General features: G+C 71.1%; 45 protein-coding genes. 28 read left to right on the forward strand and 17 right to left on the reverse strand.

From position 1 onward, the window contains the following. Positions 1-559: 559 nt before the first annotated feature. The 4 genes from ABIC63_RS21970 to ABIC63_RS21985 form a co-directional block, all read right to left on the reverse strand. The gene (locus tag ABIC63_RS21970; protein WP_354321370.1) at positions 560-6,154 is read right to left on the reverse strand and encodes a two-partner secretion domain-containing protein; all 5,595 of its coding nucleotides are present in this window, start codon (positions 6,152-6,154) and stop codon (positions 560-562) included. A 40-nt stretch (positions 6,155-6,194) separates the two neighbouring features. Further along, complete coding sequence (locus ABIC63_RS21975; RefSeq protein WP_354321371.1) at positions 6,195-7,850, reverse strand: ShlB/FhaC/HecB family hemolysin secretion/activation protein; 1,656 nt, start codon at positions 7,848-7,850, stop codon at positions 6,195-6,197. Positions 7,851-7,858: 8 nt separating this feature from the next. Further along, positions 7,859-10,006, reverse strand: a complete 2,148-nt coding sequence (locus ABIC63_RS21980) for a CHAT domain-containing protein (protein ID WP_354321372.1) — start codon at positions 10,004-10,006, stop codon at positions 7,859-7,861. Between the two features lie 172 nt (positions 10,007-10,178). Continuing rightward, a complete protein-coding gene (locus ABIC63_RS21985; RefSeq protein ID WP_354321373.1) occupies positions 10,179-10,694 on the reverse strand; it encodes an Mpo1 family 2-hydroxy fatty acid dioxygenase in 516 nt (171 codons plus the stop codon). A 95-nt stretch (positions 10,695-10,789) separates the two neighbouring features. Between ABIC63_RS21985 and ABIC63_RS21990 the strand changes: the two genes are divergently transcribed. From ABIC63_RS21990 to ABIC63_RS22025, 8 genes are all read left to right on the forward strand, one after another. Continuing rightward, entirely contained in the window at positions 10,790-11,485 is a 696-nt protein-coding gene (locus ABIC63_RS21990) for a Crp/Fnr family transcriptional regulator (RefSeq protein WP_354321374.1), read from the forward strand. Positions 11,486-11,606: 121 nt separating this feature from the next. Beyond that, complete coding sequence (locus tag ABIC63_RS21995) at positions 11,607-12,311, forward strand: MerR family transcriptional regulator (RefSeq protein ID WP_294377792.1); 705 nt, start codon at positions 11,607-11,609, stop codon at positions 12,309-12,311. 10 nt (positions 12,312-12,321) lie between these two features. After that, a complete protein-coding gene (locus tag ABIC63_RS22000; RefSeq protein ID WP_354321375.1) occupies positions 12,322-13,746 on the forward strand; it encodes a TolC family protein in 1,425 nt (474 codons plus the stop codon). 2 nt (positions 13,747-13,748) lie between these two features. Next, positions 13,749-14,735, forward strand: coding sequence for an HlyD family secretion protein (locus ABIC63_RS22005; RefSeq protein ID WP_354321376.1), 987 nt, complete (start codon positions 13,749-13,751; stop codon positions 14,733-14,735). A 67-nt stretch (positions 14,736-14,802) separates the two neighbouring features. Continuing rightward, positions 14,803-16,008, forward strand: coding sequence for an ABC transporter permease (locus ABIC63_RS22010; RefSeq protein WP_354321377.1), 1,206 nt, complete (start codon positions 14,803-14,805; stop codon positions 16,006-16,008). After that, positions 16,008-17,180 (forward strand): ABC transporter permease, encoded by a 1,173-nt coding sequence (locus ABIC63_RS22015; protein ID WP_354321378.1) that lies wholly within the window; start codon positions 16,008-16,010, stop codon positions 17,178-17,180. The genes ABIC63_RS22010 and ABIC63_RS22015 overlap by 1 nt, the downstream gene beginning before the upstream one ends. A 63-nt stretch (positions 17,181-17,243) precedes the next feature. After that, the gene (gene fumC, locus ABIC63_RS22020; protein WP_354321379.1) at positions 17,244-18,635 is read left to right on the forward strand and encodes a class II fumarate hydratase; all 1,392 of its coding nucleotides are present in this window, start codon (positions 17,244-17,246) and stop codon (positions 18,633-18,635) included. 31 nt (positions 18,636-18,666) lie between these two features. Then, positions 18,667-20,400, forward strand: a complete 1,734-nt coding sequence (locus ABIC63_RS22025; protein ID WP_354321380.1) for a sulfatase-like hydrolase/transferase — start codon at positions 18,667-18,669, stop codon at positions 20,398-20,400. Between the two features lie 627 nt (positions 20,401-21,027). Here ABIC63_RS22025 and ABIC63_RS22030 read toward each other — a convergent pair. From ABIC63_RS22030 to ABIC63_RS22045, 4 genes are all read right to left on the reverse strand, one after another. Then, entirely contained in the window at positions 21,028-22,182 is a 1,155-nt protein-coding gene (locus tag ABIC63_RS22030) for an alpha-hydroxy acid oxidase (RefSeq protein WP_354321381.1), read from the reverse strand. A gap of 54 nt (positions 22,183-22,236) precedes the next feature. Continuing rightward, a complete protein-coding gene (locus ABIC63_RS22035; protein WP_354321382.1) occupies positions 22,237-23,898 on the reverse strand; it encodes an L-lactate permease in 1,662 nt (553 codons plus the stop codon). A 290-nt stretch (positions 23,899-24,188) separates the two neighbouring features. Beyond that, the gene (locus tag ABIC63_RS22040; RefSeq protein ID WP_114804658.1) at positions 24,189-25,082 is read right to left on the reverse strand and encodes a LysR substrate-binding domain-containing protein; all 894 of its coding nucleotides are present in this window, start codon (positions 25,080-25,082) and stop codon (positions 24,189-24,191) included. Between the two features lie 7 nt (positions 25,083-25,089). Continuing rightward, a complete protein-coding gene (locus tag ABIC63_RS22045; RefSeq protein ID WP_354321383.1) occupies positions 25,090-26,013 on the reverse strand; it encodes a LysR family transcriptional regulator in 924 nt (307 codons plus the stop codon). A 66-nt stretch (positions 26,014-26,079) separates the two neighbouring features. Here ABIC63_RS22045 and ABIC63_RS22050 point away from each other — a divergent pair, with 66 nt between their 5' ends. Continuing rightward, positions 26,080-27,054: a DMT family transporter gene (locus ABIC63_RS22050; RefSeq protein ID WP_354321384.1), complete on the forward strand. Its 975-nt coding sequence runs from the start codon at positions 26,080-26,082 to the stop codon at positions 27,052-27,054. Here the strand turns inward: ABIC63_RS22050 and ABIC63_RS22055 are convergent. Further along, on the reverse strand, positions 27,000-27,770 hold the full coding sequence (locus ABIC63_RS22055) for an SDR family oxidoreductase (protein ID WP_354321385.1): 771 nt from the start codon (positions 27,768-27,770) through the stop codon (positions 27,000-27,002). The two genes, ABIC63_RS22050 and ABIC63_RS22055, sit on opposite strands and share 55 nt — an antisense overlap. Positions 27,771-27,939: 169 nt before the next feature. Between ABIC63_RS22055 and ABIC63_RS22060 the strand changes: the two genes are divergently transcribed. Beyond that, positions 27,940-29,538, forward strand: a complete 1,599-nt coding sequence (locus ABIC63_RS22060) for an OpgD/OpgG family glucan biosynthesis protein (protein ID WP_354321386.1) — start codon at positions 27,940-27,942, stop codon at positions 29,536-29,538. A 40-nt stretch (positions 29,539-29,578) separates the two neighbouring features. Here ABIC63_RS22060 and ABIC63_RS22065 read toward each other — a convergent pair whose 3' ends face one another. Then, positions 29,579-30,355 carry an AraC family transcriptional regulator gene (locus ABIC63_RS22065; protein ID WP_354321387.1) on the reverse strand — a complete coding sequence of 259 codons (777 nt, stop codon included), beginning with the start codon at positions 30,353-30,355 and terminating at the stop codon, positions 29,579-29,581. A gap of 70 nt (positions 30,356-30,425) precedes the next feature. Between ABIC63_RS22065 and ABIC63_RS22070 the strand changes: the two genes are divergently transcribed. After that, the gene (locus tag ABIC63_RS22070) at positions 30,426-31,070 is read left to right on the forward strand and encodes a pyridoxamine 5'-phosphate oxidase family protein (RefSeq protein ID WP_354321388.1); all 645 of its coding nucleotides are present in this window, start codon (positions 30,426-30,428) and stop codon (positions 31,068-31,070) included. A 51-nt stretch (positions 31,071-31,121) separates the two neighbouring features. Here the strand turns inward: ABIC63_RS22070 and ABIC63_RS22075 are convergent, their stop codons facing one another. After that, positions 31,122-32,444 (reverse strand): leucine-rich repeat-containing protein kinase family protein, encoded by a 1,323-nt coding sequence (locus ABIC63_RS22075; protein WP_354321389.1) that lies wholly within the window; start codon positions 32,442-32,444, stop codon positions 31,122-31,124. Between the two features lie 106 nt (positions 32,445-32,550). Further along, a complete protein-coding gene (locus ABIC63_RS22080) occupies positions 32,551-33,639 on the reverse strand; it encodes an MBL fold metallo-hydrolase (protein WP_354321390.1) in 1,089 nt (362 codons plus the stop codon). 139 nt (positions 33,640-33,778) lie between these two features. On the opposite strand from ABIC63_RS22080, the gene ABIC63_RS22085 reads away from it, so the two are divergent. The 9 genes from ABIC63_RS22085 (at position 33,779) to ABIC63_RS22125 (ending at position 43,722) form a co-directional block, all read left to right on the forward strand. Beyond that, positions 33,779-34,183: a MerR family transcriptional regulator gene (locus tag ABIC63_RS22085; protein ID WP_294375239.1), complete on the forward strand. Its 405-nt coding sequence runs from the start codon at positions 33,779-33,781 to the stop codon at positions 34,181-34,183. Between the two features lie 33 nt (positions 34,184-34,216). Continuing rightward, positions 34,217-34,927 (forward strand): carbonate dehydratase, encoded by a 711-nt coding sequence (can, locus tag ABIC63_RS22090; protein WP_354321391.1) that lies wholly within the window; start codon positions 34,217-34,219, stop codon positions 34,925-34,927. Positions 34,928-34,961: 34 nt separating this feature from the next. Continuing rightward, complete coding sequence (gene aceK / locus ABIC63_RS22095) at positions 34,962-36,878, forward strand: bifunctional isocitrate dehydrogenase kinase/phosphatase (RefSeq protein WP_354321392.1); 1,917 nt, start codon at positions 34,962-34,964, stop codon at positions 36,876-36,878. Positions 36,879-36,913: 35 nt separating this feature from the next. After that, positions 36,914-38,098, forward strand: coding sequence for an acetyl-CoA C-acyltransferase (locus ABIC63_RS22100; protein ID WP_354321393.1), 1,185 nt, complete (start codon positions 36,914-36,916; stop codon positions 38,096-38,098). Positions 38,099-38,351: 253 nt separating this feature from the next. Then, positions 38,352-39,602 (forward strand): glutamate carboxypeptidase, encoded by a 1,251-nt coding sequence (locus tag ABIC63_RS22105; RefSeq protein WP_354321394.1) that lies wholly within the window; start codon positions 38,352-38,354, stop codon positions 39,600-39,602. Positions 39,603-39,615: 13 nt separating this feature from the next. Then, positions 39,616-40,248: a pyridoxamine 5'-phosphate oxidase family protein gene (locus tag ABIC63_RS22110; protein ID WP_354321395.1), complete on the forward strand. Its 633-nt coding sequence runs from the start codon at positions 39,616-39,618 to the stop codon at positions 40,246-40,248. A 49-nt stretch (positions 40,249-40,297) separates the two neighbouring features. Further along, the gene (locus ABIC63_RS22115) at positions 40,298-41,428 is read left to right on the forward strand and encodes an acyl-CoA dehydrogenase family protein (RefSeq protein ID WP_354321396.1); all 1,131 of its coding nucleotides are present in this window, start codon (positions 40,298-40,300) and stop codon (positions 41,426-41,428) included. 30 nt (positions 41,429-41,458) lie between these two features. Further along, a complete protein-coding gene (locus tag ABIC63_RS22120) occupies positions 41,459-43,261 on the forward strand; it encodes a hybrid sensor histidine kinase/response regulator (protein ID WP_294375222.1) in 1,803 nt (600 codons plus the stop codon). Positions 43,262-43,272: 11 nt separating this feature from the next. Next, positions 43,273-43,722, forward strand: a complete 450-nt coding sequence (locus tag ABIC63_RS22125; RefSeq protein WP_354321397.1) for a YchJ family protein — start codon at positions 43,273-43,275, stop codon at positions 43,720-43,722. Here the strand turns inward: ABIC63_RS22125 and ABIC63_RS22130 are convergent. Next, positions 43,698-44,009 carry an ATP-binding protein gene (locus tag ABIC63_RS22130; protein ID WP_294375216.1) on the reverse strand — a complete coding sequence of 104 codons (312 nt, stop codon included), beginning with the start codon at positions 44,007-44,009 and terminating at the stop codon, positions 43,698-43,700. The two genes, ABIC63_RS22125 and ABIC63_RS22130, sit on opposite strands and share 25 nt — an antisense overlap. Positions 44,010-44,070: 61 nt before the next feature. Here ABIC63_RS22130 and ABIC63_RS22135 point away from each other — a divergent pair, with 61 nt between their 5' ends. The 5 genes from ABIC63_RS22135 (at position 44,071) to ABIC63_RS22155 (ending at position 48,092) form a co-directional block, all read left to right on the forward strand. Then, positions 44,071-44,748, forward strand: a complete 678-nt coding sequence (locus ABIC63_RS22135; RefSeq protein WP_294375214.1) for a TetR/AcrR family transcriptional regulator — start codon at positions 44,071-44,073, stop codon at positions 44,746-44,748. A 131-nt stretch (positions 44,749-44,879) separates the two neighbouring features. Further along, positions 44,880-45,374: a TRAP transporter small permease gene (locus ABIC63_RS22140; protein ID WP_294375211.1), complete on the forward strand. Its 495-nt coding sequence runs from the start codon at positions 44,880-44,882 to the stop codon at positions 45,372-45,374. Positions 45,375-45,384: 10 nt separating this feature from the next. Continuing rightward, positions 45,385-46,665 (forward strand): TRAP transporter large permease subunit, encoded by a 1,281-nt coding sequence (locus ABIC63_RS22145; protein WP_354321398.1) that lies wholly within the window; start codon positions 45,385-45,387, stop codon positions 46,663-46,665. A 56-nt stretch (positions 46,666-46,721) separates the two neighbouring features. Continuing rightward, positions 46,722-47,720 (forward strand): TRAP transporter substrate-binding protein, encoded by a 999-nt coding sequence (locus tag ABIC63_RS22150; protein ID WP_294375204.1) that lies wholly within the window; start codon positions 46,722-46,724, stop codon positions 47,718-47,720. Between the two features lie 105 nt (positions 47,721-47,825). Then, entirely contained in the window at positions 47,826-48,092 is a 267-nt protein-coding gene (locus tag ABIC63_RS22155) for a hypothetical protein (protein WP_294375201.1), read from the forward strand. 21 nt (positions 48,093-48,113) lie between these two features. On the opposite strand, the gene ABIC63_RS22160 is transcribed toward ABIC63_RS22155, so the two are convergent. Next, complete coding sequence (locus tag ABIC63_RS22160) at positions 48,114-49,022, reverse strand: LysR family transcriptional regulator (RefSeq protein ID WP_294375198.1); 909 nt, start codon at positions 49,020-49,022, stop codon at positions 48,114-48,116. 97 nt (positions 49,023-49,119) lie between these two features. Between ABIC63_RS22160 and ABIC63_RS22165 the strand changes: the two genes are divergently transcribed. Together ABIC63_RS22165 and ABIC63_RS22170 are read left to right on the forward strand one after the other, a co-directional pair. Then, a complete protein-coding gene (locus ABIC63_RS22165; protein ID WP_354321399.1) occupies positions 49,120-50,673 on the forward strand; it encodes an NADH-quinone oxidoreductase subunit L in 1,554 nt (517 codons plus the stop codon). 35 nt (positions 50,674-50,708) lie between these two features. Then, the gene (locus ABIC63_RS22170; protein WP_354321400.1) at positions 50,709-53,243 is read left to right on the forward strand and encodes a YbcC family protein; all 2,535 of its coding nucleotides are present in this window, start codon (positions 50,709-50,711) and stop codon (positions 53,241-53,243) included. Positions 53,244-53,421: 178 nt separating this feature from the next. Here ABIC63_RS22170 and ABIC63_RS22175 read toward each other — a convergent pair whose 3' ends face one another. The 3 genes from ABIC63_RS22175 to ABIC63_RS22185 form a co-directional block, all read right to left on the reverse strand. After that, on the reverse strand, positions 53,422-53,988 hold the full coding sequence (locus ABIC63_RS22175) for a fasciclin domain-containing protein (RefSeq protein ID WP_354321401.1): 567 nt from the start codon (positions 53,986-53,988) through the stop codon (positions 53,422-53,424). Between the two features lie 765 nt (positions 53,989-54,753). After that, positions 54,754-55,509 carry an anti-sigma factor gene (locus ABIC63_RS22180; protein ID WP_354321402.1) on the reverse strand — a complete coding sequence of 252 codons (756 nt, stop codon included), beginning with the start codon at positions 55,507-55,509 and terminating at the stop codon, positions 54,754-54,756. A gap of 43 nt (positions 55,510-55,552) precedes the next feature. Continuing rightward, positions 55,553-56,131 carry an RNA polymerase sigma factor gene (locus ABIC63_RS22185; RefSeq protein WP_294375182.1) on the reverse strand — a complete coding sequence of 193 codons (579 nt, stop codon included), beginning with the start codon at positions 56,129-56,131 and terminating at the stop codon, positions 55,553-55,555. Between the two features lie 236 nt (positions 56,132-56,367). Between ABIC63_RS22185 and ABIC63_RS22190 the strand changes: the two genes are divergently transcribed. Further along, a complete protein-coding gene (locus ABIC63_RS22190) occupies positions 56,368-56,916 on the forward strand; it encodes a DUF3455 domain-containing protein (protein ID WP_294375181.1) in 549 nt (182 codons plus the stop codon). Positions 56,917-57,071 lie beyond the last annotated feature (155 nt).

The following is a 57,071-nucleotide window of genomic DNA, read 5'->3' on the forward strand; positions in this document are numbered from 1 at the left end:
GTGGCCTTCTCGCTGTTCAAGCAACACGCGATGTTCGATGCCCGCCTGGCGGCCACTGTCGCTTGACGAGAACCATAGAACCTCAGCCCGAACGGGTTGGGGTTGACTGGCCGGCATTACCTCCAGGACCCCAAGGACCCAAGGCCAAAGGCCCAAGGCCCAAGGCCCAAGGCCCAAGGCCCAAGGCCCAAGGACCCGAGGACCCAAGACCAAAGGACCAAGGCCTCACACGACCAAGGTCCCAAGGCCCGAAAACCGGGAGGGCTCGCGCGCACCGTCGAGGCGGAGGGTGCCGGTGCGCGTGCGGAGGTGCCATTCGCGGCGCCGTGCAGTGCCCCAAGCGCGTCGGTGGAAAGCGGGCACCCGTCCGGTGAGGCAAGCCGGTCAGCGCGAGCGTGCGCCGGGAGCGCGCATGCCGGCGCCCTCTGCCGGGTTACCGTCCCAGCCGCTCGTGCCGCCGACCGCCCGCATCAGCCCAACCCTGGGCACGAAGCACCTGCACCTGCACCTGCACCTGCACCAAGCGCCAAGCGCCAAGCAAAGCCTGATCCGCCAACGCTCAGAAGTCCGAACACCCGTTCTTGCGCTCCGTGTCCACGCAACTCGTCAGCTGTGGCCGCGACCGCACCCGCGTCCATTCGCGGGCCAGCACGTCGTCGCCCTGCTGCGCCGTGCGGCTGCCGCCCAGCGGGCCGGTGGCGTAGCAGATGGGCGGGCCGCCGATGTTGCGGTCGAAGGTGTAGGTGTTGACGTCCTCGCGGATGACGTCGGCCGGCGCCACCTTCGGCGGGCTGAACACCGACGGCGCCGGAGCAGGCGAAGGAGAGGGAGAGGGAGGAGGTGGCGGCACCGGGGCCGGCGTCACGCTCAACCGGCCCGGCACCACGTTCAGCAGATAGCCCTCGGCAGAGACGAAGCTGCCGTTGATGGCATACACGCCCACCGGGCTGCCGGCATTGGCGTTGGTGCCCACCGCGCCGGTGATGCCGGCGCCCGTGTCGCCCAGGATCAACCCGGCGATGCCGTAGCCGAAGGCCGGGTTGGCCTGGCCCTGCTGCCGGCTCGCGTCGGCGATGGTGATGGTGGCCGTGGGCCGCGCCGTGTAGATGAAGCGGTTGCCCGAGGTCGGGAAGGCCGGCACGCAGGCGCCCGCATAGGTGCAGCCGTACAGGTTGGGAATGGGCGAGGTGCCGGCCAGGCCGCCGCGCGTCTCGCCCACCCAGGTGGCCGCCCAGATGCGCCAGGGGCCGCTGATGCCGCCGCCGCCGATGTTCTGGAAGGTGTTGCCGGCCACGAGGTCGGTGCCCGCCGTGCTGGCGACCGAGGTGTCCAGCAGCAGGTCGCCCGTGGTGGCCCGCACCAGCACGTCGCTGCCGCTCAGGGTGCCGCTGGTCACGGCCTGCGCGGCATTGGCCGCCGCATCGAAGCCGGAGGCGGTGACGCTGCCCACACGCAGCGTGTTCACGTCCACGTAGCGGAAGCTGCCCCCGGCGCTGCCACCCAGCGTGCTGGCCGCCACGTCGTTGGCGGCCTGGTCCAGCAGCACGTTGCCGAGGATCGAGCGCGCCAGCAGCGTCGGCGCGGTGATGCCCCCCGCCGCCGTCTGCGTGATGTCGCGCGTGGCCAGCAGGCCCAGCGTGCCGCCGACGGTGAGCGGCGCCTGCAGCGCGATGCTGCCTTCGTTGTCGGCCTGCAGCGTGAGGTTGCCCGAGGCGCCGAGCGCGCCGGCCACGGTGATGGCGCCGGCCTGTGCGTTGCTGCCCACCACCACCGTCGGCGCGGACAGCCGCGCCCATTCGTCGGCGGAGACGGCGAAGCCGTTGGCACTGGTGCCGCCCAGCGCGATGGCGTCGGTGCCGCGCTCGGTGCCGGTAGCGGCATAGCTGTCGGGGGTGCCCGTGAGGGTCACGGCGCCCGGCCGCAGGTTGAGCACCGTGCCGGCGCTGACCTGGCTGCCGTTGCCCAGCACCAGCGCATCGGCCGTGCCCGCTGCGCCGGCGCGCAGCACCACCTGGCCGGTGGACTGGATGCGCCCCGCGGGCGAGGGCACGCTGATGCCGCCGGCATCGATGATGCGGATGCCGGCGCCGCCGTCGTTGCGCGACTCGCCGGTCACCGTGACGCTGCCGCCGCCGGTGCTGCCGATCTGCGCCTGGTTGCCCAGCCACACGCCGTCGCCGCCGGTGGACGCGCCGCCCGCCAGCCGCAGGCCGGTGATGTCGATGCTGCCGGTGCCGGTCTCCACCATCGGGAGCGAGGCCGCGCCGCCGAACTGGGCACCGATGGCCACACCATGCCCGGGCGCATTGCCGCTGTTGGCCGCATAGCTGCCCACGCCCGTGATGCGCACATTGCCGCTGGTGGTGTGGATGCCCGCGGTGGCCGTGTTGGCAGTGAGCTGCACGCCGGTGCCCAGCGTGGTGGTGCCGAGGATGTCGACGTTGCCGGTGGACGTCGCGATGCGCGACCCCGCCAGGTTGACGGCCGCGGTCACGAAGTTGCCGGTCGAGGTGGTGTCGGTGCGCCCCGTCAGCTGTACGCTGCCACCCGCCTGCGCGTCGCTGCCGCCGGTGTAGACGCCCGGGGACGTGAGCGCATTGCCGCCCCGCGTGTCGACCACGGCCGTGCCGCCCAGGCTGATGCTGGTGGCGCCGTTGGAGTCGTTGGTCCAGGCGCCGTTCATGACGACGTTGCCGCCGTTGGTGTAGATCTGGCCGTCCCAGCTCACCTGGCCGCCGCCCACGGCCGCGCTGCCCGTCGTCGCCGCGGCGTTGAACACCACGTTCAACGGCCCGCCCGTGCCGTACGAGGCGATGCTCGCGCCCGCATTCGAGCGCACGCTGCGGTTGGCATTGAGCGTGAAGGTGCGCGCGCCGGTGCCCGCGTAGGCGATCTGCGCCGCGTCCAGGAAGATGTCGCCCTGGTCGGCGGCACCGCCCGTGCCCGTCCCGATGGTCACGTTGGAGCGCAGCAGCGCGTTGTTGATGTCGCCGTCCTGGATGGTCGAGGTGGCCACCGCGTCGTAGGGATTGGCCGGCAGGCTGCCGCTGGCATTGCCGTTGACGATGGTGATGTCGAAGGGGTCGACCGTCCACGTGCCCGCATTGCCGGCACTGGCCCCGGCGTTCACGCGGATGCCGGTGAGGTCGAAGCCGGCGCCGGAGGTCTCGATGCTGCCGCCGTTGCCGCCCGAAGCGCCGCCCTGCGCCGACAGGCTGCCGTGGGCCCGCAGCGTGCGGCCGCCCAGCAGCTGGATCTGCCCGCCGTTGCCCGTGGCCGCGTTGGCGTCGGCGCGCAGCACCGCGTCGTTGGCCATGGCGACGGCGTTGGTGCCCTTGACCACGATGCTGCCGCCCTGCCCCGCGCCGCTCGCGTCCATGAAGGTGGCGCCGGGATCGGCCTGCGGGTTCTGCAGCAGCACGTTGTTGGCCTCGATCACGATGCTGCCGCCCGTGCCCGTGGTGCTGGAGACATCGACCAGCGCATCGAGCCGCGGCCCGGCCAGCGCGACCGTGGTGGCGTCGGTGCCCAGGCGCACGGCGCCGCTGCCGCCCTGCAGGTTGACGGTGCCGCCTTCGGCCCGCAGGCCGCCGCCCACCGCGCCGCCGATGTCGATGGCCCGCGCCGACGCGCCTTCGACGATGGAGATCGCGCCCGTGGTGCCGTCGCGCACGGCCGAGAAGCCGCCGCTGCCGGCGGTACCCGTCACGTCGATGCGCGCACCCGTGCCTGCCGTCACCTGGCTGGACACCATCTGCACGCCCTGCGATGCCTGGGCGGTGCTGAGGAAGCCGGTGAATTCGTTGTCGCCGCGCATGCCGTCGAGGTTGGCGCCGGTGCCCTGCAGCGTCACGTTGCCCTGGGCCTGCACGGCCGCGCCGCTGAGCAGCACCCCCGCCGTGTTGCCGATGCTGCCGCCCGGCTGCGCGTCGGTCCAGCTGCTGGCCACGCCGGTGAGCGCCGCCGCACCGCCCGAGGTGAGCGTGGATGCCCCGTCCACCCGCACGCCGCTCGCGCCCACGCCGCTGGTGCCTGTGACGGCCAGGCCGCCCGTGCCGGCCTGCACCGTGCTGCCGGCCGTCACCAGCACGCCCTCGCTGGCGGTGTAGGAGCCGCTGGTGGCCCAGCTGCGCCCCTGGCCGGCCAGGCTGAGCTGGCCGCTGCCACGGGTCAGCACCTGGCTGTTGCCGATGTAGACGCCCGCGCGCCAGCGGTCGCTGGCGGTGCCGCCGTCCGAATAGCCGCCGCCCACGGCGCGGCCATTGGCGGCATCGCCCTGGCCGAAGAAGCGCACGTTGCCGCCATTGGCGTCGATGCGCGCGCCGTCCAGGCGGATCGCGCCCGCCCAGGCGGTGTCGTAATCGGGAAAGGGCCGGATCGTGCCCGCCGTGGCCAGGGCCGCGCCGGTCGAGTCGGCATTGAAGTCCACGTTCAGCGCCCCTTCGGTGGCGGTGATGGCGCTGCCCGGCCCCATGTCGATGCTGCCGGCCGAATCGATGCGCAGCGTGGTGGTCGGGCCGCCCGTCTTGATGACCTGCGCGGCGCTGGCCGGCGTGTCGCCCTGCTGGAAGACCACGCCGCGGCCATCGCCGGTGGAGGCGCTGGACAGGGTGACATCGGTGCCGCTGCTGAGCGCCCGGCCCAGCGATGCGGCGCCCACCCGGCCGCCTTCCGTGGCCGAGAGGGCCGAGTCGTAGGCCACGTCGCCGGCCAGCACCTGCACCGCATCGCCCACCGCCAGCGTCAGCCGGCCGTTGGTGCCGCCGTCGCTGCCGCCACCGGCATCCACGCCGGCCGGGCTGGCCACCATGCCGTCGGCGCTGGCCGAGATGCTGCCGCCGGCACCGTTGCCCGCGCCGCGGGCCCGCAGCGTGCCGGCCAGCTGCACGGTGGTGCGCGGGACCTCGGGCGAGGGCGCCGCCTCGCCCGGCAGCGTCACCGCCTGGGCCGAGCCGATCACGATGCTGCCGCCCGCCCCGCTGCCGGTGGCGCTCGCATCGATGCTGGCCGTGGGCGCCACGCCCACGTAGGTGCCCGCGAGGGTGACGGTGCCGCCGCCCGCGGCGCCGCGCGCGTCCAGCCGCGTGGCCGGCGCGTCGGCCGCGACGGAAGGCACGGCAGGCGGGGGAACGTCGGCCAGCACCACCTGGCCGCCGGCCAGCGTGATGCTGCCGCCCTGGCGACCGGCCTCGATGCCGCTCGCATCGACCGTGCCGCCGGTGACCGCCAGCACGTTGGTGCGGCCGGCACCCAGCACGATCTCGCCGTTGCGCGACTCCAGGCTGCGGGCCTGCACCACGCCCGTGTTGCTCACCACCAGCTGGCCGGTGGTGGTCGAGCTGCCCAGCATCAGCGCCCGGCCGCCGTCGGCCTGCAGCACGCCGGCATTGGCGGCCGAGGCGTTGGTCGCCAGCGCGTCGGCGTTGATGACCACATTGGTCAGGCCATCGCCTGCGAAGTCCAGCGACACCTTGCGGCCCGAGACCAGGCCCGCAGTGCCGCCAGGCGCGTTGATCGTGCCCCCGGCGTCGTTGCTCACGCCCGCGCCAATCAGCAGCACGGTGCCGCCCGCGGTCGCCACGATCCGCCCGCGGTTGACCACCGTCGTGGCGCTCGCATCGTTGCGCTCGAACACCAGCACCTCGCCCGGGCCCAGCAGCGTGTTCTCGCGGCCGGCGGGCATGAAGCTGGCGTCGGGAATGTCCAGCGTGGTGGCCACCAGACCGCCCACGTTCACCTGCGCCGTGCCCGAAAACAGCACACCCGAGGGGTTGACCAGGAACACGCGCCCGTTGGCCGTGAGCTGACCCGCGATCTCCGACGGATTGCCGCCGGTCACCCGGTTGAGCAGCACCGACGCGGCCGTCGGCTGCACGATGTTGACGGCCGCGCCCGAGCCGATGGAAAAGCTCGTCCACTGCGCGATGGCGCGGGCCTGGCTCTGCGTCAGCGTCATGGTGCCGGCGCCAGGGTTCTGCGCGGTGATGGCGACGCCGCGCAGCGAGCCCGCGCCCGGGGCGATCACCGGCAGCGTGAGCGGTGCGAGCTGGGCGATGGCCGAGCCGGCGCCCATGCACAGCAGCGACAGCGCCAGGGGCCGCAGGCGCCAGTGGCGTGCCGCGGCGGCGAAAGAAGAGGGATGTCGGGAACTCATGGCGAGGCCTCTTGGATAAAGCGCCGGGTGCCGCGGCCGGTCAGAAGGATTTCTGCAGCTGCACGTACAGCCGCGGATTGCGACCGCCGCCGTCGGTGACGGCCGCAGGCGTGCCGGCGCGCCAGGCCAGCGAGGCATTGATCGAGAAGTTGCCGGCGCGCACCCACTGCAGGCCGATGCCGGCGCCGCGCAGGCTGCGGCTGGCGGGCGTGGTGTCGAACAGGCCCGGGGTCTTCTGCGGCCGGCCGCGGGCCGCGTCGTAGAAGACGTAGGGCGTCAACTCCGAGGTGGCCGACCAGCGCCATTCGACGGTGCCGATCAGGCCCTGGTCCACCAGCACCTCGCCCGAAGGATAGGCCCGCACGGCACGCGCGCCGCCCAGGCTCAGCTTCTCGGAGGCATCGAGGTTCTTGCTGGCCCACTGCCCCCCCAGGGCCAGGTACAGCGAATGCTCCGGCAGCACCGACTGCAGGCGCGAGACCTGGAAGGTGAGCTTGGAGAAGCTGCCCTCGGTGCGCGGCCCGCCCAGGGCCTGGTCGGCCGCCAGCAGGCTGGGCTCGCGGATCGACAGGCTGCCGCGGTAGGCCGTGCCCGAGCTGGCCCAGTAGCCGCCGCCCAGCCAGTCGTCGCGCAGCTCCCAGGTCCAGCCCAGGCCCAGGCCGTGCACCCGTTTGCGGCCCTCGAAAGCCAGCGTGGTGTATTCGTCCGTCAGCCGCTTGGTGTCCACCGACAGCCGCACGAAGAGGTTCTGCCGCCGCTGGCGGATCACCGGGTAGAAGAGCGACAAGTCGGCCACGTCGGCCTTGCCCTGCGCGCCCAGCACGGCGAATTCGCCGTCGAGCTGGTAGTTGATGCGGGCCAGCCCGGCGCCCAGGCGCAGGCCGCTGGTGCCCAGCGGCAGTTCGTAGGCGATGCGGCCGAGCTGCAGCGCGTCGTTGTTGGACACCATGGCCCGCAGGTCCAGGTTGTCGCCGATGCCCAACGGGCTGTTCCAGCGCAGCGAGCCGCCCACGCGGTAGCGGCCCGACTCCTGGGTGCCATGGTTGTCGGCATCGGCGCTGAAGGAAAAGCGCGAGCCGGGGTTCACCTCCACCGCCAGGTCGGTGGTGCCGGGCTGGCTGCCTTCCTGCAGGCCCGAGCCGACGGCGATGCCGGGCTGGTCGGACAGCAGCAGCATGGCGCGTTCGTAGGCCGGGGCGCTCACGGCGGCGCCGGGCTGCAGCGCGGCCAGGAAGCCGCGCACCCGCGCCTCGCTGGTGGGCGCCTCGGGCGCCACCTGCACGTCCACCTTGCCGATGCGGCCTTCGGCGATGCTGATCTCCACCACGCCGTTCTGCACCGTCTGCACCGGCACCACCGACTGGGCCAGGAAGTAGCCGCGGGCGTGGTAGCGGTCGGTGATGGCCTGGGCCAGCTTCTCCAGGTCGGCCAGCGTGACGTCGCGGCCGACGTAAGGGCCGGTGATCTCGCGCAGCTCCTCGGCCGACAGGGCCTCGGCACCGGTGAGGCGCAGGTCGTTCAGGCGGAAGGAGACGGCCGGCGCGGCCGGCGCCGCGGGCAGGGTCTGCGCACCGGGCGCGGCGCAGCTGGTGCACGGCGGCTGCACGGGCACCAGCTGCTGCTGCGCCAGCGCGGGCGCCATGGCCGTCAACGCAGCGGCCAGTGCCGTTGCACGGATCGCGAAGGATGAGGTCATGGCGGGCTTCATTGGACGGTCAGGCGCCAGTTGCCGATCAGGTTGAAGGGGGCCCAGAAGAAGGGATGGGCCATCTTGGGATCGCGCAGCACCGCCAGCTGGCCGGCCTGCATGGCCTGCTGCAGGTCGCGGCCCTTGGCGAGTTCGCCGTAGAGCGTGCTCATGAGCACCGCGGTGGCGTCGTCCGACACCGGCCACAGCGAGGCGATCAGGCTGCTGCTGCCGGCCGACAGGAAGGAGCGGGTGAAGCCCAGCACCTCGTCGCCCGAGGCGATGCGGCCCAGGCCCGATTCGCAGGCCGACAGCGTGACCAGGGCCGTGCCCTGCATGGGCAGCTCCAGGATCTCGTGCGCCTCCAGGAAGTTCTGGCGCCCGTTCTCGTTGGCCAGCAGGATGCGCGAATAGAGCGGGTCGACCTGATCGGCCTCGGCATGCGCGGCCACGTGCACCAGCGGCGAGCCGCCGGCCGCCTGGCGGAACTGCGTCTTGGTGGCCTGCGCGCCCATGAAGACGGTGTGCCGCGGAAAGAGCTGCTCCAGCCGCTGGACCTCGGCCACCGAGCCGGGCAGGTCGTACTTGTCCTCGATGCGCGGATTGCCGAAGGCCGTGAGCCGCCCGTCGACGCGCGGCGTGCGACGCGCCAGCTGCACCGCGATGCTCATGGAGGGCGAGACCGATACCGGGTTGGTCTCGATCAGGTAGCGGCCGTTGACCCGCAGGGCCTGGAAGGGCAGGTAGTGCAGCGGCCCGTGCGGCACCACCACGATGCGCTGGCCGGGCTGCAGGCCCAGCGGGCCGATCAGCGCCGCGCCCATCTTGTCGGCATTGCCGATGGCCGTGCGACGGCCGCGCACCACCGAGTTGCGGAAGGTGTCGACCAGCTCCACCAGCTCGTCGCGGCGGATCGGCAGGCTCTGGCTGCGCACCTCGGTGCTGCTGACCACCCACACCTGAAGCCGGTCGGGCAGCGCGTGGTACTGCACCAGGCGCTCGTCGGGTGCCAGGGTGGCCTGCAGGCTGGCCAGGTCGACCACGGCCGTGGCCTGCGTGGCCAGCTGGGCACGGCCACGCACGGCGTCGAGCAGGGCGCGCGAGCGGCTGTGCTCGCTCACCTCGAAGGCGCGGCGCGGCTCGCCCATGTCGGCATACAGACCCACCGCGCGCTCGAAGAGCTGCTGCAGGTCGGAGAACACGCCCATCTTGAATTCGTCGCTGCGGAAGCGCGCGCGCACCTTGTCCACGCCGGCCAGGGCGCGGTCCAGCGCCTGCGCGGCCTCGGCCTTGCGGTCCAGCGCCAATTCGCTGCGGGCCACGCCGTCCCAGGCCCAGAGCTGGAAGTAGCCGGCGTCGGTGCCGGCGCGGCGCGTGGTCAGTTGCTGGAAGACGGTCAGGGCCTCGGCGGGCTTGCCTTCGGCCAGCAGCAGGTTGGCGCGGGTGCGCTCCACCTGCGCGGCCAGCGAGGCGTCGCGCTGCGGGGGCAGGCTGTCCACCAGCTGCCGCGCGCGCGCCAGGTCGGCGGGCTTGCCGCTGTCGATCAGCGCATTGGCCAGCGAGGCCTGCACCAGCGGCGCATAGCGCGGCGAGCTGGCGGCCAGGGCCTCGTCGTAGCTGCGGATGGCGCCGGCCAGGTCGCCGCGGCGCGCGTCCACATCGCCCAGCACCTTGAGGGCCGGGCCGCGGATGAGCTGCGGCTCGCGCGTGGGCAGCTGCAGCGCTTCGCGCGCGAACTGCTCGGCCTTCTCCAACTGGCCGGCATAGCTGTAGACGATGGCCAGGTCGCGCTTGGCGGCGGCCAGCAGGGCCGGGTCCTGCGTGGCGCCGGCCAGGTGCAGCGCCTTGCTGGCGGCGCGCACGCTCTGGCGGAAGTCGCCCGCCTCGGCCAGCGACACGGCCTGGCTGCAGTACTGGTAGGCACTGAGCTTGACCTTGTCCTGCGAATACAGGATGGCGCCCTCCTGCGTGAGCGCCAGCAGCGTGTCCGAATCGGCCAGCCGGGCCTGCTCCTGCTGGCGGGCGGCGGCTTCGGCATCGGGCGCGGCGGCCTGTGCCCAGGCGCCGGCGGCGGGCCAGGCCAGTGCCGCGGCCACGGCCCAGGCGCCCCACCCGGCGCGGTGGCGGCCGGCGCCCCCGGCCGGCTTGTGCATCTTGCGTTCCATTCGACCCCCAGGCGTCCGGCCGTGGAGCACGCCCGGGCGGCGGGCCCCGCAGGCGCAGGATGCGACCTGCCCGTCGGACGTCGTCGGGGCAGTCTAGGAACGGGCCCCCGCGGGGCCAATTTGCAGGAAGGTCTAGGGCGAACGGCGTAGGGGCACGCCGGTGGCAGGGCGCTCAGGCGGTCACGCGGTGGCGCACCGGGCCGGCGCGCTGCTCCACGGCCTGTCGCAGCGTCTGGCACAGGCCGAGCATGAACGCAGCCTCGGCCACCACGAACAGCGGCCCGATCAGCAGGCCCATCAGGTCGTCGACGAAGGCCGGCTTGCGGCCCTCATACCAGTGGCCGACGAACTGGAAGGCCCAGCCGACCACGAAGCCGCCGACGCCCACGGTCAGCCATCGGGCCGTGGGCAGTGCCGCGGCCCAGTCGCCGAACCACAGCGCCAGGGCCAGCAGCGCGGCCATGACGGCGCCGAAGCGCAGGTCCAGCCGCAGGTAGTAGGCCATCGCCAGCAGGCTGGCGATGACCGCGGGCGTAAGCGACAGCCCGGCCAGCATGAAGCCGGGCCGCGACAGCAGCACGACGACCGCCAGGACGATCATGGGAATCCCGATGAAATGCGTGGCGATGTTGCGCGGGTCCCTGTGGTAGCCCGCGTAGGTGGACAGTTGCTCGGTGAGTGTCTTCATCGTTGTCTCCTTGGCGCAATGCGGCGATGCTAGGACGGCCCCCCGCGCGCCACTGTCGGCTGCCGGACACAAGGGGCCCGCCGCCCTTGCGACCCATGAACGACGACAACTGGCCCCGCATCGCCGCCAGCGGCAGCTGGTTCAAGGCCGCCCCCGCGCCCCTGCAGCAGGCGCTGCTGGGCCTGGCCGTGGCGCGCCGCCATGCGGACGGCGCCTGCCTGTTCCGGCGCGGCGACCCGCCCGACGGCCTCTATGGCGTCGCCGAGGGCGCGGTGCGCATCACCGGCCTGGCGGCCGATGGCCGGGAAGCCCTGCTGGCCATCGCGGAGCCCTCGCAGTGGATCGGCGAGATCGGCCTGCTCGACGGCCTGCCGCGCACGCACGACGCCCACGCGCAGGGTGCGGCCGTCACGCTGCATGTGCCGCAGGCGGCGCTGCTGGCCGTGCTGCAGGCGCAGCCCGCGCTGTGGCAGTGGATCGGACTGCTGGCCACCAGCAAGCTGCGCGCGGCCTTCCAGGCGCTGGAGGACATGGCCCTGCTGCCGGCCGAGAACCGCATCGCCGCGCGCCTGCTGGCCATGTCGCAGGGCTACGGCGAATGGACGCACCAGACGCGCCGCGTGGTCCGGCTGTCGCAGGAGCAGCTGGCCTCGATGCTGGCCCTCTCGCGCCAGACGGTGAACCAGGTGCTGCAGGGCTTGGCGCACCAGGGCATCGTGCGGCCGGTGCGCGGCACGGTGGAGATCCTGGATGCGGCGCGGCTGCGCGCGCTGGCTGGCCGCGTCGGCTGATCTGCACGCCGGGGCTGCACGTACATCAGGCGCTGGCGGGGTCTTGCGGACCGACGTCGATCCGGCTTTGTTATTTGACATGCCGCATGTAACATAGAAAAAGACACGTCACGCCCACCCCATGCCCCCCGACCCGACCGCCACCGACGCACTGACCATCGAGGCCCTGGCTTCGGGCTCGGGCGTGACGGTGCGCAACATCCGCGCCTACACCACGGCCGGCCTGCTGCCGCCGCCGAAGCTGCGCGGGCGGCTGGGGCTCTATGGCGAGGAGCATGCGCAGCGGCTCGAACTGATCCGCGCGCTGCGCGAGCAGGGCTTCGGCATCGAGGCGATCCGCCGCGTGTTCGAGCAGGCGCCGGCCAGTTCCTGGCGCAGCCTGGCGGCGGTGGCGCAGTCGATCTCGGACAACCTCTTCGCGGCCGAAGCACCGCTGGTGGTGCCAGCCGAGCAGGTCAAGGCCCAATGGCAGGGCCGCATGACACCCGCCCTGCTCGACCGCGCGCTGCGCGCCGGCCTGGCGCGCCGCCTGCCCGACGGCAGCGTGCAACACCTGAGCCCCGCGCTCGCGCGCATCGCCGAGCAGCTGGCGGCCCTGGGCCTCACGCCCGAGCAGGCCATCGACATGCAGGAGGCGCTGGTGCGCACCCTGCGCAGCGTGGCGCGGCGCTGGCTGCGCACGCTGGTCGATGCGGTGCTGGCCCAGCCCGAGCGCGCGTCCGCGCTGCTGCAGCAGGCCGGACCGCTGGCCACGGGGGCGGTGCAGGCGGCCTTTCCGCTCATCCTCCAGCAGGAGCTGGATGCCCTCGTCGCCCGCCAGAAATGACCTTCACGCCATGACCCACCTGCGACGCCCCTTTCCGCTTGCGGCCTTCGCGCTGGCCGCGGGCCTGGCTGCTTCGGCGGCGCATGCGCAGACCGCGCGCGACGGCCTGGCGCTGAGCTTCGAGGCCGCCCGCCAGCGCATGCTGGAGCGCTCTGACAAGCTGGCCGCCGCGCGCGCCGGTGTCGAGTCCAAGTCGCTGCGCGCCGATGCGCTGCGCAACCTGGGCGGGCCGGTGGTCAGCGTGACCGGCGTGGGCTATGCCTATGACGCGCGGCTGAACGTCGATCTGTCCTCCTTCGATTCGGGCCTCACGCAGGTCGGCCAGTTGCTGCCCGCCAGCCTGCAGAGCAGCCTGGCCCGCCTGCCGGTGCGCCTGCCCGACAGCTACACGCTGCAGCGCGATGGCCATGGCTTCACATCCTCGGTGTCGGCCATCTGGCCGCTCTACACCGGCGGCGCCACCGACGCGGTGCGCGGCTTTGCCGGCGCACAGACCCGCGAGGCCCGCGCCGACGCCGACCAGACCGGCGGCGAGGTGGACCAGACGCTGGTGGAGCGCTACTTCGGCGCCCAGCTCGCGCAGCGCGCTGCCGACCTGCGCGCCCAGGCCGAACGCACCATCGCCGGCCACGACGAGGCGGCGCAGAAGATGCTGGCGGCCGGCGTCATCTCGCGCGTGGAGCGGCTGCAGGCCCGCAGCGCCTATGAAGAGGCACGCCGCAATGCCGAGAAGGCCCGGGACGATGCCGAGCTGGCCGCCGTCGCGCTGGCCCGCACCGTGCGGGCCGACCAGCCGGTGCTGCCGCGCACGCCGCTCTTCGTCCTCAGCCAGCCGGTCGAGCCGCTCGGCTACTTCCTCGATGCGGCGCAGTTGCACCATCCGGGCCTGGCCAAGGTCGCGGCGAAGAAGATGCAGGCCGAGGAACTGCATGCCGGCGAGGAGGCCCTGCGTCGCCCGCAGGTGCTGGCCTTCGGCACGCACGACCTCAAGCGCCGCGAAGAGGCCGGCTGGGTGGCCGGCGTGGGCGTGTACTGGACGCTCTACGACAGCATCGACCGCGACCAGCTGGCCGCCGCCAGCCTGAAGCAGGTGGAGCAGGCCGAGCGCACCGATGCGCAGGCGCGCAGCGACATCTCGCTGCTGGTGGAGCGCAACTGGCGGGCACTGGAGAACGCGCGCCGGCAGTTCGCGTCGATGCAGGCCGGCATCGACCTGGCGCAGGAGGTGGTGCGCCTGCGCAGCGCCGGCCTGCGCGAAGGCACCAGCACCACGCAGGACCTGATCGACGCCGAGACCAACCTGGCCAAGGTGCAGACCGAACGCGCCCAGGCCGCCAACGAGTACGTGCAGGCCCTGGCCCGCCTGCTGCAGAGCGCCGGCATCTCCGAGCGCTTTGCCGACTACATCGCCCGCGCCGATGTGAGGATCGAATGACCATGACCCAACGTCGCAAGACCCTGCCCCTGGCCATCGTGGCCGGCCTCATCGTCGCCGGCCTGATCGGCTGGGGCTTCTGGCGCGCCAGCCGGCCGGCGCCCGAGGTGTTCCAGGGCCAGATGGAGGCGAAGGAAACCGACATCGCCGCCAAGATCCCCGGCCGCATCGCCGAGGTCATGGTGCGCGAGGGCGACCGCATCGAGGCGGGCGCGCCGATCCTGCGCATGGCCTCGCCCGAGGTCGATGCCAAGCTGGCCCAGGCCACGGCCGCCCAGCAGGCGGCGCAGGCGGTGGCGAAGAAGGCCGAGAACGGCGCCCGCCCGCAGGAGATCGAGATGGCCCGCATGCAGTGGCAGCGCGCCGAGACGGCCGCCGAGCTCGCCCGCAAGTCCTTCGACCGCGTGGACGGCCTGGCGCGCGAGGGCCTGGTGGCGGCGCAGAAGCGCGACGAGGCCGAGGCCAACTGGAAGGCCTCGCGCGACGCCGCCATCGCCGCCCGCGCGCAGTACGACCTGGCGCGCCAGGGCGCCCGCGGCGAGGACAAGGCCGCCGCCGAGGCGCAGGCCCGGCAGGTGGCCGGCGTGGTGGCCGAGGCCCAGGCCGCCAAGGCCGAGACCGAGCTGCGCAGCCCCGTCGCCGGCGAAGTGGCCAAGGTGCTGGCCCGCGCCGGCGAGCTGGTGCCGCAGGGCGTGGCCGCCGTCACGGTGGTGGACCTCGCCGACCAGTGGGTGGTGTTGAATGTGCGCGAGGACCGGCTGTCGCGCTTCGCGGTGGGGCAGGAGTTCGACGCCCGCCTGCCGGCCCTGGGCCCCCAGGCTGCGCCAGCACGCTTCAAGGTGAGCTACAGCGCGCCGCTGCCCGACTTCGCGACCTGGCGCGCCACGCGCGCGGGCGCGGGCTTTGACGTGCGCACCTTCGAGGTCCGCGCCAAACCGCTGCAGCCCATCGCAGGCGCGCGGCCGGGCATGAGCGTGCTGGTCGACTGAGACGTGGCCGCCATCCGTCTGCGCCGCCTGCCCGACGTTGCCACGTCCGCGCACGGTGCCTGAGCCGATGACCCCCTTCGCCCGCAGCCTGCGCCGCGAAGCCTGGCGCCTCACCAGCCAGCCCTGGGAGCTGGCCATGGTGAGCTGGGTGCCGGCCCTGGCCGCCGCGCTGATGTGGTGGATCTTTTCGGCCGGGCTGCCGAACCGGCTGCCCATCGGTGTGCTGGACGAGGACCATTCGGCCATCTCGCGCCAGATCGAGCGCTTCCTGGAAGCCTCGCCCGGCCTGCAGGTGGCCGAGCGCTATGCCGATGCGGCCGAGATGGACCGGGCCCTCGTGGCCGGCCGCGTGCATGCGGCGGTGTGGATGCCGCGCGAACTCTCGCGCGACCTCAAGCAGGGCCGCGCCGGCCAGGTGGTGCTGCTGCACAACGCGCAGCGCGGCACGCACTCCAGCCTGATCCAGCGCGACGTGCGCACGGCCGTGGGCACGGTGTCGGCCGGCATCGAGCTGACGGCACGCGCCAAGCGCGGCGAATCGGCCCCGGCGGCGCGGGCGCACCTCGATCCGGTGCGGGCCAACACGGTGGCGCTGTTCAATACGTCGAGCAACTACGAGCAGTTCCTGGGCGCGGCGCTGATCCCGGCGCTGCTGCACATCTTTGCCATGACCGCTGGCGCCTGGACCCTGGGCCGTGAGCTGCGCGACCGCAGCCTGGGCGAATGGCTGGCGCCGGGTGTGGGTGCGAATGCGGGCATGGCGGCCGGCGCGAACTGGGGCGAAGCGGCCGCGGCGCTGGCCGGCAAGCTGCTGCTGCCATGGGCATCGCTGTCGGTCGTCGGGCTGCTGGCACTGCTGGGTCTCACGCTGGGGCGGGGCTGGCACCCGGCCGGCTCGCTGCTGTGGGTGGCCGCGGCGCTGGTGCTGTTCCTGGGGCTGTCGGTGGCGATGGGCGCCTTCCTGGCGGCGCTGACGCGCTCGCTGCGCACGGCGCTCTCGGGCACGGGCTTCATCACCGCGCCTGCCTTCGCCTTCGGCGGCGTGGGCTTTCCGCTGGTGGCCATGCCTGCGGCGGCGCGCGCGTGGGCGCTGGCGCTGCCCTACACGCACTACGCCCGCGTGCAGATCGAGCAGCTGCAGATGGGCGCGCCGCTGGTCTATTCGATGGCCACGCCGCTGTGGATGGCGGTGGCCGCGCTGGCCCTGCTGGCCGCCAGCGCCGGCCTGGTCGGCCGCGCGGCGAAGGCGCCCGAGAGCTGGGGCAAGCGCTGATGACGAACGAAAACGCGCCCACCGCCGACCGCACCCGGCAGCGCTTCGCCGACGCGTGGCGTGCCACGGCCCTGGCCGTGCTGCGCGATCCGGGCGTGCTGCTGATCCTGCTGCTCGCGCCGGTGATCTACGGCTTCTTCTATCCCTGGCCCTACGGCACCGAGGCGGTCACGCGCGTGCCCGTCGCGGTGGTGGACCAGGACGGCAGCAACCTCTCGCGCCAGATCGTGCGCTTCGCGCAGGCCAGCCCGCGCATCGACGTGCGGCTGGTGACCGGCGACGAGCAGGCCGCGCGACAGGCCCTGTGGCGCGGCGAGATCGAGGGCTACGCCCTGCTGCCGCGCGACCTCAAGCGCGACGTGGTGCGCGGCGCGGCGGTGGGCGTGACCATCGAGGGCAACGGCGCCTATGCGCTGCTCAACAAGTCGGTGCTCTACGGCTTCTCGGAAGCGGTGGGCACGGTGTCGGCCGGCATCGAGATCCGCCGCCTGCAGGCGGCCGGCCAGAGCGCGCCGCAGGCCCGCGCCAGCCGCAGCCCGCTCAACACGCAGCTGGTGCCGCTGTTCAACCCGACCGAGGGCTACGGCAGCTACGTGGTGCCGGCCGTGGCGCTGCTGATCCTACACCAGACGCTGCTGATGGGCTGCGCCATGCTGGCCGGGACCTGGGCCGAGGCAGACCGGCTGCGCGCGCGGCCCGCGGCCTGGCTGGGGCGGCTCGTGGCGCTGTCGGGCTTCGGCCTCATGACGGGGCTGTTCTTCTTCGGCTGGATCTTCGTGCTGCAGGACTATCCACGCGGCGGCAACCCGCCGGCGGCCGCACTGCTGCTGGCCTTCTACGTGCCCACGGTCTGCGCGCTGGGCCTGCTGCTGGGCTGCTGGTTCCGCGACCGCGAACGCGCGCTGCAGGTGATCCTGTTCAGCTCGCTGCCGCTGGCCTTCCTCTCGGGCTTCTCCTGGCCCAGCGAGGCACTGCCGATGCCGCTGCAGTGGCTGGGCGGCTGGCTGCCCAGCACGGCGGGCATCCAGGCCTCGCTGCGGCTCAACCAGATGGGCGCGCCGCTGGCGGACGTGCTGCCCTGGCTGGGCAAGCTGGCCACGGTGTTCGGCCTGGCACTGGCGGGACTGCTGTGGGCGGGACGGCTGCGCGTCGGGCCATACCCGCGCCGTTGAGAATTTCTCTCATCGCGGGGGATACTGGCGGACTTTTCCTTCCTCCATCCGACACTCGCCGCCATGAGCTCCAGCACCCGCATCGAGAAAGACACCTTCGGTCCCATCGAAGTCCCCGCCGACCACCTGTGGGGCGCGCAGACGCAGCGTTCGCTGCAGAACTTCGACATCTCGGGCGAGCGCCAGCCGCTGGAGATCATCCAGGCACTGGCCCTGGTGAAGCGGGCCTCGGCCGTGGTCAACCAGCAGCTGGGCCTGCAGGACGCGAAGAAGACCGATGCCATCGTGGCCGCCGCCGACGAGGTGCTGGCCGGCAAGCATCCGCATGAGTTCCCGCTGGTCGTCTGGCAGACCGGCTCGGGCACGCAGACCAACATGAACGTCAACGAGGTGCTGGCCAACCGCGCGAGCGAGCTGCTCGGCGGCCAGCGCGGCGAAGGCCGCCTGGTGCACCCCAACGACGACGTCAACCGCAGCCAGTCGAGCAACGACGTCTTTCCCACCGCCATGCACGTGGCGGCCGTGCAGGCGCTCACGCACAAGCTGCTGCCGGCCATCGCCAAGCTGCGCGCCACGCTGGCGAAGAAGTCCGAGGACTTCATGGACATCGTCAAGATCGGCCGCACCCACCTGCAGGACGCCACGCCCCTGACGCTGGGCCAGGAGGTCTCGGGCTGGGTCGCGCAACTGGACCAGAACGAGCGCCACGTGCGCGCCGCCCTGCCCCACCTGTGCGAGCTGGCCCTGGGCGGCACCGCGGTGGGCACCGGCCTGAACGCGCCCAGGGGCTATGCCGAGGGCGTCGCCGCCGAGCTGGCCCGCCTCACGGGCCTGCCCTTCGTGACGGCGCCGAGCAAGTTCGAGGTGATGGCGGCCTGCGACGCCTTCGTGCATGCGCACGGCGCGCTCAAGACGCTGGCCGCCAGCATGAACAAGATCGCCAACGACGTGCGCTGGCTGGCGAGCGGTCCGCGCAGCGGCATCGGCGAGCTGAGCATTCCCGAGAACGAGCCCGGCTCGTCGATCATGCCCGGCAAGGTCAACCCGACGCAGAGCGAGGCCGTGACCATGCTGGCCGCGCAGGTGATGGGCAACGACGTGGCCATCAACATCGGCGGCATGTCGGGCAACTTCGAGCTGAACGTGTTCCGCCCCATGGTGGCCCACAACTTCCTGCAGAGCGTGCGCCTGCTGGCCGACGGCATCGTGAGCTTCAACGACCACTGCGCCGTGGGCATCGAGCCCAACCGCGACCGCATCGCCGAGCTGGTGAGCCGCTCGCTGATGCTGGTGACGGCGCTGAACACGCACATCGGCTACGACAAGGCGGCCTACATCGCCAAGAAGGCACACAAGGAAGGCACCAGCCTGCGCGAGGCGGCCATCGCCTCGGGGCACCTGACGGGCGAGCAGTTCGACCAGTGGGTGATTCCCGAGAACATGACCGGCCGCTGAGCGCCCGCATTCGCCTGCAGGAGCCCTCCATTTGAGCGACCGCCGCCAGGACGCCGACATGGCGCCGACCGACGTCCCGACGCCTGGCGCACCGCGACGCGCCAAGGCCTGGCCGCTCATGGCCCTCGTCGCCATCGCGACCGGCTTCGTGGTGCTGGGCCACGATGGGCGGCGGGTCGCGCAGATGCTGGTGCTGCTGCTGCCCGCGCTGGCCTGGATGGCCTGGCCGGTGCGCAGCACGGCGGTGCACCGCGCCCGGCGGGTGGCGGTGCTGGCGGCGGTGATGGCCTTCGCGGCCGACGGCGTGGTGCGGGCCTACCTGCTGGACACCTACCAGTCCGCGCCAGACGGCGCGGTGGTGCTGGGCGCGCTGGCCAACACCAATGCGCGGGAAAGCGGCGAGTACCTGCAGATGCACTGGCGCACGGCCGCGCTGTGGTGCGCGGTGATGGGGGCCGCGGGCTATGCCGTGTGGCGGCTGACGGCCTACGGGCGGCGACGCCGCATCGCCACGGCCGCCGGAGCGCCACGCGATGCCGCCGATGGCGGTGCAGCAGGCACGCCGATCGAGGTCGAGGTCGCGCCCCACCGCGCCTGGCTGGCCCTGCTGGTGGTGGCCTTCGCCTTCGGTGCACTGGCCCATGCCAGCAAGCCCTGGCGGCGGCTGCATCCGGTGGTCTTCTGGACGCAGTGGGTCGACGATGCGGGCGACCTGCGCACCGCCTGGGCCGACCAGCAGCGCATGCGCGACGCCGCCCTGCAGCACGCCCATGCGGCGGCGCCACAGGTGACGCGCGCAGGGCCATCGACGGTGGTGCTGGTCATCACCGACAGCATCAACCGCGACAACCTGGGGCTTTACGGCTACGGTCGCAACACCACGCCGCGCCTGGCGGCCGCGCAGCGGCGCGAGCCGCAGCAGATGACGGTGCTGCGCCATGCCTGGTCGGTGGACGCCAGCACGCTGCCGGCCATGGCCAACATGATGCGATTCGGCCAGCCCACGGCCGCCGACGCGCAGCACCTGCTGCCGCTGGCGCGCGCCGCCGGCTACAAGGTCTGGTGGATGAGCAACCACGACGACGTGGCCATCGAGCAGCAGCATGCGCGTCTCGCCGACGAGGTCGAGATCGTCAACCGCGTGCCGGGCCGCGCCAGTGCCTCGCTCGATGGCGAACTGCTCGACTGCGTGCAGGAAGCCCTGGCCGACCCGGCCGAGCGCAAGCTGATCGTGGTGCACCTGCTGGGCGCCCATCCGCATTACCGGCTGCGCTTTCCGGGCACGCAGGACAACCCCTTCGACGACACGGTGGACGCGGTCGAGTCGGGCCTGATCGCCAAGGGCCGCCCGGCGTGGGTGCGGCGCTTCCGCCAGGACTACGACAACGCCCTGCTGTACCACGACTTCGTGGTCGCCGAGACGCTGCAGCTCACGCGCACCGTGGGGCGCCTGGCCGAGTACCGGGCCTGGGTCTACGTCTCGGACCATGGCCAGGAGGTGGGCCACGGCAGCGACCATGTGGGCCACAGCCCGAGCACGGCCTCGGGCTACCGCATCCCGGCCATCGTGTGGCGCAACCAGGTGCCGGCCGATGTGCCATCGGTGGCCGAACGTCCCTTCCGCGCGGACTGGCTGGGATGGACGATGGCCGACCTGCTGGCCCTGCAGTGGAAGGGCCAGGTCGCCGGGCGCGATGTGCTGGCAGCCGACTACCGGTGGGAGGCGCCGGTGCTGCCGGTGAAGGTGCGGTCGTATCTGGATTGAGGCGGTGGCTGGGCTTCCAGGTTGTCTCGCGCTGGCGGTGCTGTTTGTTGGGGACGGATGCGGGTGAGAAGTCCGGGGTGCGCACGCCGGGGCCGGGGCCTGGGGGCCGCGGGCTCATACTTTTTCAGAAATCGCCCGCGGCCCCCAGGCCCCGACCCCGCCGCGCGTGACACCGCGGGGTGCACTAAGAGAGCCGGTGCAAGACGGGCGCTCGACCAGCAAACGTCCTCCTGAGGCTGCAGGGCGCTCATGCCAGCCGATCAACCATCACGCAGGCCCTGGTGCCGGTGAGGGTGTGGCGGCGCGCCTGTGGGGCGCCGAGGAGCGCAGGACGGACGGGCTGCGGGCCTGCCGAAGGACAGGCCCGCTTCGTGAACTGACTCGCGGCAGTTGTTTGAGCGCAGCGCGAAGCGCGTAGCGAGTTCTGCCGCGGCCCGTCTGCCCGAGCACCGCAGGGAAGTCGGCGCGCAGCGCCGACCGCCCCACTTGAAGCGCCGACACGCCCTCACCGGCGCCAGGGCCGGACCATCGACAACGGCGGAACCTCCCGGCCCTTGCCGAAGCAGCACCTCAAAGTGTCAAAGCCTCAAAGCCCCAGGCACATCCAAGACCCTGAGCAACCACCCATCAGGCGATGGGATACGTCCCCGGCAACAGAATGCTCCGATCCACGTTCTGCAACTGCGTGTGCCCGCAGAAGGCCATCGTGGTGTCCAGCTCCTTGTGGATGATCTGCAGCGCCCGCGTCACGCCCGCCTCGCCCATCGCGCCCAGGCCGTAGACCATCGAGCGGCCGATCATCGTGCCGCGGGCACCCAGGGCCCAGGCCTTGAGCACGTCCTGGCCGCTGCGGATGCCGCCGTCCATCCACACCTCCAGCCGGTGGCCCACCGCGTCCACGATGGCAGGCAGGGCCGAGATGCTGCTGGGCGCGCCGTCGAGCTGGCGGCCGCCGTGGTTGCTCACCACGATGGCGTCGGCACCGGCATCGGCGGCCATGCGAGCGTCTTCCTCGACCATGATCCCCTTCAGGATCAGCTTGCCGCCCCATTGCTGCTTGACCCATTCGATGTCGGCCCACGACAGGCGCGGATCGAACTGCTCGTTGGTCCAGGCGGCCAGCGAGCTCATGTCGCTCACGCCCTTCACATGGCCCACCAGGTTGCGGAAGGTGCGGCGCTTCGTCTGCGCCATGCCCAGCACCCAGCGCGGCTTGGTCGCCAGGTTGAGGATGTTCTTGAGCGTCGGCCGGGGCGGCGCCGTCAGGCCGTTCTTGAGGTCCTTGTGGCGCTGGCCGATCACCTGCAGGTCCAGTGTCAGCACCAGTGCGCTGCACTTGGCCGCCTTGCAGCGCTCGATCATGCGGGCCATGGCGTCGCGGTCGCGCATCATGTACAGCTGGAACCAGAAGGGCGCCGTCGTGTTCTGCGCGATGTCCTCGATGGAGCAGATGCTCATGGTCGACAGCGTGAACGGGATGCCGAACTTCTCGGCCGCGCGGGCCGCGTGGATCTCGCCGTCGGCATGCTGCATGCCCGTCAGGCCCACGGGCGCGATGGCCACGGGCATCCTGGCCGGGACGCCCACCATCGTGGTGGCGGTGCTGCGGTTCTCCAGGTTGACGGCCACGCGCTGGCGCAGCTTGATCTTGTGGAAGTCCTCCTCGTTGGCGCGGTAGGTGCCTTCGGTCCAGGCGCCGGAGTCGGCGTAGTCGTAGAACATGCGCGGCACGCGCTTCTGCGCCAGCACGCGCAGGTCTTCGATGTTGGTGATGACGGTCATGGATGCTTCGGAAGGGCCGGCGCGGCGCGACGGGCGCGCCGGCCTTCGGCCTAGTCAATGGACCACGGTCAGGGTGAAGGGCCAGACATACGCCTGCAGCGTGACGTAAAGGCCCACCAGTGCCGCGAGCGCGATCGAGTGGAAGAAAACGTAACGGAGGATATCGCCTTCGTGATTGAACCAGCGGGTGGCGGTGGAGGCGACGACGATGGACTGCGCGTCGATCATCTTGCCCATCACGCCACCCGAGCTGTTGGCCGCGCCCATCAGGTTGGCCGACAGGCCCAGTTGCTCGGCCGCCACCTTCTGCATGCCGCCGAAGAGCACGTTCGAGGCGGTGTCCGAACCCGTGAGCGCCACACCGATCCAGCCCATCAGCGTGCCGAAGAAGGGATACAGCACGCCGGTGTTGGCGAAGGCCAGGCCCAGCGTGGTGTCGGTGCCCGAGAAGCGCGTGAGCGTGCCCAGCGCCAGCATCAGCACGATGGTCAGCAGCGAGTAGCGCACCATCCACAGCGTGCGGAAGAAGGTACCCACGATGGCCACCGGGCTGTACTTCATCAGCAGGGCGCTGAGCACGGCCGCCAGCAGGATGCCGCTGCCGGTGGCCGACAGCAGGTTCAGCACGTAGACGGCGGCCTCCTTGTGGGGCGTGGTCACCACGGGCGGCATCTTGTCGATCATGTTGTGCAGGCCCGGCATCGGGAAGCTGGGCGCGAACAGGCCGTTGAGCCAGGTCTTGACAGCGGGCAGGCCCCAGACGAACACGAACAGCGACAGGATCAGCCAGGGCATCCAGGCGCGCACCAGCGCGGCGCGGCTGTGCTGGCGAACCGGCTGCGGCGGCTTGGCCTCGGCGGCGCTGGGGTCGTTGCCGCGCATCGAGGGCGAGGTCCAGATGCGCTTGGGCTGCCACACGCGCAGGAAGGCCACCAGGCTCAGCATCGAGACGACGGCCGCGATGATGTCCACCAGCTCCGGCCCGATGAAGTTGGAGACCAGGAACTGCGGCACCGCGAAGCTCACGCCCGTGACCAGGATGGCGGGCCAGATCTCCATCATGGCCTTGCGGCCGGCGAAGGCCCAGATCAGCCAGAAGGGCACCATCAGCGAGAAGAAGGGCAGTTGCCGGCCGATCATGGCCGTCACCTCCATCAGGTCGTAGCCGTGCACCTTGGCCAGCGTGATCACCGGCGTGCCCAGCGCGCCGAAGGCCACCGGCGCCGTGTTGGCGATCAGCGAGAGACCCGAGGCCGCCAGCGGCGAGAAGCCCAGCCCGATCAGGATCGCCGCCGTCACCGCCACCGGCGTGCCGAAGCCGGCCGCGCCCTCGAAGAAGGCGCCGAAGCAGAAGGCGATCAGCAGCAGCTGGATGCGCCGGTCCTCGGTGATGCCCGAGAGCGAATCCTGCAGCACCGCGAAGCTGCCGTTCTGCTCGGTCAGCTGGTGCAGGAAGATGATGTTCAGCACGATCCAGCCGATGGGCAGCAGGCCGGTGAAGGCACCGAAGAGCGCCGCGCGCCCGGCCAGGTCGGCGGGCATGCCGTAGGCGAAGACGGCCACCAGCAGCGCGGCGACGAGGCCCATGCCGGCGGCGATGTGCGCCTTGATGTGGAAGAAGCCCAAGGCGGCCAGCATCACCACCACTGGGATCGCCGCGAGGGCGGTGGAGATGAACATGTTGCCGAACGGGTCGTAGATCTGCTGCCAGGGCATGGCGTGTCTCCTTGCGTGTTGTTGTGGACGGTGCGGGCATGCTGCCTGTCGTGCGGCTGCCACGCAACGGGACGCGACTTTAGGAGCGGGCGGCGGCCGGGGGGCTGAAAACGATGCGCGGCGGGCGTGAATCTTTTTCACGGCCGGCCGGTAAGGAGCGGGACGGGGCTTCGACAAGCTCAGCGCGAACGGTCTGGGGTGCGGCAGGCGTCGGCGAAGCTGCCCCGGCCGGACGGGGGGCGGCGGGCCTCGGCGAAGGTGCCCGCGGACGGCCGGCGCGCAGCGCGCCCTCAGTCCCGCATCGCCTGCCGGATCCAGTCGACGAAGGCGGCGCACTCCCAGCGTTCCAGCGTACCGGGCTTCCAGCACAGGAAGTAGTCGTGCGGCGAGCGCACGCTGCGCCGCGACAGGCGCACCAGCCGGCCGCTGTCCAGCCAGCCCTGTCCAAGCCGGAGGCGCATCAGCGCCACGCCAAAGCCGGCGACGGCGGCGTCCAGCACCAGGCCCAGGTCGTTGAACTGGTTGCCCGAGGCGGGCTCGGGCAGGCCGATGCCGCAGGCGCGGAACCAGGTACGCCAGGGCTCCAGCGGCGAGCGGATCAGGTGGGCGCGGCCGATCTCGGCCTCGGTGTCGAAGTCGCCCTCGAAGGGGCCGGCCTCGCCCAGGTACTCGGGGCTGCACACAGGGCAGACCTCGTCGGAGAGCAGGTGCATCGACTCCCGGTCCGGAAACGGGCCGACGCCGAAGCGCAGCTCGATGTCGGCCTCCTCGGCCGTCACGTTGTGGATGGGGATGGCCACCTGCAGCATCAGCTCGATGTCGGGGTAGGCATGGCGGAACAGCGCCAGCCGCGGCAACAGCAACTGGCGCGAGAAGGTGGGCGTCACGGCCACGCGCAGCCGCGTGGAGGCGGGCGCTGCCCGGGCCGGGCGCGGTGCGTCCTGCAGCGCCGCCATGGCTTCGCGCACCCGCAGCAGATAGGCCGCGCCCTCGGCCGAAGGCAGGAACTCGCCGCGCGCCGCGAAGAGCTTGAGCCCCAGCTGCGTCTCCAATTGCCGGATGCGGTGGCTCACCGCGCTGGGCGTGACCGACAGCTCGGCCGCCGCCTGCGTCACGCTGCGCAGGCGCGCGACGGCCTCGAAGGCCAGGAGGGACTGGATGGGCGGAATGCGGACGGCGGTCATGGGGTGGTCACGGATCGGGCGTGGGCGAGAGGCGGGCCGCGAGATGGTCGATCACGGTGCGGCATTTGGGCGGCAGGTGCCGGTCCGGCGGATACAGCAGCCAGGCCTGGCCGGTGTAGGGGCCGAGGAACTCCCAGTCGCCCAGCACCTGCTGCAGTTCGCCGGCGGCCAGGGCGGCGCGGGCACTGAAATCGGGCAGGCAGGCGATGCCCAGGCCGCGGCGCGCCGCGTCCAGCCGCGCGCCGCTGTGGTTGACGGCATAGCGGCCATGCACCGCCACCTCCGCCTGCTCGTCGCCGCGGCGAAAGCGCCAGTGGTGGTCGCGCGGATGCTCGCCCAGCCACAGGCAGCTGTGGCCGGGCAAGTCCTGCGGATGCGCGGGCATGCCGGCCGCTGCCAGGTAGGCGGGCGCGGCGCACAGCAGGTGGCGCACCGGCATCAGCGGCCGGCCGGCCAGGCCTTCGGGGGGCTGGCGGGTGATGCGCACGACCAGGTCCACGTCCTCGCGCACCGGGTCGATGTCGCGGTCGTCGGCGACCAGGTGCACCTCCAGGTTGGGCTGCGTGGCCAGCAGCTCCAGCACCAGCGGATGCAGCACCTGATGGGCCAGGGCCTTGGGCGCGCTCAGCCGCACCACGCCGGCCGGCGCCGCCGCGAAGCGCTGGCCGACCTGCAGCGTGGCCTGGGCCGCGGCCACCAGTTCGGCGCAATGGGCGAAGGCCTCGCGGCCTGCCTCGGTCAGCCGCTGCTGGCGGGTGGTGCGGGCCAGCAGGCGCACGCCCAGGGCCTCCTCCAGCCGCGCCACCTGGCGGCTCACGGCCGAGGGCGTCATGCCCAGCGCGCGGGCGGCGGCCGAGAAGCTGCCGCGCTCCGCCACCTGGGCGAACGCCACCATCTCGGACAGCAGGTGCAGTGGCGCATTGATTCCCATGGGGAAGGGATTTTGTTCCGGCGCAGCGGCTGGTCGTGGGAAAGATGGCGCCCAAGAATCACCGCCATGCCGATCACGTTCTCTTCCCGCCTGCGCGCCCACCGGGTCACCGGTGCCCTGGCCGCACCTGAACTGCTGCTGCTCGCCGTGGCCGCCGTGTGGGGCGCGAGCTATGCCGTCACCAAGCCGGTGCTGGGCCAGATGCCCGTGGCCGCCTTCCTGGCGCTGCGCTTTGCGCTCACCTTCGCGGTACTGGCGCCCGCGTTGCGACCGCTGCGGCGCCCGGGCGGGGCGGCCGGGCTGGCGGTGGGCGGGGTGCTGGGGCTGTTGCTGCTGGCCATCTTCGTCTGCGAGACCGAGGGCCTGCGGCGCACGCCGGCCGGTCAGGCCGCCTTCCTGATCAGCCTGTGCGTGGCTTTCACGCCCTGGGTGGACTGGGCGTTGTCCGGCCACCGGCCGGCGCTGCGGCTCTTTGCGGCCACCGGCTTGTGCGTGGCGGGCACCGCTTTGCTGGCGCTCGATGGCCAGGCGCCGGCGGGCCATGCCACGGGCGCGGCGCTGATGCTGGCGGCCGCGCTGCTGCGTGCCTGCATGGTGTGCCTGACGCGGCGCCTGGCCTCGTGCCATGCGCTGCCGGCGCTGTCGCTCACGGCCGTGCAGTGCGGCGTGGTGGCGCTGGGGGCCTCGGTGCTGGCGCTGCGGCCGGGGTCAGGCGGCTGGGTGCCGCCGCCCGCGTCCGTGGCTTTCTGGGCCGCGATGGCCTTCCTGGTGCTGGGCTGCACCGTGTTCGCCTTCTTCGCGCAGAACCATGCGGTGCAGCGCATGCCGCCCAGCCGGGCGGCGCTGCTGATGGGCAGCGAGCCGCTGTTCGGCGCGCTGATCGCCGTCGCCCTGCTGGGCGAGCGGCTGGATGCGACGGGCTGGCTCGGCGGGTTGCTTATCGCCGGCGCCGCGGCCTGGGCCGGGCTACCGCGCCGCCAACGTGCTCAGCGCCCCCAGGCGCAGCCGCCGTCCACCACCAGCGTGGAGCCGACCACGTAGTCGCCCGCCCGCGAGGCCAGGTAGATGGCGGCGCCGGCCATGTCCTCCGGCGTGCCCACGCGGCCCAGCGGCACGCGGTCGGCCACCTCCTCGGCGTGGTCGCGGGCCTCCTTGTTCATGCTGGAGGCGAAAGGGCCGGGGGCGATGGCACTGACGACGATGCGCTCCGGTGCCAGGCGCAGCGCCATGCGCTTGGTCAGGTGGATCAGGCCGGCCTTGCTGGCGGCGTAAGAATACGTTTCCCAGGGGTTGACCGAGATGCCGTCGATGGAGGCGATGTGGATCACCTTCGCCAGGTGGTCGGTGGCCGCCTTCTTGAGCATGGGCGTCAGCGCCTGCGTGAGGAAGAAGGGCGACTTCATGTTGAGGTCCACCACCTTGTCCCAGCCGCTCTCGGGGAATTCTTCATACGGTGCGCCCCACGCCGCGCCCGCGTTGTTGACCAGGATGTCGAGCGAGTCCTCGTGCTTCGCATAGGCGGCGACCAGCGCCTGCACGCCTTCCATCGTCGACACGTCCGCCGGCAGCGAGACGCAATGGCCCAGCGCCGACAGCTCCTTCGCCGTCTGGTCGCACGCGTCGGCCTTGCGGGCCGAGATGTAGACGCGGGCGCCCTGCGCGAGATAGCCCTCGGCGATCATGCGGCCGATGCCGCGCGAGCCGCCGGTGATCAGGGCCGTGCGGCCCTTGAGCGAGAAGAGGTTCGAGGTGTCCATGGTGCGTGTCTGTCTCCTTCGGTGCGGCAGCTTAAGAGCGCCTGCCGCGCGGGGCCGTCGCCAAGGCGCCAAACGCAACCGGATGCATCGAAGCGCATTTCCGACATAAGGGGAATCCCGGAGCGCGGTATGGTTACGACCTCCAAAAGAACAACGCCTGCCCCTGCCTATGCTCGACCGACGCTCCTTCGTCTCTTCCGGCGCCGCCGCCTTCGCCCTGGGTCTTCTGGGCCGGCCCGCCTCCGCACAGAACGCCAAGGCCCTGCAGCTGAGCCAGCCGCGGCCCTTCTCGTGGGACGGCCTGGTGGCCGATGCCCAGGCCCTGGCCGGCCGGCCCTATGCGCAGGAGAACCGCCTGCCGAAGGACGTGCTGGAGCGCATCGACTACGACGCCCACGGCAAGATCCGCTTCGACACCGACTACGCCCTCTTCAAGGACGGGCCGGGCGCGTTTCCGGTCACCTTCTTCCACCTGGGCCGCTTCTTCCAGGTGCCGGTGCACATGCATGTGCTGGAGAACGCGGGCGGCGATGTCTTCTCGCGCGAGATCGTCTACGACAGCGCCTACTTCGACATGCCCGCCGACAGCCCGGCCAAGCAGTTGCCCGACGGCGCAGGTTTTGCCGGCTTCCGCTTCCAGGAAAGCCGCCTGGGCGACCAGGCCAAGCTGGACTGGCGCAAGAACGACTGGGTGGCCTTCCTGGGTGCCTCGTACTTCCGCGCCATCGGCGAGCTCTACCAGTACGGCCTGTCGGCCCGCGGCATCGCGCTGGACGTGGCCCTGCCCGACCGGCCGGAGGAGTTCCCCAACTTCACCCGCTTCTGGTTCGAGCCGCCCAAGGACGACACCACGGTCGTCGTCTATGCATTGCTCGAAGGCCCGAGCGTCACCGGCGCCTTCCGCTTCGTGATGCAGCGCAAGGCGGCGGTCATCATGGACATCGAGCAGCGCATCTTCCTGCGCCGCGATGTGGGCCGCCTGGGCCTGGTGCCGCTGACCTCGATGTACTGGTACTCCGAGACGCTGGGCGCTCGCGGGATCGACTGGCGGCCCGAGGTGCACGACTCCGACGGCCTGGCGCTGTGGACGGGCGGTGGCGAGCGCATCTGGCGCCCGCTCAACAACCCGGCCGTCACGCGCGCCTCGCAGTTCAACGACCGCGCGCCCAAGGGCTTCGGCCTGCTGCAGCGCGACCGCGCCTTCGACCACTACCAGGACGGCGTGATGTACGACAAACGCCCCAGCCTCTGGGTGGAGCCGCTCGGCGATTGGGGCGAGGGCTCGGTGCAATTGATCGAGATCCCGACCGACGACGAGATCCACGACAACATCGTCGCCTTCTGGGTGCCGGCCGCGCCCGCCACCAAGGGCAGCAGCTACAGCCTGCGCTACCGCCTGTACTGGCAGGCCGATGAGCCCTTCCCCGGCCCGCTGGCACGCTGCGTGGCCACGCGCATCGGCCGCGGCGGCCAGCCGGGCCAGCCGCGTCCGCAGGGCGTGCGCAAGTTCATGGTGGAGTTTGTCGGCGGCACGCTCAAGGACATTCCCTTCGGCGTCAAGCCCGAGGCGGTGCTCACGGCATCGAGCGGCAGCTTCTCGTACGTCTTCACCGAGGCGGTCCCCAACGGCGTGCCGGGCCACTGGCGCGCGCAGTTCGACTTCACGCCCGCAGCCGGCAACAACGAGCCGGTGGACATGCGCCTGTACCTGCGCAACGGGGGCGTCACGCTGACGGAGACCTGGCTGTACCAGCTGCAGCCGGGTTGAGCGGGCGGCGAGGTCGCCGGGCCAGGCGCGGCGACGCGCTTCAGGCGTTGCGGTCGAAGTACGTTGCCGGCGTGCGGCCCAGTTGCCGCTTGAACATCGCGATGAAGGCACTGACGCTGTCGTAGCCCAGGTCCAGCGCCACCTGCGTGACAGGCTGGCCCTCGGCCAGCCATTCCAGCGAGCGCAGCACACGTGCACGCTGCACCCAGGCGGTGAAGCTCAGGCTGGTCTCGGCGACGAAGCGGCGGCTGAGGCTGCGGTCCGACAGTCCGGCCCAGGCCGCCCAGTCCACCAGGGAACGGCGTTCGCCGGGCGCGGCCAGCAGGGCGCGGGCGATGCGCAGCAGCCTTGCGTCGTGCGGCATCGGCAGGCCCAGTGGCTGCGGCGTCAGGCCCCGGATCTCGTCCACGATCACCACGGCCAAGCGGTCCTGCGCGGCATCGGGCCCGGCGCTCGTACGTCCGGCGCAGCGCAGTGCAGCCTCCCACAGCAGCGGTGTGACGGACAGCGTGCAGGGCACGGCCGGCAGCGCATCGCAGGCCGGACTCGCCACGTACAGCGACCAGCCGGTGAAGGCGCCATGCATGCGGGCGGCATGTTGCTCGCGCGGCGGTATCCACACGGCATGGCGCGCCGGCACCACCCAGTTGCCGGCGTCGGTGCCCACGCTGAGCACGCCTCGGCCGCAGCCGATCAACTGGCCGCGTACATGGCGATGCGGGGCGGTGTCATGGTCCGCTTCGGTCCCGGCGCGGCCCACCACCAGGGGGCCGCCGTCGTCGTCGTGCAGGTCGAGCCAGGGGCCGTGGTGGAGCATGGCGTGATCGCGCTATCGAATGGCGCGGCGAGCTTAGCACCGGCGTTTGGCGCGCCCTAGCATGGGCCGCATGACTTCACACAACCCTTCTCAGGCCGGCGCGCCGCACGGCACCGAGGCCATCGACCTCGACCGGCTCTATGCCCCGCCCGCCGAATCCATCCTCAAGGGCGTGCTGCCGGAGCTGACCGACTTCCATGCCGACTACCTGCGCGCGGCCACGTTCTTCTGCCTGGCCACGGGCAGCAGCGGCGGCCTGGACGCTTCGCCGCGCGGCGGGCCACCGGGCTTCGTACAGGTACTCGACGCGCGGACCGTCGCCTTCGCCGACTGGCCCGGCAACAACCGGCTGGCCTCGTTGCGCAACCTGGAGGAAGACGCGCGGGTGGCCCTGCTCTTCCTTTTTCCGGGCCTGGAGGTGTTCCTGCGCATCAACGGCCGGGCGCGCCTGTCCCGCGCGCCGGAGTTGCTGGCGCGCCTCGCGGAAAGCGGCAAGACACCGAAGCTCGGGGTCGTGGTCGACATCGACGAGACGCTGTTCCACTGCGGCAAGGCTGTCAACCGGGCGCGGCTGTGGGCGGCCGAGTCGCAGCTGGACCGTGCCGCGCTGCCCTCCATCGGCCGCATGAAGGCGGCGGTGATGGGGCTGGACGAGGGGCAGGTGGCGCAGGTGGACGCGCACTACACGCACGCTGTGCGCCACGACCTGTACTGACCCGCGGCCCCGTCCCGTGCTGCACGCAGTCTTTGTGGTCCTCGCGGTGGGTCAGCGAGAGGCCCAGGCGGCCGTCGCGGCGGCCAGGGCTGGCGCGCTCGGCCGCTGCGCGGGGTGGGGCTGCATGCAGCGTTCGGCCAGGGCTGCCGCGTCGTCCGGCGCGGGGCCTTCGGCAAGCGCGCACAGCTCCGACAGCAGCACGCCGAAGGCCCGCACGTCCATGCGGCGCAGGGCGTCGCCCAGGGCGCCTTGCGGGGCAAAGGCCGCGGCGCCGAAGTCGCCGAGCAGCGCCGTCGCTTCACCGGCCGGCGCATCGGGGCACCACAGCAGGTTGTGGGCATACAGGTCGCCGTGCACCAGGCCGCGCGCATGCAGGTGTGCCAACGCCGAGGCCACGTCGGCCGCGATGCGCAGGGCCACATCGACAGTCAGCTGAAGATCGGCCGGATACACGTCGCGCGTGCAGCTGTCGAAGCTGGGCGGGCCGGCCAGCGTGCGGTAGTGCGGCGAGATGCGTGCCATCACGAGGCCTTGCGTGCCCTCGGGATGACCTTGCAGCCGCCCGAGCACCGGAATGAGCCGGGGATGCGTACCCGCCGCCAGGCTGGCCGCCATCTCGGTCAGTGGCCAACCGTCGCTGGTGACCTCGCCCTTGAAGAGCTTGATCGCCACTGGCCGTGCCGCCGCGCCTTCGCCCAGCATGCCGGCATGGATGCGGCCCGAGGCGCCTTCGCCGAGCAGCTCGCCCACGTGCAGCGCCGACCAGTCGATGGCGTCCGAGGCCAGGCCATGGCGTGCCGCGTCCTCGACCGCCGCATTGAATGCGTTGCCGCCCACGGCCAGCCACGACAGGGCCGGCAGCTCGGCCAGCCAGCCCGGCAGCGCATCGAAGCGATTGGCCGCAAGGCGCAGCAGTTCCAGCGCCTGGCACTGTCGCAGGTCGGGCAGGGCCGCGAGCCGGTTGCCGGCCAGCATCAGCTTCTGCAGCCGCGGGCGCCGGCCCAGTTCGGCAGGCAGTTCGGCGAGGTCGTTGTCGGTCAGGATCAACCAGCGCAACCGCGTGGGCAACGCCTCGGCGGGCACATGGGCGATGCGGTTGCCCTTGAAGCCCACCATCTCCAGCTGCGGGCAGGTGCCCAGCGCGGTGGGCAGTTCAGTGAAGCGGTTGGATGAGGCGAAGAGGACGCGCAGCCGGTGCAGCCGGTGCAGGTCGTCGGGCAGGGTGCTCAGGCAGTTGCCGGACAGGTCCAGCACCTCCAGCGTGTCGGCCAGATCGAAGACCTCGCGCGGGAAGGTGTCGAGGTCGGCCGCGATGCGCAGCCGACTCGCGCCAGTCAGTTCGCCGGCGCGCAGCCGTTGCAGGTCGTCGGTCATCGTGGCAGTTTAGGCGGGAGGGGGTGGCTCCCTCTCCCGCGAGGGGAGGGGGCCTCATCCGTGCCGCGCCTCAGGTCGGGCGCGAGGGTTTCGTTCGGGCCGCGCCTCAGGCCAGACGGAAGCGGTAGATGCCGTCCTCGCCTCGCTCGCGCCGCAACTGGCCTGCGAACCAGAGGCAGTGCAGGTGCGCGATGGTCTCGCCCAGGGCGAAGGTCATCTGGTGCAGGTCGAGTTCGCGCTTGAAGAGGATGGGCAGGGCCTCGGCCGCCGTGTGCGGCTTCTGCGCGCAGGCAGCCTGCAGTTCGGCCAGACGGTCGCGGTGGTGCTCCTGCAGCTGCTCCACGCGGCGGTGGATGCCGCGGAAGGGCTTGCCGTGGGCCGGCAGGCCCAGCGTCTCGGCGGGCAGGGCGTTGAAGCGTTCGATGCTGTCGAGAAAGAGGCGCAATGAATTGGCCTCGGGCTCGCCCGCATGCACGCTCACGTTTGTGGAGATGCGCGGCAGCATCATGTCGCCGCCCAGCAGCACACCCGCGTGGCGACCGGCTTCGTCCTGCCATTGCAGCGATTCGCAGAACAGCGAGATGTGCTCGGGCGCGTGGCCGTAGCCGGCGATGCAGCGCCAGTCATGGTCGCCGATGCGGATCACGTCGCCATCCATCATGCGCACGAAGCGGTCCGGCACGGCGGGCACCATGTTGCTGTAGTAGCTCGTGCGCGCCCGCAGCTTGGCCAGCGCCTCGGGGTCGTTCATGCCATGAGACGCGAAGAAGGCCGCGGCGGCCTCGCCGCCGGCCAGCGTGTCGCCGGCGGTGCTGAGCACGCGGGCCACGTGATAGTCGGTGGAGCTGATCCACAGCGGCGCGTCCCAGCGCTCGCACAACCAGTGCGCCAGGCCGATGTGGTCCGGGTGCATGTGGGTGACGATCACGCGCAGGATCGGCAGGCCTTGCAGTTCGGTCTCGAACACCTGTTCCCACTGCTGGCGCGCCTCGTCGCGGGCGATGCAGCAGTCCACCACGCTCCAGCCCTCGCGGCCGTCGATGCAGTCGCGCAGCAGCCAGAGGTTGATGTGGTCCAGCGCGAAGGGCAGGCGCATGCGGATCCAGCGCACGCCGGGCGCGACCTCGATGGTCTTGCCGGGCTCGGGCAGGGCGTCGCCCAGGGGGTAGTGGAGTTCGCGTTCGAGGAGGTTCATGCGGCATTGCCGGTGGCGGCCGGCTCGGCTAGTATTGACGTTTACGTCAACGTAAGAGTTGCGCTCATTGTAGGCAGCGCCTTCAGATGGCGCTGTCACCGGTGCGCGACCCTTCGCCGGGCGCGGCGATCCCTCTGGCATGTCCAACACCACCTACACCATCGGCGAACTGGCCAAGGAATTCGACCTCACGACGCGGGCCATCCGCTTCTACGAGGACATGGGTCTGCTCACGCCGGAGCGCCAGGGCCGCAACCGCGTCTACACCGCGCGCGACCGGGCGCGGCTGCTGCTCACGCTGCGCGCCAAGCGGCTCGGCCTGAGCCTGACCGAGGCGCGCGACGTGCTCGACATGTACGACAGCCCGCGCGACACCGTGCCCCAGCTCGAGGCCTTTCTGCGCGTGCTGGGCGCCCACCGCGAGCGGCTGGAGGCCCAGATGGCCGAGTTGCAGGCCAACCTGGCCGAGGTGCGCGCGCAGGAGACTGCCAGCCGCTCGGCGCTGGCCCGCGCCCGCAAGGCCGCCACCAAGGCCACCGCGTAGGACGGCACGCCGCCCGCTGACACAATGCCCGCCATGACCGACCCGATCCAAGAACTGTTCGCCCACAACCGCGCCTGGTCTGCCCAGATGGAGCGCGACCGCCCCGGCTTCTTCACCAGCCTGGTCAAGCAGCAGACGCCCAAGTTCATGTGGATCGGCTGCTCCGACAGCCGCGTGCCCGCGAACCAGATCACCGGCCTGGAGCCGGGCGAGGTGTTCGTGCACCGCAACGTGGCCAACGTGGTGGTCCATTCCGACCTCAACGCGCTGTCCACCATCCAGTTCGCGGTCGACCTGCTCAAGGTGGAGCACATCATGGTGGTCGGCCACTACGGCTGCGCCGGCGTCAAGGCGGCCATGAAGGGCACCCGCGTGGGCCTGGCCGACAACTGGATCCGCCACATCCAGGACGTGCGCGACCGCCACGCCGTCATGCTGGAGAGCCTGCCCGAGGCCGTGCGCGACGACGCGCTGTGCGAGCTCAACGTGGCCGAGCAGGTGGTCAACGTGGCGGTGAGCACCGTCATGGTCGACGCCTGGAGCCGCGGCCAGAAGGTCACCATCCACGGTTGGGCCTTCGGCGTGCACGACGGCCTGCTGCAGGACCTGGGCATCAGCGTCGACGGCGGCAAGCCGCTCGACGGCATCTACAAGGCGGCGGTTCAGCGAATCCGTGCCAAGTGGAGTGCGCCCGCCGCCGCCACGCCGCAGCCGCGCGCACAGGCGGTCATCCAGGGCCAGTGAGGCCGGGCGCAGGGGCAGGAAGGGCGCGGCCGTCATGTTTCCCCAGCGCCTGGATTCGCCGCTCGCCTATGGCATCGCCAAGGCGCTGATCGACGGCTTCAACCGGCATTACCGGCTGTTCCGCGCCGAGTCGGCCCGCGCCAAGCACCGCTTCGAGACCGCCGACTGGGCCGGCCAGCAGCGCGCGCAGCGCGAGCGCATCGAGTTCTACGCCCTGCGCGTCGCCGAGGCCGTGGCCCGGCTGGAGAAGGAGTTCAGCGCGGGCACCCAGCCCATGGATGTGTGGCAGCAGGTCAAGCTGCACTACATCGGCCTGCTGGTGGACCATCACCAGCCCGAGCTGGCCGAGAGCTTCTTCAACTCGGTCACCATCAAGATCCTGCACCGGGCCTACTTCCAGAACGACTTCATCTTCGTGCGGCCGGCCATCAGCACCGAGTACATCGAGCCGCAGGGCGCGCCCACCTACCGCGCCTACTACCCGCGCGACGGCTCGCTGGCCGGCAGCGTGATGCAGTTGGTGAACGGGTTCGGCCTGATCGTGCCCTTCGCCGACCTGGCGGGCGACGCGCAGCAGGTGGCGCAGGCCGTGCTGGGCGCGCTGGGGCCAGTGCGGCTACGGGCCAACTTCCAGCTGCAGGTGCTGTCGGGGCTGTTCTTCCGCAACAAGGGCGCCTACGTGGTGGGCCGCGTGCAGAACGGCTTCACCGAGCTGCCCTTCGCCCTGCCCATCCTGCACGACGCGAACGGGCGCCTGGTGATCGATGCGGCCCTGTTCGGCGAGGACGAGCTGCAGATGCTGTTCTCCTTCGCGCGGGCCTACTTCATGGTCGACATGGAGGTGCCCAGCGCCTGGGTGCGCTTCCTGCGCGCGCTCATGCCGCACAAGCCGCGGGCCGAGCTCTACAGCGCGCTGGGCCTGGCCAAGCAGGGCAAGACGCTGTTCTACCGCGACTTCCTCTCGCACCTCAACTACAGCAGCGACCGCTTCCGCATCGCGCCGGGCATTCCGGGCATGGTGATGCTGGTGTTCGACCTGCCCTCCTTTCCCTACGTCTTCAAGGTCATCAAGGACTTCTACCCGCCGCCCAAGGACACCACGCGCGAGCAGGTCAAGCGCAAGTACCAGCTGGTCAAGCAGCACGACCGCGTGGGCCGCATGGCCGACACGCTCGAGTACAGCGAGGTGGGCTTTCCGCTGGACCGTTTCGAGCCCGCGCTGGTCGATGAGCTGCAACGCTTCGCGCCCAGCCAGGTCGAGATCGGCGACCGCGACGGCAACGGCGAGATGGAGCTGGTGATCCGGCACGTGTACATCGAGCGGCGCATGATCCCGTTGAACATCCTGCTGGCCGAATGCCTGGAGCAGATCGCGCAGCCCGAGTCGCCGGCCGCGGCCGAGCGGGCGCAGCAGCAGCTGACGCAGGCCGTGGTGGAGTACGGCCATGCCATCAAGGACATGGTGGCCGCCAACATCTTCCCCGGCGACATGCTGTGGAAGAACTTCGGCCTCACGCGCGGCGGCAAGGTGGTGTTCTACGACTACGACGAGATCGAATACCTCACCGACTGCCAGTTCCGCCGCGTGCCGCCGCCTCGCTGCGAGGAGGACGAGCTGAGCGGCGAGCCCTGGTACAGCGTGGGCCCGCGCGACGTGTTCCCCGAGACCTTCGAGCCCTTCCTGCTGGCCAACGACCATGTGCGCGCCGCCTTCATGGCGCACCACGCCGACCTGCTCGACGCCGCCTTCTGGCAGCGCCACAAGGAACGCATCCTGGCCGGCCACATGCTGGACGTGTTTCCCTACGACGAGCGGCGGCGCTTCAGTCGTGCCCAGCGCGGCGAGAGCGTCGGTGCGAGCGATGCCGACGACGCCGCCGAGATGCCCGCCGCTGCTGCTGCCGGTCCGGCCCCGGTACCGAACGCCCGGGCTGCCGCCGCAACGCCCTGATCCTTTCCACCCACTTGCACAAGGAGACCCCCGCCATGTCCGACTCCATCGTCATCCTCGGCGCTGCCCGCACGCCCATGGGTGCCTTCCAGGGCGATTTCGCCTCGCTCGCCGCGCACGACCTGGGCGGTGTTGCCATCAAGGCGGCCGTCGAACGCGCCGGCATCGCGCCCGACGCCGTGGGCGAGGTGCTGTTCGGCAACTGCCTGATGGCCGGCCAGGGCCAGGCGCCGGCCCGCCAGGCGGCCTACAAGGCCGGCCTGCCCGACAGCGCGGGTGCCGTCACGCTCAGCAAGATGTGCGGCTCGGCCATGAAGGCCGCCATGCTGGCGCACGACCTGCTGCTGGCCGGCACCCACGAGGTGATGGTGGCCGGCGGCATGGAGAGCATGACCAATGCGCCCTACCTGATGCTCAAGGGCCGCGGCGGCTACCGCATGGGCCATGACCGCATCTTCGACCACATGATGCTCGACGGCCTCGAGGACGCCTACCAGCCCGGCCGCAGCATGGGCACCTTCGGCGAGGACTGCGCCGCCAAGTACCGGTTCACCCGCGAGCAGCAGGACGCCTTCGCCATCGCCAGCGTGCAGCGCGCCCAGCATGCGAGCCGCGACGGCCTGTTCCAGGCCGAGATCGCGCCCGTCACCGTCAGGGGCCGCGCCGGCGAGACCGTGATCGCGCTGGACGAAGGCCCGGGAAAGGTCAAGCTCGACAAGATCCCCACGCTCAAGCCCGCCTTCAAGAAGGATGGCGGCACCATCACCGCCGCCTCCAGTTCCTCGATCAACGACGGCGCCGCGGCGCTGGTGATGAGCACCGAGTCGCATGCGAAGAAGATCAGCGCCAGGCCCATCGCCCGCCTGGTGGCCCATGCCACGCATGCGCAGCAGCCCGAGTGGTTCTCCACCGCACCGGTGGGGGCCGTGCAGAAGCTCTTCGCCAAGGCCGGCTGGACGGTGAAGGACGTGGACCTGTGGGAGGTCAATGAGGCCTTCGCCGTGGTGCCCATGGCGCTGATGCACGAGCTGGGCGTGTCGCACGACATCGTCAACGTCCACGGCGGCGCCTGCGCGCTGGGCCACCCCATCGGCGCCAGCGGCGCGCGCATCATGGTCACGCTGATCCACGCGCTGCAGCAGCGCGGCAAGAAGCGCGGCGTGGCGACGCTGTGCATCGGCGGCGGCGAAGGCACCGCGGTCGCCATTGAACTGCTATGACACCCCCCAAGCCGCTTCGCGGCTCCAGGCGGCCGCCAGAGGCGGCTGCTCTTTGGGCACGTCCAAGCCTGCGCAGGCAGGCTCGGAGCCGCGGCCCTCAGCCCCTCTCTTGCGCCTTCGGCTTGGAGGGGGGCGCACCCGGAGGCCTGGCAAAGCCAGTTCCTCGGGTGCCTTGACATGGCCTGCTCCGCGGCCCCTCGATGTGCGCGGATGCAGGATGACCCACTCGTTCCTTTTCTTTTATCGACTCCCTGTGACTTCGTCTTCCTTCAAGCTCCGTCCCCTGCTCGCCGGCCTGCTGGCCGCTTCCTTCCTGGCCGCCGTTCCGGCCCATGCCCGCGACGAGGCGCTGCTCCAGGCCGCCACGGCCGAGCAGCCGGCCGTGGTCCAGACGCTGGAGAAGCTGGTCAACATCGAGACCGGCACCGGCAACGCCGACGGCATGGCCGTGGCCGGTGCCTACCTGGAAGAGCGGCTCAAGGCCCTGGGCTTCACCGTCACGCGCAGCGCGGCGGCCGGCCCGGTGGTGGGCGACAACATCGTCGGCACGCTCAAGGGCAAGGGTGGCAAGCGCCTGCTGCTCATCTCGCACATGGACACCGTGTACCCCAAGGGCACGCTGGCCAAGTCGCCCTTCAAGATCGAGGGCGACAAGGCCTACGGCCCGGGCATCGCCGACGACAAGGGCGGCAACGCCGTCATCCTGCATGCGCTGCAGTTGCTCAAGGCGCGCGGCTTCCAGGACTTCGGCAGCATCACGGTGCTGTTCAACACCGACGAGGAGAAGGGCTCCTTCGGCTCGCGCGACCTGATCCAGCAGGAGGCGGCCAAGGCCGACTACGTGCTGTCCTTCGAGCCCTCGTCGGCCATCAAGGAGGGCTTCACGCTGGGCACCTCGGGCATTGCCTACGTGCAGGTCAACATCAAGGGCAAGGCCTCGCATGCAGGCGCCGCGCCCGAGTTGGGTGTCAACGCGCTGGTCGAGGCGTCCGATCTGGTGCTTCGCACCATGGACATCGACGACAAGGCCCGCGGCCTGCGCTTCAACTGGACCATCGCCAAGGCCGGCGCCGTGTCCAACATCATTCCCGACAGCGCTACGCTCAATGCCGACGTGCGCTACGCCCGCAACGAGGACTTCGAGGCGGCCATGAAGGAGCTGGAGGCCCGCGCGCAGAAGAAGAAGCTGCCCAACGCCGACGTGCAGGTGCTGGTCACCCGCGGCCGGCCGGCCTTCAACGCGGGCGAGGCGGGCAAGGTGCTGATCGACAAGGCCGTGGGCTACTACACCGAGGCCGGCGGCAACCTGGTCATCGAAGAACGCTCCGGCGGCGGTACCGATGCGGCCTACGCCGCGCTGGCCGGCAAACCGGTGATCGAGAGCCTGGGCCTGCCCGGCTTCAACTACCACAGCGACAAGGCCGAGTATGTGCAGATCGACGCGATCCCGCGCCGCCTGTACATGGCGACCCGACTCATCATGGACCTTGGCGCAGGCCGCTGAAGCGCACGCCAGCATGATCCAGAACGCCGAACAACTCCGCGCGCTCTATGCCGCCCCCGGCGAGCGCGCGCTGCGCAAGCAACTCGACCACCTTGACGTGCACGGCCGGCGCTTCGTGGCCTTGTCGCCCTTCTGCGTGGTGGCGAGCGGCGGCGTGCATGGCGCGCTGCTCGATGCCTCGCCGCGCGGCGGTGCGCCCGGTTTCGTCAAGGCCAGCGAGGACGGCCGCACGCTGCTGCTGCCCGATTCCGGCGGCAACAACCGGCTCGACACCTTCGAGAACCTGCTGGCCGATCCGCGCATCGCGCTGATCTTCCTGGTGCCCGGCGTGGACGAGACGCTGCGCGTCAACGGCCGTGCCCGGCTTCGCGACGAGCCGGCGTTCACCGGCCAGTTCGAGGGCGAGCGCCAGAGACCCAGGCTGGTGGTCGAGGTGCAGGTGCACGAGGCCTACCTGCACTGCCCCAAGGCCTTCATGCGCTCGCAGCTGTGGGATGCATCGACGTGGGGGCCGCGTTCGGCCCTGCCCACGCTCAACCAGATGATCCACGACCAGATGGGCACGGCTGCCCCGGCGGAGTCGCAGGACCAGATGCTGGCCCGCTACCGCACGCAGCTCGACGAGGAAGGGCGCCCCGGCACCTGATCTTCCGCGGGCTCACGACCGCACACGACAACGACAGGAGACTCGACCCATGCTGCTCACCCCCGACCAGGAAGCCATCCGCGACGCCGTGCGCGAGTTCGCCCAGGCCGAGCTGTGGCCCCACGCGGCGCAGTGGGACCGCGACCACCATTTCCCCAAGGATGTTCACCAGGGCCTGGCCCAGCTGGGCGCCTACGGCATCTGCGTGCCCGAGGAACATGGGGGCGCCGGCCTGGACTACCTCACGCTCGCGCTGGTGCTGGAAGAGATCGCCGCTGGCGACGGTGGCACCAGCACCGCCATCAGCGTCACCAACTGCCCGGTCAACGCCATCCTGATGCGCTACGGCAATGCGCAGCAGAAGAAGCAATGGCTGGAGCCGCTGGCGCAGGGCCGCATGCTGGGCGCCTTCTGCCTGACCGAGCCGCAGGCCGGCAGCGATGCCAGCAGCCTGCGCACCACGGCCAGGAAAGACGCCGACGGCTGGGTGATCGACGGCACCAAGCAGTTCATCACGAGCGGCAAGAACGGCCAGGTGGCCATCGTCATCGCCATGACCGACAAGGCCGCCGGCAAGAAGGGCATGAGCGCCTTCCTCGTGCCCACCGATGCGCCGGGCTATACCGTGGCACGCCTGGAGGACAAACTGGGCCAGCACAGCAGCGACACCGCGCTGATCCAGTTCGACGGCTGCCGCATCCCGGCCGAGAACCTCATCGGCGCCGAAGGCGAGGGCTACAAGATCGCCCTGGGCGCGCTGGAAGGCGGGCGCATCGGCATCGCGGCGCAGAGCGTGGGCATGGCGCGCAGCGCCTTCGAATTCGCGCTGCAGTACGCCAAGGACCGCACGGCCTTCGGCGGCCCCATCTTCGACCAGCAGGCCGTGGGCTTTCGCCTGGCCGACTGCGCCACGCAACTGGAGGCCGCGCGCCAGCTCATCTGGCATGCGGCCAGCCTGCGCGATGCCGGCCAGCCCTGCCTCAAGGAGGCCGCCATGGCCAAGCTCTTCGCCAGCGAAATGGCCGAGCGCGTGTGCAGCGCCGCCATCCAGACGCTGGGCGGCTACGGCTACGTGAAGGACTTTCCGCTGGAGCGCATCTACCGCGACGTGCGCGTGTGCCAGATCTACGAAGGCACCTCGGACATCCAGAAGCTGCTGATCCAGCGCGCGCTGGCCTGAGCCGTCACGGGCCGCTGCTATCCTGCCCGGATGACGGGCGACAGGCTTCAACGGCTTCGGCGATGGTGGGGCGATGCGCCCCATGCCGATGCACGCGTGGACCTCACGCTGGCGCGGGCCTACATCCTCGACACGCGGGACACGCCCTTCGTGGCGGCGCTCACGGCGGCCGTCTTCTGGATCACCTTCGCCGTGCTCACGCGGCAGGCGGGCGTGTTCGTCTGGGCCGCGATGGTCCACGGCATGCAGTGGCACATGTACCGCCACCTGCACGGCGTGGATCCGGCCACCTTCCGCCCCGAGGACGCCGCCCGCTGGCGCCGCCGGCTGGAGTGGCGCATGCTGCTGCCGGGCCTGGTCTGGGCGGCGGCGCCCTGGCTGTTCTTTCCGCGCGGCGACCTGGCGCTCATCCTGCTGCAGTACTTCTTCATCAGTGGCGTGGCCAGCGTCTCGATCGCTGCGCTGGCGCAGTGGTGGCTGGCCACGCTGTGCTTCGGCGTGCCGCTATACCTCAGCATCGCCGTGCGGCTGATGACGGCCGGTGAGGGCGGCCCGGCCGTGCTGATGGGCGTGCTGGCGCTGTCGCAGCTGCTGGCCACGCTGCACTACGCCCGCAAGCAGAACCTGCTGATCGTCGGCGCCATCGAGTCGGGCCTGGAGAACGCCCGCCTGGCCGAGGCCCTGCAGACCGAGCTGGACCGCGTGGCCCAGTTGGCGGCGCAGCGCGCGCGCATCTTTGCCGCGGCCAACCACGACCTGCGCCAGCCCATGCATGCCCTGGCCGTCTTCATCGATGCGCTGGAAGGCGGCCGTCCCGCCGCACCGGCCGCCGTGCGCCATATGCAGGGCAGCATCGAGGCTCTGCGCGGCTCGGTCGATGCGCTGCTCGACATCGCGCAACTGGACCGCGGTGCCGTGGCCGTGCAGCTGGCGCCGGTGGACCTGGGCGAATTGTTCGACGCCCTTCATGGACGCTTCGCGACGGCGGCAGCGGCCAAGGGGCTGCGGCTGCGGGCGCGCCCCACCGCCGCCCGCGTGAATGCGGATGCGCAGATGCTCTCCCGCCTGCTCGCCAACCTGGTGGACAACGCGCTCAAGTACACCGCTCAGGGCAGCGTGCTGATGGCGGCGCGTGCGTCCACGCAGGACGGCGAGGCAGGCTGGCGCATCGAGGTGCGCGACAGTGGCATCGGCATTGCGCCGGAGCACCGCGAGCAGGTCTTCGAGGAGTTCTTCCAGGTCGACAACCCGGGCCGCGACCGTTCGCGCGGGCTGGGCCTGGGCCTGGCGCTGGTGGCCAGCATGGCCCGCACGCTGGGCAGCCGCATCGCACTGCGCAGCGCGCCGGGGCAGGGCAGCACCTTCTCGCTCTGGCTCGCGGCCGCGCCGCCGCTACCCGAGGCGCCGGCCGCCGAAGCGCTGCCGCCCTGTACACCGGCACGCATCCTGGTGCTGGACGACGAGGCGCCCGTGCGCGAGGGCATGCGTGCGCTGCTGGGCGGCTGGGGCCACGACGTGGTGGTCGCCGCCTCACCCGGCGAGGCGTTGGCGCTGCCCGGTCGCTTCGACCTGCTGCTGAGCGATCTTCGCCTGGGCGAGGGTCTGTCGGGCCTGGCCGCGGCACGCACGCTCCATGGCCTGGGCAAGGTGCGCGAGGTGGTCGTGGTGACCGGCGAGACCGCGCAGGCCGACCGGGCCCAGGTCGAGGCGGCCGGCTTCCAGCTGCTGTACAAGCCCGTGTCGTCGGCTGCGCTGCGGGCCGCCATCGTGCGCGCCGTCGGCCCCTGCCTGGAAGCCGGTGGTGCCGCCGCTGCCGGCCCTGTCTTTTCCTGATGCCTCTTCCCATGCCCGCACCCGCGACGCTGCCCGCGTCCTCGCAACCCTGCCCCTGCGGCCGCAAGGCGCGAGGCCGTTCAATCGCCTTCGCCGACTGCTGCGGTCGCTTCCTGGCCGATGCGCAGACGCCTGCCGACGAGCGTGCCGCGCGCGTGTCCGATGCGGAGACGCTCATGCGTTCGCGCTACACCGCCTATGGCCTGGGCGATGAGGCCTACCTGCTGGCCACCTGGCATCCGCGAACGCGGCCCGCCATGCTGCAGTTGTCCGAGTCGCCTTCGGTGCAATGGCTGGGCCTGGATGTGCGGGCGCACCTGCCGCTGGGCGCAGACTTGGCCGAGGTGGAATTCGTCGCCCGTTCGCGCGATGCCCCCGGCCGGGCTTCGCGCCTGCACGAGCGCAGCCGCTTCGTGCGCGAAGACGGCCGCTGGTATTACGTGGACGGCGACCTGCGCTGATCTGCCTCGCTTGGCGCGTCCACCCGTGGACCCGCCGCAGCCACCCGCCGCATGGCGATGGCATGGAAAGGACACACCACCGCGCAATCGCTGCAGCCGGTGCAGGCGGGGGCGTCATGCAACACCGCCTGCTTCTTCCAGTCGCGGCTTTCGAGACTGAGCACATGCGGTGGGCAGGCCGCCACGCACCAGCCGCAGCCGGTGCAGCGCGCGGCGTCGACCAGGGGCAGCCAGCCGGGGCGGTGGCGGCTGTCGCGCGATGAAGCGGGAGGGGCGTCGCTGGCCATGGTGTTCCTGGCCCAGTCTACGTTCGCTCGCCGAGGCAGGGCCGCGCCCTATACTGAAAAAATGAACGAACTCGTCCATTCGCGCGTGCGCCGCAGTGCCGCCGCGAAGCCTGCCGCCAGCCGCACCAACGATCCGGAGCGCACGCGCGCCAACATCCTTGAAGTGGCGGCCGAGGAGTTTGCTGAAAAGGGCCTGGCCGGGGCCCGCATCGACGAGATCGCCGCGCTGACGCAGACGAGCAAGCGGATGATCTACTACTACTTCGGCAGCAAGGAGGGCCTGTACCTTGCCGTGCTGGAAGAGTCGTACCGGCAGGTCCGCGAGATCGAGGCCGACCTGCGCCTGGAGGACCTGGAGCCCGAGACCGCACTGCGCCGCCTGGTGGCCTTCACCTTCGACCACCACCTGCAGCACGAACGCTTCATTCGCCTGGTGATGAGCGAGAACATCCACCGCGGCCAGTACATCGCCGCCTCGCAGCGCATCCAGGAGCTGAACGTGCCGGCCATTGCGGCCATCGAGCGGCTGTATGCGAGGGGCCTCGCCAGCGGCGTCTTCCGGCCCGGGCTCGACGCGGTGGACATCCATGCCTCTATTTCGGCGCTGAGCTTCTTCAACGTCTCGAACCGGCATACATTCGGGGCGCTGTTCAAGCTCGACACCACCTCCGCCGCCTACATGGCGCACCGCCGGGAAAGCGTGATCGACATGGTGGTGCGCTTCGTCAGCGCGCCCTGACCGCCGCCCCCCGGCCTCGGGTTTCTCCGGGAGCGAAAAACTAACCAGTTCGTACAAACTCCGCCCTTCTTCAAGGAGCGTGTATGTGGGGGAACTGTCTCGATCGGCTGTGCCGGTTTTTCTCCTTCGCCATGGTCGTCTGCCTGGCGCTGATGGTGGTCATGGTGTTCGGCAACGTCGTGCTGCGCTATGGCTTCAACGACGGCCTGCTGATCTCCGAGGAGCTGTCGCGCTGGCTCTTCGTGTGGATGACCTTCCTGGGCGCGCTGGTGGCGCTGCGCTCGCACCAGCACCTGGGCACAGACACGCTGGTGTCGCGCCTGCCGCGCGTGGGCAAGAAGCTGTGCCTGGGCGCCAGCCACCTGCTCATGCTGATGCTGTGCTTCTTCATGCTGCAGGGCTCGTGGGTGCAGATGCAGATCAACCGCGAGAGCACCAGCGCCGTCATGGAGGTCTCCATGGCCTGGTTCTACGGCGCGGGCGTGTTCTTCTCGGCCATCGCCATGGTCTTCATCGCCACCGAGTTCGTGGCGCTGCTGGCGGGCCGGCTCGCCGAGTCCGAGCTGATCGGCGTGACCGAATCCGAGGACGCGCCGCACGAGGCCGCCTCCCAACCCTCGCGCTGAAAGGACGGCCATGACCATCGCGATCTTCCTCGGCGCCCTGCTCGGCGCCATGGCCCTGGGCGTGCCCATCGCCTTCTCGCTGCTGGCCTGCGGCGCGGCGCTGATGTGGCACATGGACATGTTCGATCCGCAGATCCTGGCGCAGAACACGCTGGAGGGCGCCAACAGCTTCCCGCTGCTGGCCGTGCCCTTCTTCATGCTGGCCGGCGAGATCATGAATGCCGGCGGCCTGTCTCGGCGCATCGTCAACTTCGCGATGACGCTGGTGGGCCATGTGCGCGGCGGCCTGGGCTACGTGGGCATCATGGCGGCCATCATCATGGCCTCGCTGTCGGGCTCGGCCGTGGCCGATGCCGCCGCCCTTGCGGCGCTGCTGCTGCCCATGATGAACCGCGCCGGCTACGACAAGGCGCGCTCGGCGGGCCTGCTGTCGGCGGCCTCGATCATCGCGCCCATCATCCCGCCCTCCATCGGCTTCGTGGTCTTCGGCGTGGCGGCCAATGTGTCGATCTCCAAGCTCTTCATGGCCGGCATCGCGCCGGGCATCATGCTGGGCGCGGCGCTGTGGATCACCTGGTGGTGGCTGGTGCGCAAGGAGAACATCCAGCCCGCCCCGCGTGCCAGCCGCGCCGAGGTGCTCACCGCCCTCAAGGACGCCACCTTCGCGCTCGTGCTGCCGGTGATCGTGATCGTGGGCCTGAAGTTCGGCGTCTTCACGCCCACCGAGGCGGCCGTGGTGGCCGCCGTGTACGCGCTATTCGTCTCGACCGTGATCTACAAGGAGCTCAAGCTCTCGCAGCTCTACGGCCTGTTCGAGGCCGCCGCGCGCACCACCGCCGTCATCATGTTCCTGGTGGCCGCAGCGATGGTGTCGGCCTGGATGATCACCGTGGCCAACCTGCCGGCCGAACTGGTGGCCGTGCTGCAGCCCCTGCTCGACCGCCCGATCCTGCTGATGTTCGTGATCATGGTCATCACCATGCTGGTGGGCACGGCCATGGACATGACGCCCACCATCCTGATCCTCACGCCGGTGTTCATGCCCATCGTCAAGGCCGCGGGCATCGACCCGGTGTACTTCGGCGTGCTGTTCATCATCAACAACGCCATCGGCCTGATCACGCCGCCGGTGGGCACGGTGCTCAGCACCGTGGCCGGCGTGGGCAAGGTGAGCATGGACGAGGTCACCAAGGGCGTGTGGCCCTTCATGGTGGCGCAGTTCGGCGTGATGTTCCTGATGGTGTTCTTCCCCGCCCTGGTGATCGTGCCTGCGCGCTGGTTCCACGGCTGAGCGACCGCTCCTTTCTTCTTTCCGTTTTTCTTCTCGCGACCCAGGAGACCCCCGACATGAAGCGACTCTTCCTCAAGACCATCGTGGCCGCCGTGGCCCTCGCCGCCGCCGGCATGGCGCCCGCGCAGACGCGCACCATCAAGTTCGCCAACCAGAACGCCAAGGGCCACCCCATCGTGCTGGGCATGGAGAAGTTCGCGGAGCTGGTGGACAAGAAGTCCGCCGGCCGCCTGAAGGTGCAGGTCTTCCCCGGCGGCGTGCTGGGCAGCGACCAGGCCAACGTGTCGGCCCTGCAGGGCGGCACGCTCGAGATGGCGTCGATGAACTCGGGCATCTTCTCCAGCCTGGTGAAGGACTTCGCGATCTACGACTTCCCCTTCCTCTTCGGCAACGCGCGCGAGGCCGATGCGGTGGTGGACGGCCCCTTCGGCCAGAACCTGCACAAGAAGCTGGAAGACAAGGGCCTGGTCGGCCTGGCCTATTACGAGCTGGGCTTCCGCCAGATCACCAACAGCAAGCGCCCGATCCAGAAGGTGGAAGACATTGCGGGCCTCAAGCTGCGCGTGATCCCCAGTCCGATCAATGTGGACTGGGTCAAGGCGCTGGGTGCCAACCCCACCCCGCTGCCCTTCCCGGAGGTGTATGCCGCGCTGGAGCAGAAGGCGGTGGACGGCCAGGAGAACCCGGTGGCCACCATCAAGGCCGCCAAACTCTACGAAGTGCAGAAGTACATGACGATCACCAACCACCAGTACAACCCGCAGTCGGTGGTGATCAGCAAGAAGTTCTGGGACCAGCTGCCGCCGGCCGACCAGAAGATCCTGAAGGAGGCCGCGGTCGAGTCGGCCCAGTACGAGCGCACCCAGTCGCGCGCCATTCTGCAAAGCGGCCTGGAAGACCTGAAGAAGGCCGGCATGGAAGTGAACGAGTTGTCCGCCGCCGAGGTGACCAAGCTGCGCGAGAAGATGAAGCCCGTGATCGACAAGAACTCGGCCAGCGTGGGCGAGGGCACCGTGCAGGCCATGATGGCCGAGCTGGCCAAGCTGCGGAAGTGATGGCGGCAGGGCCGCGCGTGTGGCCCTGTCCATCGAGGCGGCCTGCGGGCCGCCTTTTTCTTTGGGCCCGCAGGGCCCGGTGCCCATGTTTTCTATGATCCCGCCATGGCCACTCTCTACGACCTCGCCCTCCACGCCATCCGCAAGCACTGGGCCGAGCACGACAACGCTTACCCGCAGAAGCTGCTGCTCACGCCGGCCCAGTACGACGCGCTGATCCAGGCCCGGCGCAATGGCCGCATCGCCATCAACATGGGCGACGAAGGGCTGGACAAGGAACGCTTCATGGGCGTGCCGCTGGCGCAGAGCGACACCACCCTCGGCGTGCTGGTGACGGCGGACGGGCAGGAGTGGCCGCTGGCCGGCGTTTGACGCCGCCTCGTCCGACCAAACCTATGCAGCGCCGGGTCCGCGCTGCGCCGGCGCCTGCGCCATCAGCCGTTCCAGCACCTCGATGCGGTGCCGGTGCGGCGTGGTGATCGCGTAGAAGCGCTCCTGCAGCGCGTCGGAGCGCCCCACGATCGCCAGCGTGCCGTTGCGCAACTCGTCCTGTACCACCACCTCGGGCAGCACCGTGAGCCAGCCGCTGTCGCGCGCGATCAGTCGCAGCATGGCCATGTCGTCCACCTCGGCGCGCAGCCGGGGCGTCACGCCGGCCGAGGCGCACAGGCCGTCGAACTGCCCACGCAGCGCGTGGCGTGGGCCGGGCAGGGCGATCTCCAGCCCATCGAGGTCCTCCGGGATGCGCAGCGGCCGGCCCTGCCAGCGGCTGGCCGGGCCCACCAGCGAGATCGACTGGCTGCCCAGCAGCCGGCAGTGCAGCGGCCGGTCAGGGTCGGCCGGCACGGTCTCGGTGGCCAGCACCACGTCGAGCTGGTGCTGCACCAGGCGCTCGACCAGGCCTTCGAGCAGGCCCGACTCCAGCGTGAGCACCACCGCCGGATCGGCCAGCAGCGGGCGCAGCCAGTTCTCCTGGTAGTTGCGCGACAGCGTGGCCACGGCGCCGACACGCAGGCGCGTGACGCCGGCGCTGCGGCCCTGCAGCCGGCCGAGCATCTCCTGGCCCAGGCCGAAGATGTTCTCGGCATAGGCCAGCACCAGCTGGCCGGTGTCGGTGAGCACCAGCCGCCGGCCCTCGCGCGTGAACAGCGCCTCGCCCAGCCGGTCCTCCAGCTGCCGGATCTGCGCCGATACGGCCGACTGGGAGGTGTGCAGTTCCTCGGCCGCCCGCGTCAGGTGGCCCAGGATGGCCACGCGCCAGAAATAGAACAGGTGGTGGAAGTTAAGCTGCTCCAGCTGCATCGTTCCTTTTTGAAGATCGATTGGTTCGTATCAATGTAATTTACAGAACGAAATCCGCCAAGCATCATCGCGCCCAGTTTTCTTCGGAGGGTTCGCGATGGACTTCGCACACATCCCGGGGCCGGCCCTGTCGCTGCTGCCGCCCCTCGCCATGGCGCTGGCCGCAGCGCTCGCCCTGTCGGGCCGGCTGGCCGTGGCGGCCAGCTGGCGCGGCTTCCAGGCGCTGTGCGTCCTGGCGCTGGCGGCTGCGGCGCTGGCGCTGCTGGCCGGCCCGGTGCGGCTGCAGGGCTTACCCGGCCTGCAGCCCACGGTGCTCGGCCTCGTGCTGGCGCTGCTGGTGCAGGGCCTGGGCACCGTGATCGCCGGCTTCTCGGCCCGCTACCTGGAAGGCGAGGCCGGCCAGCGCCGCTATGCCGCCGCGCTGGGCGGCGTGCTGGCGGCCGTGCACCTGCTGCTGATGGCCGACCACTGGCTGGTGCTGATCGCCGCCTGGGCCGCCGTCGGCGTCGCCCTGCAGTCGCTGCTGTGCTTCTACCCGGACCGTCCCTTCGCGCTGCTGGCCGCGCATAAGAAGCGCATCGCCGACCGGGTCGCCGACGGGCTGCTGCTTCTGGCCGCGGGCCTGGCCTGGCGCGAGGTGGGCAGCGGCTCGCTGTCGGCGCTGTGGGCGCATGTCGCGCAGCACGGCCTGTCCATGCCTTTGCAGTGGGCTGCCGTGGCGCTGATCCTGGCGGTGGTGTTGCGCACGGCGCTGCTGCCGGTGCATGGCTGGCTCATCCAGGTGATGGAGGCGCCGACGCCGGTGTCGGCTCTGCTGCATGCGGGCGTGGTCAACCTGGGCGGCTTCGTGCTGATCCGCTTCGCGCCGCTGCTGGACGCGGCGGCACCGGCGCGCTGGCTGCTGCTGGGCTTCGGCCTGGCCACCGCGGTGCTGGCGGGCCTGGTCATGCTCACGCGCATCAGCATCAAGGTGCGGCTGGCCTGGTCCACCGTGGCGCAGATGGGCTTCATGCTGCTGGAATGCGCCGTGGGCCTGTACACGCTGGCGGCGCTGCACCTGATCGGCCACTCGCTCTACAAGGCGCATGCCTTCCTGTCGGCCTCGGGCGTGGTGCGCGACACGCGGCGGCAGGCGCTGCATGCGCCGGCCGTGCCCACGGCGCTCAGCCTGCTGCTGGCGCCGGTGCTGGCCATCGGCATGGTGCTCGTCGTGCTCGCCGCCATGGGCGGCCCGGCCTGGCCGCTGTGGTGGAGCGCGCTGCTCGGCCTGGCCTGGGCGCCGATGCTGTGGCTGCCGGCCGCGCCGGCGGCGGTCGGTGCCCGTGTGCGGGCCCTGCTCTGGGGCCTGCTGATGATCGGCGGCCTGGCCCTGGCCGCGCGCCTGATGCATGCGCTGCCGCTGGGGCTGCAGGATGCGCCGCAGGCGCTGGCCGGCCCCGTGGCGCTGCTGGGCATGGTCCTGCTCTACCTGGGCCTCGCCACGCTGCAATGGCGGCCCCAGGCCCTGGCACGCGCGCGGCGCTGGAGCTATGCCGGCTTCTATGTCGATGAGGTTTACACCCGCCTCGCCCTGCGGCTGTGGCCGGCCAGGTGGACGCCCGAGGCGCGTCGTACTGCGCAGGCCGGCCAGCTGTCGGTGCCCGCCGCCTGAGTGCGCCCGATCCCATCCCTCACACGGAGAACACCATGACGGATGTCCTGAATCCTCCACGCGTTGCCTCTGCCGCGGCATCCATCGATGCCACGACGCGGCCCCCACCCGGCGGCCTGCAGGCCGACCGGATCGACGCCGCCTGCCGCCGCGCCTGCGAGGCCATCGCGCCCGCCTGGCCGCTGGACAGTGCCATCGCCGTCAACCCGCACTGGTCGCGCACCGGCATGCCGGTGCGCCGGGTGGCGGCGCGCATGGCCGTGCTGGGCGGCATTCAGGTCTTCCCGCCGCGCGAGCGGCAGGCGCAGGCCTGGACCGAAGGCCGCATCACGGCCGCCGACCTGCAGCAGGCCCTGCAGCAGTTGCATGAAGCGGAACTCACGCCCGAGGCCTGCGTGGCCGCGCTGGCGCGGCCCCTGCCGGTGCAGCCACTGCCGCTGCTGATCGACGTGCTCGACAACGACCCGCAGCGGCACACGCGCCTGGCTTGGCGGCAGGCCATCACCCACCAGGTCAGCCAGACCTGCGCCGCGTGGTTCGACCGGCACCAGGCCGACTGGCAGCCGGCGCGCAAGCAGGGGCTCTACGCCTTCTGGCGCGAGACGCTGCAGCACGACCACGGCATCGGCCTGCTCATGGGTCTGCCGCACATCGGCCGCAGCATCGACGCCCTGCCACCCACGGCCCGCGAGGCCGAGCACTGGGTGATCGAGCGCCTGGGCCTGCCGCCGGCCGTGTGGGCCGACTACCTGGAGTCGGTGCTGCTCACCGTCAATGGCTGGGCGTCGTGGTGCGCCTACCTGGGCTGGCAGGCCCGGCTGGCGGGCCGTGACGATCCGCACCTGCGCGAGCTGCTGGCCATCCGCCTGGCCTGGGGCGCGCTGCTGCTGGATTGCAAGGACGACCTCGCCGCCCGGCAGGCCTTCGCGACCGTGCAGCGCGAGTGGGGCCGTGCGCCGGAGGTGCTGGCGCAGGCCGAGCAGGCGCTGCGTGTGGACGAGGTCTGGCAGGTGGCCCTGGAGGCCGGTTACCAGCGTGGCCTTGCGGCGTCGCTGGCCGGCCGTACGTTGTCGCCTGCGGTGCCGACGCCCGAGGTACAGGCCGCCTTCTGCATCGACGTGCGCAGCGAGCCCCTGCGCCGCGCGCTGGAAGCGGCCTGCCCCAGTATGCAGACCCTGGGCGTGGCCGGCTTCTTCGGCCTGCCGCTCGCGTACACGCCGCTGGGCACCGCCGCGCAGCGGCCGCAGCTGCCCGGGCTCCTGGCGCCCGCCGTGACGGTGGGCGATGTCCTGGTGCCGGCCGATGCCCGCGACGCTGCCGCAGCGGCGCAGCTGCAGCGGCAGGCCGTGCGGGCCCGCCAGCATCGCTTCGCGCTGGGCGACCAGTGGCATGCCGCCAGCCGCTGGCCGGGCGCGGCCTTCTCCTTCGTCGAGGCCGCCGGCCTGGGCTACCTGGGCCGGCTGGGCCGCTGGCTGCGCCCTGGCGTGCAGGACCGCGCGCGCGACGATCTGGACGGCCTGCCCGCGCGCTACCGGTCGGTGTGCCGGCCGCAGCTGCTCGGCCTGGATGACGAGGCGCGCGTGACGCTGGCGGCGCGCGTGCTGCAGTCCATGGGCCTCGTGCGGGGGCTCGCGCCGCTGGTGCTGCTGGTGGGCCACGGCAGCCAGTCGGCCAACAACGCGCATGCGGCGGCGCTCGACTGCGGCGCGTGCTGCGGCCAGACGGGCGAAGTCAATGCGCGCAGCCTGGCGCAGCTGCTCAACGATGCTGCGGTGCGCGAAGGCCTGAAGGCGCAGGGCATCGACGTGCCCGCGTCCACGGTGTTCGTGGCCGCGCTGCACAACACCTCGACCGACGAGATCGAGGGCTTCGACCTCGACCGGCTCTCACCCGACGCCCGCACCCGCTGGGACCGGCTGCAGCCCGTCATCGAGGCCGCCGCGGACCAGGTGCGCCGCGAGCGCGCGCCGCGCCTGGGCCTGGATCCGAGGGCGCCGGCGGAGGTGCTGCATCGCCAGCTGCGCCGCCGCGCCAACGACGGGGCGCAGACGCGTCCGGAATGGGGTCTCGCGGGCAATGCCGCCTTCCTGATCGCGCCACGCCATCGCAGCCAGAACGTGGACCTGGGCGGGCGCGTCTTCCTGCACGACTACGACGCCGCGCTGGACCCGCAAGGCCAGTTGCTGACCCAGTTGATGACCGCGCCCATGCTGGTCACGCACTGGATCAACTGGCAGTACCACGCCTCCACCTGCGACCCCGTGCGGATGGGCAGTGGCAACAAGCTGCTGCACAACGTGGTGGGCGGCACGCTGGGGGTGTTCGAGGGCAATGGCGGCGACCTGCGCATCGGCCTCGCGCGTCAGTCGCTGCACGATGGCCAACGCTGGGTGCATGAGCCGCTGCGGCTCACCGTGGTCATCGACGCACCGCAGGCGGCCATCGAGGCGGTGATCACCGAGCATGCCGTGGTTCGCGACCTGCTGGTCAACGGCTGGCTGCACCTGTGGCGCTTCGAGGGGCAGGCCTTGCAGCGTCTGGCGGAAGGCCGGTGGCACATGCTGGCCTGAAGATGCGGGCCCTGAAAAGAAAAAGGGCCCGCCGTAAAGCGGGCCCCAAGACAGTCCGGGTGTGGAGGGGAAGCAAGAGTCGGAGAAGATCGGACTGCCGAGAACGAAGTATGTAGCGGTGCCCTGAGTGGCACCTGACGGTCCGCACGCAAAGGTAACGGACCGTTCGCGGCCTTCGTTACTTGGGCAGCAGGACCTTGTCGACGACGTGGATCACGCCGTTGGACTGGTAGACGTCGGCGATGGTCACATCGGCCGAGCCGCCCTTCTCGTCGGTGATCTTCACGGTGCTGCCGCTGCGCGTGGCCTTGAGGTTGCCGCCCGCCACGGTCTTGAGCATGGCCTGGCCCTTGCCGTCGTCGATCATCTTCACGAGGGCTGCCGAGTCGACCTTGCCGGGCACGACGTGGTAGGTCAGGATGGTCGTCAGCTGGCCCTTGTTCTCGGGCTTGAGCAGCGTGTCGACGGTGCCGGCGGGCAGTGCCGCGAAGGCTGCGTTGGTGGGCGCGAAGACGGTGAAGGGGCCCGGGCCCTTGAGGGTGTCGACCAGGCCGGCGGCCTTGACGGCGGCGACCAGCGTGGTGTGGTCCTTGGAGTTGACGGCGTTGTCGATGATGTCCTTGGTGGCGTACATCGGTGCGCCGCCCACGGTCACCTGGGCCGATGCGCCGATGGCTGCACCGCCGAGTGCGAAGACGGTGAGGGTGGCGGCGAGGATGCGGGTGGTCTTCTTCGAGAAAGTCATGCAAGGCTCCTTGGGCTGTTGTACCGCCGGATATGCGGCAGGCTCTTCAGATACGGGCCTGTGGCTAGGCTGGATGGCATCGGCCTGCGCGGCGTCGGGGAATGCATCCGGCACGCGTTCTTTTGCGTAGATGCGCGCGCACTGCGGGTGCACGTTGGCGTTCGCAGGTGCTGTGCGTGCTGTGCTGTGCGGTTGGGTGCTCTGGAGTGGGCTTGCGCTTGCGTGGGTTGATGGGGCACAAGTGCTGCGCCGCTAACCGGCAGAGGGCGCCGGCATGCGCGCTCCCGGTGCACGCTCGCGCTGACCGGCTTGTTGCACCCGTGATGTGCTCGCCCTCCACCGACGTGCCTTGCGCACTGCACGGCGCCGCGAATGGCACCTCCGCACGCACACCGGCGCCCTCCACCTCGACGGTGTGTCCGAATGGCCGGGTTTGGCGCTCAGGGCTTCCGAATCCGTTCGTTCTGATCCTGTCGAAGGGCGGAACGGCGCGCTTCGCGAATGCCCGATGTTTCCCCGATCGATACATCACCACCCCCGTGGGGCGGGGCTTCGACAGGCTCAGCCCGAACGGTAGTCGGTTGGCTCGGCCCGAATGGTCCAGGGTCGGCTCCCCTGTGTGGCGCCGAGCCCAAGACCCCACTGCGCGGAAAGGGATGGGTTCGCGCACAGCGTCGAGGCGCATGCCGGCGTCCTCTGCCGGGTTAGCGGTCCAGCCCTCGTGCGTCCTTTGTCAGCTGTGAACGCACATGCAGGGCAGACCCATCACAGCGTCTTCTCGATCAACGCCCCATGGAACAGCACCGGCCCCGTGGGCCCGCGGTCGCCCGGCACGCCGCCCTTGGGTTCCAGGCTGACGGCGAGCGCGGGTGCCTGCTGCAGCACCTGCGCGCTGGCCGCGAGACGCATGCCTGCGGGCGAATCCACCACCCCCAGCGACTGCGGCGTGCGACCGGGCGGCAAGGCCCACAGCTGCAGCGAGCGGTCGGGCGCCACGTTGAAGTCGCCCACCCGCTGCAGCGTGAGCTGGCGATGCTTCGCATCGAAGGTCACCAGCATCGATGCGGCCGAACGGTCGTCGTTCAGCACCGCCACGTACTTGACCTGCTGCGCCTCGCGTGCCTGCTGCCAGAACTGCAGGCCGATCACCCCGGCCAGCACCGTGGCCGCCACGCCGGCGGCCGAGGCCCCGCGCCACAGCGCCAGGCTGCCCCACCAGCCCGTTGTGCGTGTCGGCGGCATGGTGGACGGCGCCGCCTTCTGCTGGGCCAGGCGGGCCTCCTGCAGGTCGGCGTCCACCAGGTTGCGGATGCGCGTCCACACCGCGGCCGGCGGGTTCACCGCAGGCGCGAGTTCGACGAAACCGGTCAGCCGCTCGCGCCACAGCAGCGCGCTCGCGCGCACCGCGGGCTGCTCGCGTGCCAGAGCCTCGAAGCGCCGGCGGGCGCCGCCCCGCAGGGTGCCCAGGGCATGGGCGGCCGACAGCAGGGCCAGCAGGCGGGCATTGGCGGCGATGTTCATGCGAGTCTCCTCGGGCCGGTGGCGGCGGAAGGACGGGGCCGCGTCATGCCGCCTGCTCCATGCAGCCGCGCAGCTTGTCCAGCCCGCGCCGGATCCAGGTCTTGATGGTGCCCAGCGGCTGCGCCAGGCGCGCGGCCAGCTCGCTGTGGCTCAGGTCGCGCAGGTAGGCCAGCGACAGCGCCTCGCGCTGCGCGTTGGGCAGCTGCTGCAGGCACTGGTGCAGCAGCCAGGCCTGCTCGCTGGCATCGGCCAGCTCCTGCGGGCCGGGCCCTGACGCGGGCAGGGTGTCGGCCAGTGTCTCGCTGAATTCCTGCGTCACGTCGGCGCCCTGGCTGGTCTGGCGGCGCAGCAGGTCGAGGGCGCGGCTGCGCACGATCAGCGACATCCAGGCCATCGGCGGGCTCAGCGTCGCGCGGTAATCGGGCGCCGAGCGCCAGATGGTGAGGAAGGCCTCCTGCAGCACGTCCTCCGCCCATTCGTGTTGCCGCACCACGCGCATCGCGAGGCCGAAGAGCCGGGACGAGGTGCGTTCGTACAGCGCCTGGAGGGCGGAGGCGTCGCGGCGGGCGACACGATCGAGCAGACCCAGCAGCTCGTCGTCGGGCGTCGTGGCGGAAGGCATCGGGACATTGTGCGGGAGCGGCGGCCATCTGGTGGGTACGCGCGTTCCCGGCTGCCGGATGCGCGCGGTGGGCGGCGATGAATTCACAAGTCCTTCAACTTTCGCCGGGTATGCATCCGGTCCATGAACGGGGCCGTAAGTCGAACGGGGCAGGCAGCAAGGACAGGTCGCGGAGGGCGACCGCCGACTGCCACCCCGAACCTCAACCCGTTGTTGCCCATCGAAAGGAGCATTCCATGCGCATGACCGCCCCCCTGGCCACCGTGGCCGCCGCCGTCCTGTTGTCCGCCTGTGCCACCGCGCCCATGCCGGCCCCGTACTCGCAGGCCGGCCTGCCCGCCCCTGTCCAGGTGCCCGCCGGCCAGCGCGTCGCGCTCGAGACCGTGGGCGCCGGCACCATCACCTACGAATGCCGCGCCAAGGCCGACATGGCAGGCCAGTACGAGTGGTTCTTCGTCGGCCCCGATGCGCGCCTGATGGACCGCAGCGGCAAGGCCATCGGCCGCTATTACGGCCCGCCGGCCACCTGGGAGAGCATGGACGGCTCCAAGGTCACCGCCACCCAGGTCGCGGTCGCGCCGGGCGGCGCCGGCAACATCCCGCTGCAGCTGGTCAAGGCCAACCCCGCCATGGGCATGGGCGCCATGCAGGGCGTGAGCTACATCCAGCGCGTGGCCACCAAGGGAGGCGTCGCCCCCATGCTGCCCTGCGGTCAGGCCAGCCTGGGCCAGAAGCAGGTCGTCAACTACCAGGCGGACTACATCTTCTACAAGCCGGCGATGTAAGCCCCGCGGGGCGCGGCGGGCCACCTGCCTTTTATGGAACCTGGCGCACTGGCCAGGATGGGAGGCTGGCATGCGCGCCCCTGCTCCCTCTCCCCTCGCAGGAGAGGGGCTCAAGACGGGGTGGGATTGGGACCATGCCCGTCGCTCGCGAAGGA

Origin of the sequence: Pseudacidovorax sp. 1753, assembly GCF_040544975.1 — a bacterium.
Classification (GTDB): Bacteria; Pseudomonadota; Gammaproteobacteria; order Burkholderiales; family Burkholderiaceae_C; genus Xenophilus.

Coding starts and splice junctions, on each gene's coding strand:
- ABIC63_RS21970 (WP_354321370.1), bottom strand. CDS start 6,154: ATGAGTTCCCGACATCCCTCTTCTTTCGCCGCCGCGGCACGCCACTGG.
- ABIC63_RS21975 (WP_354321371.1), bottom strand. CDS start 7,850: ATGACCTCATCCTTCGCGATCCGTGCAACGGCACTGGCCGCTGCGTTG.
- ABIC63_RS21980 (WP_354321372.1), bottom strand. CDS start 10,006: ATGGAACGCAAGATGCACAAGCCGGCCGGGGGCGCCGGCCGCCACCGC.
- ABIC63_RS21985 (WP_354321373.1), bottom strand. CDS start 10,694: ATGAAGACACTCACCGAGCAACTGTCCACCTACGCGGGCTACCACAGG.
- ABIC63_RS21990 (WP_354321374.1), top strand. CDS start 10,790: ATGAACGACGACAACTGGCCCCGCATCGCCGCCAGCGGCAGCTGGTTC.
- ABIC63_RS21995 (WP_294377792.1), top strand. CDS start 11,607: ATGCCCCCCGACCCGACCGCCACCGACGCACTGACCATCGAGGCCCTG.
- ABIC63_RS22000 (WP_354321375.1), top strand. CDS start 12,322: ATGACCCACCTGCGACGCCCCTTTCCGCTTGCGGCCTTCGCGCTGGCC.
- ABIC63_RS22005 (WP_354321376.1), top strand. CDS start 13,749: ATGACCCAACGTCGCAAGACCCTGCCCCTGGCCATCGTGGCCGGCCTC.
- ABIC63_RS22010 (WP_354321377.1), top strand. CDS start 14,803: ATGACCCCCTTCGCCCGCAGCCTGCGCCGCGAAGCCTGGCGCCTCACC.
- ABIC63_RS22015 (WP_354321378.1), top strand. CDS start 16,008: ATGACGAACGAAAACGCGCCCACCGCCGACCGCACCCGGCAGCGCTTC.
- fumC (WP_354321379.1), top strand. CDS start 17,244: ATGAGCTCCAGCACCCGCATCGAGAAAGACACCTTCGGTCCCATCGAA.
- ABIC63_RS22030 (WP_354321381.1), bottom strand. CDS start 22,182: ATGACCGTCATCACCAACATCGAAGACCTGCGCGTGCTGGCGCAGAAG.
- ABIC63_RS22035 (WP_354321382.1), bottom strand. CDS start 23,898: ATGCCCTGGCAGCAGATCTACGACCCGTTCGGCAACATGTTCATCTCC.
- ABIC63_RS22040 (WP_114804658.1), bottom strand. CDS start 25,082: ATGACCGCCGTCCGCATTCCGCCCATCCAGTCCCTCCTGGCCTTCGAG.
- ABIC63_RS22045 (WP_354321383.1), bottom strand. CDS start 26,013: ATGGGAATCAATGCGCCACTGCACCTGCTGTCCGAGATGGTGGCGTTC.
- ABIC63_RS22050 (WP_354321384.1), top strand. CDS start 26,080: ATGCCGATCACGTTCTCTTCCCGCCTGCGCGCCCACCGGGTCACCGGT.
- ABIC63_RS22055 (WP_354321385.1), bottom strand. CDS start 27,770: ATGGACACCTCGAACCTCTTCTCGCTCAAGGGCCGCACGGCCCTGATC.
- ABIC63_RS22060 (WP_354321386.1), top strand. CDS start 27,940: ATGCTCGACCGACGCTCCTTCGTCTCTTCCGGCGCCGCCGCCTTCGCC.
- ABIC63_RS22065 (WP_354321387.1), bottom strand. CDS start 30,355: ATGCTCCACCACGGCCCCTGGCTCGACCTGCACGACGACGACGGCGGC.
- ABIC63_RS22070 (WP_354321388.1), top strand. CDS start 30,426: ATGACTTCACACAACCCTTCTCAGGCCGGCGCGCCGCACGGCACCGAG.
- ABIC63_RS22075 (WP_354321389.1), bottom strand. CDS start 32,444: ATGACCGACGACCTGCAACGGCTGCGCGCCGGCGAACTGACTGGCGCG.
- ABIC63_RS22080 (WP_354321390.1), bottom strand. CDS start 33,639: ATGAACCTCCTCGAACGCGAACTCCACTACCCCCTGGGCGACGCCCTG.
- ABIC63_RS22085 (WP_294375239.1), top strand. CDS start 33,779: ATGTCCAACACCACCTACACCATCGGCGAACTGGCCAAGGAATTCGAC.
- can (WP_354321391.1), top strand. CDS start 34,217: ATGACCGACCCGATCCAAGAACTGTTCGCCCACAACCGCGCCTGGTCT.
- aceK (WP_354321392.1), top strand. CDS start 34,962: ATGTTTCCCCAGCGCCTGGATTCGCCGCTCGCCTATGGCATCGCCAAG.
- ABIC63_RS22100 (WP_354321393.1), top strand. CDS start 36,914: ATGTCCGACTCCATCGTCATCCTCGGCGCTGCCCGCACGCCCATGGGT.
- ABIC63_RS22110 (WP_354321395.1), top strand. CDS start 39,616: ATGATCCAGAACGCCGAACAACTCCGCGCGCTCTATGCCGCCCCCGGC.
- ABIC63_RS22115 (WP_354321396.1), top strand. CDS start 40,298: ATGCTGCTCACCCCCGACCAGGAAGCCATCCGCGACGCCGTGCGCGAG.
- ABIC63_RS22120 (WP_294375222.1), top strand. CDS start 41,459: ATGACGGGCGACAGGCTTCAACGGCTTCGGCGATGGTGGGGCGATGCG.
- ABIC63_RS22125 (WP_354321397.1), top strand. CDS start 43,273: ATGCCCGCACCCGCGACGCTGCCCGCGTCCTCGCAACCCTGCCCCTGC.
- ABIC63_RS22130 (WP_294375216.1), bottom strand. CDS start 44,009: ATGGCCAGCGACGCCCCTCCCGCTTCATCGCGCGACAGCCGCCACCGC.
- ABIC63_RS22135 (WP_294375214.1), top strand. CDS start 44,071: ATGAACGAACTCGTCCATTCGCGCGTGCGCCGCAGTGCCGCCGCGAAG.
- ABIC63_RS22140 (WP_294375211.1), top strand. CDS start 44,880: ATGGTCGTCTGCCTGGCGCTGATGGTGGTCATGGTGTTCGGCAACGTC.
- ABIC63_RS22145 (WP_354321398.1), top strand. CDS start 45,385: ATGACCATCGCGATCTTCCTCGGCGCCCTGCTCGGCGCCATGGCCCTG.
- ABIC63_RS22150 (WP_294375204.1), top strand. CDS start 46,722: ATGAAGCGACTCTTCCTCAAGACCATCGTGGCCGCCGTGGCCCTCGCC.
- ABIC63_RS22155 (WP_294375201.1), top strand. CDS start 47,826: ATGGCCACTCTCTACGACCTCGCCCTCCACGCCATCCGCAAGCACTGG.
- ABIC63_RS22160 (WP_294375198.1), bottom strand. CDS start 49,022: ATGCAGCTGGAGCAGCTTAACTTCCACCACCTGTTCTATTTCTGGCGC.
- ABIC63_RS22165 (WP_354321399.1), top strand. CDS start 49,120: ATGGACTTCGCACACATCCCGGGGCCGGCCCTGTCGCTGCTGCCGCCC.
- ABIC63_RS22170 (WP_354321400.1), top strand. CDS start 50,709: ATGACGGATGTCCTGAATCCTCCACGCGTTGCCTCTGCCGCGGCATCC.
- ABIC63_RS22175 (WP_354321401.1), bottom strand. CDS start 53,988: ATGACTTTCTCGAAGAAGACCACCCGCATCCTCGCCGCCACCCTCACC.
- ABIC63_RS22180 (WP_354321402.1), bottom strand. CDS start 55,509: ATGAACATCGCCGCCAATGCCCGCCTGCTGGCCCTGCTGTCGGCCGCC.
- ABIC63_RS22185 (WP_294375182.1), bottom strand. CDS start 56,131: ATGCCTTCCGCCACGACGCCCGACGACGAGCTGCTGGGTCTGCTCGAT.
- ABIC63_RS22190 (WP_294375181.1), top strand. CDS start 56,368: ATGCGCATGACCGCCCCCCTGGCCACCGTGGCCGCCGCCGTCCTGTTG.